Raw genomic sequence first — 54659 nt, forward strand, 5'->3', positions numbered from 1 at the left:
GGTCGGTCGCGGTGCGGTACGCCCTCGCCTCGCTGTCGGGCCGCGCCTACCGTTTCGCGGTCGGCGGCTATCCGGTGCTGTCCGGCGGACGCCCGCTGCCCGGTCTGGACACACGGACCTCTGCCGTGCGCACCGCCGTCGGCATCGCGGACGGCGGGCGGCGGGTGCTGCTGTTGGCGACCGACGGCGCGCCCCGGTACCGCACGGGCCTGACGATCGCGGAGGTCGCAGAGGAGCTGCGGAACCTCGGGGCGACGGGGGGCTTCAGCCTGGACGGCGGAGGCTCGACGACCCTGGTCGCCCGCGCGCCGGGCTCCGCCTGGGCAACGGTGCGCAACCACCCCTCGGGCGGGACGGAACGCCCGGTGCCGAACGGCATCGGGGTGTTCCTCCCCTAGCCTCCGCGTTTCGGTTGGGAGTGATCAGCCGAGCTGATCGCGGCGAACCGTGGTTGTTGGCCGCTTGCCGTCGGGCGGGCATGGCTGAGGCCCGACGCTCGGGTCGGGTGCTCCAGTTCCTCGGGTCGTGGGTGGGCGGGGGCGGCGTGCCGGTCAGGTCGCTGGCCGTGGCAGGGTGGCGAGGCGGGCGAACGCTCTGACGAGCTCGTCTCGCCAGGGACAGGTAGCGGAGATCCGCAGGTAAAGGCGGCGGCCGCCGCGGGTGATGCGGGCGGTTGCGTGCAGCAGCCGGTAGCGGAGCTTCTTCGGCTCGGCGGAGGCCAATTCGCCATCCAGTAGCAGAACTTGGGTCCAGGCGAGTAGGTCGACGGCGGTCAGAGCCAGCTCCAGCCAGGCAGCATTGATGGCGAAGTGGCGGAGGGGAAGCGGCCGAGACCGGTGTTCTTGCCGCAGCGGATGCGGTCCTCGACGCGGGCGTGCGCACGGTGGCGGACCTCCAGATGCTGCAGGGAGCCTTCGCCGTGGGGGGTGTCGGTGAGGAAGACCTGGTGGCGCATGCCCTCGTCGAGATCGAACAAGGACAACTGGGCGCCGGGATGTGGGCGCTCGCGCCGGACGATGATCCGGGTGCCGTCCGGGTGGTCGGCCAGGTCCACCGTTCCGGTCAGTTCTGCCACTTCGGCGCCGGTGCGCAGGGTGCCGTCCTGCTCCAGCGCGGGGTGCCACAGGTGGTCGGGCAGGGCACGGATTGTGCGGCGGCTTGGTTCGGTGACGGCGTATCCGACGGAGAAGAAGGTGTGGATTCCCCGCTCGCGCAGTGCTCGGACGTGGGTGAGGAAGACTTTCGCGCCTCCGGCGCTGTCGGCGCGGATGAGGATGTCGGTGCCGTGGCGGTGGGCCTCGGGGATCTGGGCCAAGGCAGCGTCCAGGACTGCGATGTGGTCGGCGGCCGTGTTGGCGCCGGCATTGCCCGGCCGCAGTAGCCGGCCAGGGCTTCGCCTGTGTTGTCCAGGAAGCACAGCAGCGGGTGGTAGCCGTAGCCGCGTTTGTAGGTCGGCGCTGCCTGTTCCTTCTCCGAGTGGCAGGTGACGAGGGTGGCGTCGAGGTCTAGGACCAGGCTCGGCAGGTCGCGGCCACCGGCGCGGGCTGAGGGTATGCCCCCGGTGGTCTCGGCGGCCTGGAGCCAGGCGATCTCCCGGGCGACGGCTCTCGCCGAGCGCAGGCGAGTGAGTGCGGCCGGACCGATGTCCGCGAGTAGGCGCCAGGCGGTCGCAGTGGAGGCGACCGGGCCGAAAACCTCTATCTGGTCCCGCAGCAGGGCCAGGTCCGCTATTGCTTCGCCACCGTCGGCGAGCATCACCGCCAGATCGACCGCGATCCGCCCGGGGTCGTGCCCGGTACCGCGCGGTCGCAGCCTGCGCAGCCCGTCCGTGAACACGCCGGTCAGGCCGATGCCATCGGCGAGATCGGCCAGCAGGCGGGATCCAACATGGCTGACCACCCCGCGGCCGTCGGCCGAGACGACAAGCTTGGGACGCGACCCGGTAGTTTGCACGCAGAAGTGCCTTCTCGCTGTGGTGACAGAAGCCCTGGACAAACCTCATCATCCCAGCTCAGGAGGCACTTTCGCGTTTCCGATCAAGATCCGGACGCCACCGCAAGTGAAACGCGGAGGCTCATGCCGAGGTACACGTGATGGTGCGCGCCCTCGCCGGGCTACGGCACCGAATCTGACGGCCCGCGGCACGTATCAGGTGGTCGAGACAATTGCTCGGGTGACGGCCGTGATCGCCGGGGTGGGGCGGCCGGGGAGCCGCGCCACGAGAACCCGGCGGATCTCGGGAGGTGCGCCTTCGACGTGCAGCAGGCTCACCCCGGGCGGCAGCACCGGCGAGAACCGCGAGGGCACCGTTGTCACCCCGAAGCCACCGGCGACCAGCTGAAGCTTCGTCAGCCAGTCGCGCGCGCAGTGGACGATGTCCGGCCGTCCGGGCAGGCCAGGCCAGACGCCGAGCAGTGGCTCGGCATTCGACACCGGGGCGGCAATCCACGGGACGTCGATCAATTCGTCGACGTGCACCGCGGTGCGGCCGGCGAACTCTCCGGTCGAAGGCACCGCCACGACAAGTTCGGTGTCCATAACGGTCTCGACGTGCAGGCGCGGCGACTCGCCGTCCAAAGGCCGGTGGGGCGGGCGGGACGTCAGCACGGCAAGGTCGATCGAGCCCGCGCGCAGTGCCCGGACCAGGGAGGGCGTGGTGCCCTCGGTAGTCGTGACCGTGATCTGCGGGTGGGTCGCCGCGAGGCGGGTGAGTGAGAGAGGCAGGATGGCCGCGCCCGCGCTCAGAAACAGTCCGAGCCGCACCAGTTCGGTACGCGAGACGGTGCCGGTGAGGTCGCGCTCGGCCGCCGACAGACAGTCCAGGATCGCGCGAGCGTGGCGCAACAGAGTCAGACCCGCGGGGGTGAGCCGCACTCCGTCAGGGCGGCGTTCGAACAGGGCGGTGCCCGCGCTTCGTTCGAGGGCGGCGGCCTGGCGTGAGACCGCCGACTGTGTGTAGCCGAGCCGGGTGGCTGCTGCGGTGAAGCTGCCGGACTCGGCGATCTGCCGCAGGACCCGTAGGCCTGTGCTGGAGATGTCCATGCGAGATACGCATACCACAGATGCCTGATCGTCGCTTCCCGCATGCCCGCCGAGTTCCTAGTGTCGATCCCGACGAACACGGAGGAACACGGAGGTCATCACGTGCGAGCAGCAGTTCTGACGCAGTTCGGTACCCCGCTCACGGTGCGGGAGGTCCCCGACCCCGAGGCCGGCGGCGGCGAGGTGGTGGTCGAGGTCCTCGCCGCCAGCGTGGCGCCCTACGCGGCTGAGGTCTTCGGCGGCGAGCGGAACTACCCCCTGGTCCCTCCCGTCGTGCCCGGTGTCGGCGGCGTGGGACGGGTCGTCCACGTGGGCCCCGACGCCACCCGGCTGCGCCCCGGCGACCTGGTGTGGTGCGACTCGACGGTGCGCTCGCGGGACGACGCCCTGACGCCCGACATCACGCTCCAGGGCTGGAGCTCGCGCGGCGAGGGCGGCGCGCGGCTCGCCCGGTACCTGCACGACGGTTCGTTCGCCGAGCTCATGCGAGTCCCGACGGAGAACGTCTTCCCGCTCCCCGCAGCGGCGGGGGACGACCCGGCCCGCTGGGCCGCGCTCGGCGTGCACGTCATCCCTTACGGCGGGCTGCTGGCCGGCGGGCTCGCAGCCGGTGAGACACTGCTCGTCAACGGGGCCACCGGCAACCTCGGCAGCAGTGCGGTTGCGGTGGCACTTGCCATGGGGGCGGGCCGCGTGGTCGCCCCAGGCCGCAACCAGGCCGCGCTCGACCTCCTCGCCGATCGGTTCGGTCCGCTCGTGCGCCCGGTTCCGCTCACCGGGGACGAGGCCGGCGACCGCGCGGCGATGTCCGCGGCGGCCGACGGCCCGATCGACATGGTGATCGACCTGCTACCGCCGAGCGCACCCAGCTCGGCAGCGCGCACGGCAGCCATGACCGTGCGCGAATACGGCCGCGTCGTCCTCATGGGCGGCGTCGGCATGCTCGGCGGCGACGACCTCGCCCTCCCGTACCCATGGATCATGCGCAACTCGATCACCGTGCGCGGCCAGTGGATGTACCCGCGTACAGCGAACGTCGGCATCATCCGGCTCCTCGCCTCGGGCACCCTGGACCTCGCCACCGAACGGGTCCGGTCGTTCGGCCTCAACGCCGTCAACGAGGCCGTCACGTACGCCGCCTCACATGGTGGCCCATTCGACCGCACCACCCTCACCCCACCGGCTCACTGACAAGACCGACTGATCCCCACATGTCGCCGCCACGTCCCCGCCCTCACGAGCGCAGGCCGCCATGCTGCTACTTCTCGCGAACAACCATGAGCCTCAAGATCACCAACTGCTGCCCGAACGGACGAAGATTCGCGCAAAGCATTCTTTCACTCCGGCCGCCGCTGGCGTATCACTTCACGGACACTTTCATCCTGAACAGTTTCTCCGCATTTCGGAACGCAATCTTTTCCTTGTCTTCGCGTGGCAAATCGACTCCGCGGAACCAGTCGGTCTGCTCCTTTATGTCCGCGAACGGGTAGTCGGTTGCGAACATCACTCGATCCACACTTATGTACTTCAGCAGGAGCTCGAGCAGTTCGGTCTGGGGGAATGCGCTGGTTGTGACCCAGAAGTTGTCCTGGAAGTATTGCGCGATGGGCTTCTCGAGCGATTCTTTGGTCGGCTCGCCCATGTCATTGACGATCCGCTCGTAGTAGAAGGGAAGACCTTCGCCCATGTGGCCGATGATGATTTTCAGTTTGGGGAACCTGTCGAAAACCCCGTACGTGATCATCCGAATGCATTGGGTCAGCACCTCCTGGTGCCAGCCATATCCAGACCCACTAAAAATGTAGTCTTGGAACTCTTCCGTGTATTTAGACCGTGTGGTGCTGTAGTAGATCTTGAAGACCTCGTCAGCTGGATAGCCGGGATGCAGGTAGATCGGCACATCGAGAGCAACGGCACGTGCCAGCACAGGCTCGAAATCGGGATGATCGAGATACTTCTTCGTGATGTGTCCGTTGGTCAGTGCGCCCAAGAAGCCATCTTCCCGAACCGAGCGTTCCAGTTCGTCCGCCGCCGCCTCCGGGCTCTGCAAGGGCAAGGTGGCGAAAGCCTTGAAGCGACCCGGATATTTGGCGATTGGCCCGTCTACAAGTTGCCGGTTAAGACGATAGGCAAGGTCGATGCCCCTCTGCCCAGGGACATTTTGTACGGAGGGTGTATGAGCAGAGAGGATTTGAACGTTGAGTTCCCCCTTATCCATATCGCCGATGCGGCGTTGGCCTAGATCCGAAAGACCAATTTCCTCAAGGAACGCTATGTGATCCTGATTGATGGAGTTCAGCTTCAATAACGTGGGAGTCGAAAAGGTCTCCTCCGTGCCGATGAAGGGCAGGTCCTGGTCCCGCCGTGAAATGTCCGAAGTCTTGTCCGAAGTCTCGTTCTCGCTCACTTCCGAGGCAATGGCGTGCGTGGACAAGCCGGCACCAACGCCAAGTGCCGTGCTGGCGGCGAGAAAGCTGCGGCGTCCCATGGGCTTCATGTCAGTCCCTCTCTTCAGGCGTTTGTGTGGTGAGGTATCCGTACGGCATCCGTCTGCGAGATGCTTCAGGGGGTCTTCGCGTCCTGCTCGCGCACCGCGGCAGCGCTCAGGTCGAGGAACCGCTCGCCGGTGCGCAGCGGCTGTGGTGGAGCTGACGACCGCCCGCGTGCGCGCTGTGCGGGCCGGCCGCGGCGGGCCCCGCACTGTTGTCGGCGTGTGACCCCGCATGCGGCGACAGGGAACGCCGTCGCCAGCGCCCTGGTGGCCACCCCGAACCTCCGCAGTGGACTATCAGGTTTCTGCATGGCCTCAACGCTAGGCCCGATTCCGTTCTGTTTCGTCATACTGCGGTCGTCATCCCTCGGGAGACAGGCGGTACGACGTTACTCCGACGGGAGTACTCTCCGGAGCGCCGGTCGAGGGCCTTCGGGGTCAGGGCCTGCTGGGCGACTGGCACATCCCGGCGAAGTCGTCACTGTTTCGGGCCCGGCAGCGGCTCGGCCCGGAGCCGCTGCGAGTGCTGTTCACCACGACCGCGAAACCGATGGGCACCGAGGCCACTCCGGGGGCGTTCTGGCGGGGGCTGCGGCTACTGGCGGTGGACGGGACCTGCTGGGATGTTGCCGACAGTCCCGCCAACGAGGCCGCCTTCGGCCGCCCCGACAACGCCCGCGGCCACGACAAGAGTTCCCTTCCCCAAGTGCGGATGGCCTGCCTGATCGAGGTGGGCACGCACCTCGTGCTGGACGCCGAGCTGGCCGGCTGCCGCACCGGGGAAGTCACCCTGGTGGGCCGCCTGCCACTCCTGCGACGCCGGTCAACTGGTCCTGGCCGACCGCGGGATGTGTGTCAGGTGCCAGGGCGAGCACGCCACGCTTCCTGGAGCGCCGGCTGCACGTCTTCCCCGAGAACGAGGTGTGTCGTCCTGCCCGGCAGGGTGGGCAGCTCAGCCCAATGAGTCACCGTGTCATCGTCGGCAAGACCGTAGGACAGACGGACATATCCGTCAGAGTCGACGAAGCAGTCCCTGTGTTCCGTTCCGTCCTCACTGAAGTGCCGAGTCGTGAAGTACATCGGCCTTACCAGCCAGAACGCCTCCTTCACCGGGTTCTCGGACTCGGCGCTGTCAGCTGGGTACCGGCCCGTGACCGCCGCTGCCACCGGTACACCGTCCTGCGGTAGCCTTTCACGTGCGTCGATCCAGGTCGTCTGGGTGTTCAGATTCGCCATCCCTCTCCTCAGTCAAGCGTTCGGATGCCTGTTTTTCGCCCATGCGCCCGCACATCGGCAAGACCGTTGTACCGATCTCGGCATCCGGTAGGACTGCCCGGCGCTTGCGCAGGTTGAGTGAGCCGGGACGAACGCGGACCGAACACTTCCGACTTTCTGCCCTCCCTCTCGGATCGCGGCAGATCACCAGCCGACACCGCGACCTCATTTGCAACGATCAGTAAGAACTCCGGCCAGGGCTTCGCCGGTGTTGTCCACGGAGCACAGCAGCGGGTGGTAGCCGAAGCCGCGCTTGTAGGTCGCCGCTGCCTGCTCCTTTTCGGGTGGGAGGTGACCAGGGTGCAATGCCCGTGCAACCACAGGGACTTGAGGGACCGTACAACCGACCCTCGGAACGCAACCTGAACCCGCCCCGAAGTCGGTCCGAACTCAGACAGTCCCAGGTATCACAAGCCCCGACTCGTACGCCACGATCACCAGTTGCACCCGGTCCCGCGCCCCCAACTTGCCCATGATCCGGCTGACATGGGTCTTCGCGGTCAGCGGGCTGAGTCCCAACGCGTCGGCGATCTCGGGGTTGTTGAGACCGCGTGCGACCAGCGCGAGCACCTGCCGTTCCCGGTCGGACAGCTCGCTCGGCCCGCCCACCGCGGATGGCGTCCCGGTGTTCGGCGCGCGCAGAAAGCGGGCGATCAGCCGCGAGGTGGGGCCGGGCGAGAGGAGGGATTCCCCCGCGGCCACCGTCCGGATGGCGTCGAGGAGTTCGGCCGGCCTGATGTCCTTCACGAGGAAGCCGGACGCCCCGGCCCGCAGTGCCTCGACGATGTTCTCGTCGGTCTCGTACGTCGTCAGGACGAGCACCTTCACCCCCGCGAGATCCTCGTCGGCGGCGATGAGCCGGGTCGCCTCGATCCCGTCGAGGTCGGGCATGCGGATGTCCATCACGATGAGATCGGCCCGCGCCGACCGGGCCAGCGCCACGGCCTCCCGGCCGGTGCCCGCCTCGCCGACGACCTCCATGTCGCCTGCCGACGAGACGAGCATCGCGAAGGAGGCCCGTACGAGGTTCTGGTCGTCGGCCAGCAGTACGCGGATGGTCATCGAACCTCGTCCTCCCGGGACAGCGGCAGTGTGGCGGTCACCTCGAAGCCCTCGGCGGGCCCCGGGCCGGCGTCCAGTGTGCCGCCCACGCTTCGGGCCCGCTCCCGCATTCCGATGAGCCCGAACCCCGGCGTGCCGTCGGACGGGCCCGCTCCGCCGCCCGGGCCGTCGTCCCCGCCCGTCCCGTCGTCCCTGACACTCACCCGCAGTGCGCCGTCCGCGGTCCACAGACCCACTCGCACGGTGAGGTCCTCGCGGCCGCCGTGACGTACGGCGTTGGTGAGCGCCTCCTGCACGATCCGGTACGCGGCGGCGCCCACGGAGGGCGGGATGTCGTCCGCGCGGACGGACAGTTCGACCTTGGCCCCGGCCACCCGGCCGCTCTCCGCGAGATCGGCCAGTCCGTCGATCCCGGGCAGCGGCCCCCGCATGTCCTCGGCCCCGGAAACAGAACCGGACACGGAACCGGGCCCCGGATCCGCGCCCACTCCCACGACCGTGTCCTGCGCCCGCAGCACCTCCAGCGTCGTACGCAGTTCCCCCCGGGCGGTCCGACAGGTCCCCGCGATGTCATCCAGTGCCTGGGCGACGGCCTTGCGGTCGAGGCGCTCGGGGTCGGCGGTGAGGACGTGGGCCGCCACGGACGTCTGCACGCCGATGAGCGTGATGCTGTGGGCGAGCAGGTCGTGCAGGTCACGGGCCATCCGCAGCCGTTCCTCGGCGACACGGCGCCTGGCCTCCTCCTCCCGGGTGCGCTCCGCCCGTTCGGCCCGCTCGACGATGGAGGCGACGTACAAGCGGTAGTAGCGGACGGCGATACCGATGAACAGGACCGCGATGATCCAGCCGGAGATCTCCAGGGCATCCAGCGCCCCGTCCGAGTTGGTGAGGCCGTTGCTGATCAGTGTCGGGACGAGGACGGCGACACCGGTGAGCAGCGTGCGGCGTACGGTGCCGGTCGCCGCCACGGTGTAGAGCGCCAGGACGATCGCGGGGGCGGGCAGGGCAGGGTTGTAGTCGAAGGCGTAGTACGGAGCCATGCAGGCCACCACCCCGAGCAGGGCCACCAACGGACTGCGCCGCCGCCATACGAGGGGCACGTGCCCGGCGAGCAGCAGCATCCAGCTGAGATGGTCGGGCCGGGTCCCTTCGCCGCCCGTCAGGGTGATGGCTAGGGCGAGCACGGCGACGCCCAGCGCGAGGACCGCGTCATTGCGGGTGCGGTGCGGTGCGGTCAGCGGTTCGCGGTTGATGGCGGACATGATGCGCTCGACGCGACGGGACCGTCCGCCGCCACCGGCCGCCGTCTCCGCCGCCGACCGGTCGCGTACCTCTGTGGTCGTTCCCCGTTCTTCCACGGCTCCATCTTCCGGTACTCGTGCGGGAACCTGGGCGCCCCTACGGAAGGAGAGGCACCCGGGCGGGCCCGCGGACCAGCGTGCTGGATCAGAGCGTTCGATCAGCGTGCTCAGGGTGCGCCGACGGTTTCCGCCTGCCGCGGCGGCTCGGTCGGTCCGGCCGGCCCGGTCCGTTCGGCCGGCCCGGTCTGCCGTGAGAGCACGCCCGGCCACCACACCTTCCGGCCCAGGGCGACGCTGGCACTGGTCACCAGATACGTCCGTACGAGGAAGGTGTCGAGCAGGACGCCGACGGCGATCACGAAGCCGAGCTGGACCAGCTGCACCAGGCCCATGTTCGTCAGCACGGCGAAGGTCGCGGCGAGGACGAGTCCGGCGGAGGCGATGACGCCGCCGGTGGTGCGCAGTGCGGTGAGTGCCGCCGTGGCCGGTTCCGCTCCCGCCAGGGACTCCTCCCTCATCCGGTGCATGAGGAAGATGCCGTAGTCGACGCCGAGGGCGACAAGGAACACGAAGGACAGCAGTCCGAGCCCCGGATCGGTGCCCCCCAGGCCGAGGAGCGGTTCGAAGACCAGTCCGCCGATCCCGAGGGAGGCGCCCCACACCGCGACGACCGCGACCACCAGGAGCAGCGGTGCGACCAGACTCCGCAGCAGCCCGATCAGGATGAGCATCACAAAGACGAGGACGAGCGGTACGACGATCTTCGTGTCCCGGGCGTTGGTGACCTCCAGGTCGATCTGCTGGGCGCTGTCCCCGCCGACGTAGGAGCCCTTCAGTTCGTTCCGCAGGGACTTGATGGTGGCGGTCTCCTCCGCCGACTGGGGTGCGCTCTTCGCGAAGACGGCGATCTCGGTCCAGCCGTCTCCCGTACGCCCCTTCTCCGCGCTGCCCACGCCTGGTGTGCCGCGGACGGTCGCGAGGGTCTCGTCGGCGCGCCCCTGCGGGGTGATCACGTCGATGGGCTGGCTGCCGCTGTCGGGAAAGGCCTTGGCGAGGGCCTCCATCGCGACGACGGACTCCGGCTTCTTGACGAAGGAGTCCTCCTGCTTGAGCGCTCCCGGCAGGTTGAACGAGCCGAGGGCGAGGGCGCCGAGCAGTACGGCACCGCTCGCGAGTACGGTCAGCGGCCTGCGTCCGGCAGAGCTGCCCATCGCCGAGAACAGACTGCGCCGCTGCCTGGGCGTGCTCCCGAAGGCGGGCACGAGCGGCCAGAACACCCGCCGTCCGGCCAGCACGAGGACGGCGGGGAGCAGGGTCATCATCGCGATCAGCGCGCACATCACACCGACGGCGCCGAGCGGGCCCATGCCCTTGCTGCTGTTGAGGTCGGCGGCGAGCAGGCACAGCAGTCCGGCGGCGACGGTGCCGGAGGAGGCGAGCACGGCGGGCCCGCAGCCGCGCAGGGCGGCGACCATGGCCTCGTACGGTCGCTCGATGCGCCGCAGCTCCTCCCGGTAGCGCGAGACGAGCAGCAGCGCGTAGTCCGTGCCCGCCCCGAACACGAGGATCGTCATCACGCCCGAACTCTGCCCCGAGACGGGGGTGCCGAACGCCTGATTGAGGCCGTAGGAGACACCCATCGACATGAAGTCGGCGATCCCGGCGACGACGAGGGGCACGAGCCACAGCACGGGGCTGCGGTAGATCAGGATCAGCAGTATGGCGACGACGGCGACGGTGGTGTAGAGCAGCGGTCCGCCGAGCGAGTCGTAGACCGCGCCGGAGTCGGTGGACAGCGCGCCAGTGCCGCCCACATCGACGCTCAGCCCGCCTTCGTCCTGGGCGACTTTGCGAACGTCGGTTACGAGCTTGTCCTGCTGCTCCTCGTCCGCCCCGGGCTCGTTGCTGGTGACCGGGTACATCAGGGTCGTGCCGTCCTTGGACGGAATCCCCTCGGGAGTACCGCCGATCAGCTTGTGCTGCCGGCTGATCTCCGCGACCTGCCCGGCCGCGGTCTCCCGGTCGGCGGCGCTGAGCCCGCCGTCCCGGTGGTAGACGAGCAACATCTCGGTGGCCTCGCCACCGGGCAACTTCTCCTCGATCTTCGCTACTTGCGTCGAGTCCGCACTCGCCGGCAGGTAGTCGGTGACCTTGTCGTGCTGCACGCTGCCGAGCTTCGCCGCGAACGGCCCAACGAGCGCGATCACGGCAATCCACAGCCCGAGCATTGCCCATGGAACGGCTCGCCCGCGCCCCGTCCTCGTCGTGGTTGTCTCTCCAGCCCTCATCGACCGATCTCCCTCCGGGTGACGTCTGCTTCGGTCCCCAGACTTCCGGTGAGAACCACGGCTTTCGTCGGGCGGGAGGGCGAGGTGACGCGTACTGCCGGGGGTGACGGCGGCTGCGGATTACTCCCTCGGGAGTAAGCGGCGGACGGCACGCCGCCCCGGAAGGGACGCGGGGAACCGCGCGACCAGCCCTCACCGACCCGCAGCAGAATCAGCCCCCCGCCGGGAGGGCGCGAGGGGCCCGGGCCCACCCGGGGCTCACGACGGCGTCCGCGCCGCCGTGAGCAATCGCGTCACATCATCCGCACAAATCGTCAGCGCAGCGCCCACTGCAGCGAGGGTCTCCCGTTCGGCAGGCGTGTACGGCCCGTCGGCGAGAGCGATACGAGCGCCCTGGAGAAGGATGGCCTCCCGGCCGGCGGGGGGCCAGATGGGGCGCCAGCGGCTCCAGGGCCTCGTGGAGCTCTATGGCCAGCCTGGGCCCGCAGGGTTCGCCTAAGATCCGGCGCCATGCGGTGAGGGTGGAGGCGACCGGACCGTATACCTCGCGCTGGTCGCGCAGGAGGGCCAGGTCGGCTATTGCCTCGCCGCCGTCGACGAGCAGGTGCCGCACGGCCGCAACCGGTGCAGCGCATTGGCGAAGGAGCCGGTCAGACCGGTGGCGTCGGCGAGATCGGCCAGCAGGCGTGATCCCGCGTGGCTGACCACTCCGTGACCGTCGGCCGAGACGACGAGCTTGGGACGCGGGTAGTGTGCACGCAGAAAGTGCCTTCCTGCTGTGGTGACAGAAGCCCCTAGGCAAGCCTCAACGTCCCAGCTCACAAGGCACTTTCGTGTTTCCGCTCAAGATCCGGACACGACAGCAAGTGAAACGCGCAGGCTAGGGCGTGTTTCGAAAGTCCCGCCTGCCCGGCGGCGTCTGGCACGCACGCTCGCCGCGTTGTCGGGATCACCCCGATACATCCAGTATCGGGGCGACCCTCCGCCTTGCGATCGAACGCACCAGACGCCGCCGTGCCCGCCCTTCGGGCGGACGACGCTACTTTCGAAACACGCCCTAGCCGGCGTCACCCTACGGCTGGATGCTGCCGACGATCTCCGCCGTGGCCGTGAGGCCGCTGTGGATGGTGGGGGCCATGTTGGTGCCGGCCAGGAAGAAGCCGAGCAGCAGACAGACCAGGGCGTGCGAGATCTTCAGTCCGCCGGTGCGCAGGAAGATCACCGCCAGGATCAGCAGCAACAGCACCACGGAAATGGAAACGGCCACGACAACCTCCTCCGCCACGCCCGTTCGGTGGCGTTCGGCCGCAAGTGTGGCGTAAGGGAGGTTTCGTCCGTGCGACTGACCTGTCCGCCGAACGAGCGAAAAAGCCCGCCCCCGGGTGGGGTCGGGCTTTTTCCGGGTTTCCCGCGTCGCCGGTCAAGGGGCGCGCAGGTCGACCAGTTCGGCGAGGGCCTCCCGGTGGGCGCCGGCCGTGCCGTAGGCGATCGAGTCGGCCTTGGCCCGCTTGAGGGCGAGGTGGATCGGGTGCTCCCACGTCATGCCGATCCCGCCGTGCAGTTGCAGCGCCTCCTCGGCGGCCCGTACGGCGACGGGCGCCGCGTAGGCCTGGGCGACGGCCACGGCCAGGGCCGTCTCCTCGGCGGGCTGACCGCCGCCGAGCGCGTCGGCCGCGTTGCGGGCTGCGGCGCGGAGGTTGACGACCTCCAGCCACAGCTGGGCCAGCCGGTGCTTGAGCGCCTGGAAGCCGCCGACGGGCCGGTTGAACTGCTTGCGGTCCTTGAGATAGCGGACCGTCTCGGTCAACGCCCAGTCCGCGAGGCCGAGTTGCTCGGAGGCGAGCAGTCCCGCGCCGGCGCGCAGGGCCCGTCGGACGGCCGGCGCGGCGTCGCCGAGGCGGCGGCCGGGAGCGCCGGTGAGGGTGACCGTGGCGAGCGGGCGGGTCAGGTCCAGGGAGACCTGCGGGGTGACGGTGACCGAGGAAGCCTGGACCGCGTACAGTCCGCCGTCCTCGGCGGGCACGAGCAGCACGTCGGCGACGGCGGCGTCCGCGATGCCGGTCAACTCCCCGTGCAGCAGCCCGTCTTCGATCCGTACGGCGGTGAAGCCGGCGCCGGGGGCGGTGTGCAGCCCGACCGCCAGGGCGCCGATCGTCCGCCCGGAGGCGAGCCGGCCGAGCAGCTCCTCGTCACCGCACTCCAGCAGCGCCTCGGTGGCCACCACGGCACTGGTCAGGTAGGGCACGGGCGCGACCGACCGACCCAACTCCTCCAGCACCACGGCGACTTCGCGGTGGGTGGCGCCCTGTCCGCCCTGCGCCTCGGGCACCAGCAGGCCCGCGAGGCCCATGCCGTCGGTGAGCGCCTTCCAGGCCGCCAGGTCGTGCGGGGCGTCGGACTCCGTGCGGGCGATCACGCCGGGCGCGTCGCAGTGGTCGGCGAGCAGGTCCCGTACCGCCGACCGCAGCGCCTCTTCCTCCTCGGAGTAGAGAAGATCCGTCATCGGGCGAGGTCCTTCCAGGCGACGTCCTTGTCGGTGCGCGGCTCGGCGGGCAGGCCCAGGACGCGCTCGGCGACGATGTTCAGCAGGACCTCGCTGGTCCCGCCCTCGATGCTGTTGCCCTTGGAGCGCAGGTAGCGGTAGCCCGCCTCGCGTCCGGTGAAGTCGACGAGCTCGGGCCGGCGCATGGTCCAGTCGTCGTACAACAGGCCTTCCTCACCGAGGAGTTCGACCTCCAGGCCGCTGATCTCCTGGTTCAGGCGGGCGAAGGCGAGCTTCATGCCGGCGCCTTCGGGGCCGGGCTGGCCCGAGGCGAGCTGCTGGCGCAGCCGTTCGCTGGTGAGGCGGGCCACCTCGGCGTCCACCCACAGTTTCAGCAGCCGCTGGTGCAGGTCGTGGGTGCGCAGCTCGGGCCGCTCACGCCAGGTTGTGGCGACCGGCCCGATCATGCCGCCCTCGCGGGGCAGGCGCATGCCGCCGATCGCGACGCGTTCGTTGTTCAGCGTGGTCTGCGCGACCCGCCAGCCGTCTCCGGTCTCGCCGAGGCGGCGGGAGTCGGGGATGCGGACGCCGGTGAGGAAGACCTCGTTGAACTCGGCCTCGCCGGTGATCTGGCGCAGCGGGCGCACCTCGACCCCGGGGTCGGTCATGTCGCAGACGAAGTAGGTGATGCCGGCGTGCTTGGGCACGGTGGGGTCGGTGCGGGCGATGAGGATGGCCCAGCGGGCGATGTGGGCGCTGGAGGTCCACACCTTCTGGCCGTCGACGACCCAGTCCTCGCCGTCGCGGACGGCGCGGGTGCCGAGGGCGGCCAGGTCGGAGCCGGCGCCGGGCTCGCTGAAGAGCTGGCACCAGACCTCCTCGCCCGTCCACAGGGGCCGCAGGAAGCGCCGCTTCTGCTCGTCGGTGCCGTAGCGCAGGATGGTCGGCGCGGCCATGCCGAGGCCGATGCCGATGCGCCGGGGGTCGTTGTCGGGGGCGTCGGCGGCCTCCAGCTCGGCGTCCACGACGGCCTGGAGGGAGCGGGGCACGCCGAGGCCGCCGAGGCCCTCGGGGTAGTGCACCCAGGCGAGTCCGGCGTCGAAGCGGGCCCGCAGGAAGTCCAGCCGGTCGGTGCCGGCCGGCGGGTGCGCTTCGAGCAACTCCCTGGTCCGGCGGCGGAGTTCTGCTGCGTCGGTCATGCGGAGGCTCCGTTCTGCGCGTGCTCCGGGCTCGTCAGTCCCGGTACGACGGCGACGCGGCCGGTGGTGTGGCCGTCGCCGACCCGCTGGACGGCGGCGGCGGCCTCGCTCAGCGGCACGCGCTCGCTCACCAGCGGCTTGATCGCGCCCCGGGCGGCCAGTTCGGTGAGCTGCTCGTGGCAGTGCTGGACGAGCGCGGGGTTCTTGGTGTTGTAGAGGCCCCAGTGCAGGCCGAGGATGGAGTAGTTCTTCACCAGGGCGTGGTTCAGCGCCGGGCTGGGGATGGCGCCGCTCGCGAAGCCGACGACCACGATCCGGCCCTCGAAGGCGACGGTCTTGGCCGACTGGGTGTAGGCGTCGCCGCCGACGGGGTCGTAGATCACGTCGGCGCCCCGGCCGCCGGTGGCCTCCTTCACGGCGGCGACGACGTCCTCGGCGCGCCGGTCGATGACCGTGTCGCAGCCCAGCTCGCGGGCGACGGCGGCCTTGTCGGCGCCGCCGACGACGCCGATCACCCTCGCGCCCGCGGCCTTGCCGAGCTGCACGGCCGCGCTGCCGACCCCTCCGGCGGCGGCGTGGACGAGCAGCGTCTCGCCGGCCTCCAGGCGGGCCCTGCGGTGCAGCCCGAACCAGCCCGTCTGGTAGCCGATGTGCAGGGCGGCGGCCTCGGCGTCGTCCAGCGCGTCGGGAGCGGGCAGCACGGCGGCGGCGTCCGCGAGGGCGTACTCGGCGAAACCGCCGTGGGGCAGCGCCGGATTGGCGATGACCCGCCGCCCGTCCTCGGTCTCGCCGCAGATCTCCACGCCCGGGGTGAACGGCAGCGGGGGCCGGACCTGGTAGTGGCCCCGCGCCATCAGCACGTCAGGGAAGTTGACGTTGGCGGCGCGCACCTTGAGCAGGACCTGGCCCTCGCCGGGGGTCGGCCGCGCCACCTCCTCCAGGCGCATCACCTTGCCCGGCTCGCCGTTCTCGTGCACTTGCCATGCCTGCATGCGGAGCCTCCACGGGACTGCGTCGTCCGACTCGGGTGACCGGCTGGTCGGCGACCGGCCTCGTTCGCATACTAAGCGGTCGCTTGCCGATCAGGGAACCGTCTTCCGCGTCACGCCCGCCGGGACCGCGCCCGTACGTGCATCCGCTCCCCCTGCGGCCCGAACAGGCTGAGGAACTCCGCGGGCCCCTCCCCCGCCGACCCGAACCAGTGCGGCACCCGGGTGTCGAACTCGACGGCCTCCCCGGACCCCAGCACGATGTCGTGGTCGCCGAGGACCAGCCTGAGCCGTCCGGCCAGCACGTACAACCACTCGTAGCCCTCATGGCTGCGCGGGTCCGGCTCGTCGCGCCCTTGCGGCACCAGCACCTTGTACGCCTGGAGGCCGCCGGGCTGACGGGTGAGCGGCCAGTACGTGCGCCCGTGCCGCCGGACAGGCTGCGACCGCACCCGCGGGTCGCGCACCGCCGGCGCGCCCACCAGTTCGTCGAGCGCCACCTCGTGGGCCCGCGCGATCGGCAGCAGCAGTTCCAGGCTGGGCCTGCGCAGGCCCGACTCCAGCCGGGAGAGCGTGCTGACCGAGATGCCGGTCGCCTCCGACAGCCCGGCCAGCGTCGCGCCCCGCGCCTTGCGGAGCCGCCGCAGCCGCGGACCGACCTCCGCGAGCACTTCCTCCATGGCGCCCGCCTCGCGCTCGCTCACCGGGCCGTCGCTCGCGGGTCCGTCGTTCACGGGTCCGTCGCTCGCGGGGGCATCGTTCGCGGGTCCGTCGTTCATCGGGTCCTCGTCCATGGAGTCATCGCAGCACACGTGCGATGCCCCGTGAGGCGTTGCACCATGGCTGCATGCTGCTGTCCCGGCTCGCCGACGTGTCACGGGAGGTCGCCGCGTCGTCGGCGCGCTCCCGCAAGATCGCCCTGCTCGCGGAGCTCTTCCGGGAGGCGGAGGCCGAGGACGCGCCGATCGTCATCCCCTACCTCGCCGGACGGCTCCCGCAGGGCCGCCTCGGCGTGGGCTGGAAGGTGCTGGGCCGCCCGGTCGCCCCGGCCGTCGACGCGACCCTGACCGTGCGCGAGGTGGACGCCCGGCTGACCGAGCTGGGCAAGGTGTCAGGTCCCGGCTCCCAGGCCGAACGGGCCAGGCTGGTCGAGGAGTTGATGGGCGCGGCCACCGGGGAGGAGCAGCGCTTCCTGCTCGGGCTGCTCACCGGCGAGGTCCGGCAGGGCGCGCTGGACGCGGTCGCGGTGGAAGGGCTGGCCGGGGCGACCGGCGCGGCGGCGGGGGACGTGCGGCGGGCGGTGATGCTCGCCGGGGCGCTCCAGCCGGTGGCCCAGGCGCTGCTGGCGGACGGCCCGGCGGCCCTGGAGCGCTTCCGGCTCACCGTGGGCCGCCCGGTCCAGCCGATGCTCGCGCACTCCGCGACCTCGGTGGCCGAGGCGGTCGGCAAACTGGGCGCGTGCGCGGTGGAGGAGAAGCTCGACGGCATCCGCGTCCAGGTCCACCGGGACGGCGACGCCGTGCGGATCCACACCCGCACCCTCGACGACATCACCGACCGGCTGCCGGAAGTGAGGGCGGCGGCGCTGGAGTTGCGCGGCACGCGGTTCATCCTGGACGGCGAGGTGATCGCCCTCGACGCGGCGGGGCGGCCCCGCTCCTTCCAGGAGACGGCCGGGCGGGTCGGCTCACGGGTGGACGTGGCGACGGCCGCGGCGGCCGTCCCGGTCTCCCCCGTCTTCTTCGACGCGCTCTCGGTGGACGGCCGGGACCTGCTCGACCTGCCGTTCGCCGAGCGGCACGCGGAGCTGGCCCGGCTGACGCCCGAGCCGATGCGGGTGCGCCGGACGCTGGTGTCGGGACCGCCGGACCTGCCGGCGGCCGAGGAGTTCCTGAAGGAGACGCTGCTGCGCGGCCACGAGGGCGTCGTCGCGAAGTCCCTGGACGCCCCCTACAGCGCGGGCCGGCGCGGCGCGTCCTGGCTGAAGGTCAAACCCGTGCACACCCTCGACCTGGTGGTGCTGGCCGCCGAGTGGGGACACGGCCGCCGCACCGGCAAGCTGTCCAACCTGCACCTGGGCGCCCGCACCGCCGACGGCGGCTTCGCCATGCTCGGCAAGACGTTCAAGGGCATGACCGACGCCCTGCTCACCTGGCAGACCGACCGGCTGCGGAGCCTCGCCGTGCGGGAGGAGCGCTGGGGGGTGACCGTACGCCCGGAACTCGTCGTCGAGATCGCCTACGACGGCCTCCAGCGCTCCACCCGCTACCCGGCCGGCGTCACCCTCCGCTTCGCCCGGGTGATCCGCTACCGCGAGGACAAGCGGCCGCAGGAGGCGGACACGGTGGAGACACTGCTCGCCGCGCACCCCGAGGTGCGGCCGTGACGGCGAGGCACAGCGCCGGCCTGCTGTTGTTCCGGCACACCGACGACGGCTTGGAGGTGTTGCTCGGGCATATGGGCGGCCCGTACTTCGCAAAGAAGGACGCCGGCGCGTGGACCGTCCCGAAGGGCGAGCACGACCCGGACGAGCCCGCGTGGGACGCCGCCCGGCGGGAGTTCAGGGAGGAGCTGGGGCTGCCCCCGCCGGACGGCGAGGCGGTGCCGCTGGGCCGGGTGCGGCAGACAGGCGGCAAGATCGTGACGGTGTGGGCCGTCGAGGCGGACCTCGACCCGGCGGCCGTCGTGCCTGGCACGTTCGTCATGCAGTGGCCGCCCCGGTCCGGCCGGACGGTGGAGTTCCCCGAGCTGGACCGGGTGGCCTGGCTCGGCCTGGCACGGGCGCGTGAGGTGATCGTCACGGCGCAGGCGGCGTTTCTGGACCGGCTGGCGGAGCACTCGGGCTGAGAAAGTCCTTGCCCTGTGCCCGTCCGGGTCGCGCGCAGACGCGTACGCGTTGCGGCCCTCGGCGCGGCGCGCGAAGGTCGAAGCACAGCCAGCTTTCCAGGAGGTCGGTCATGCCCATCGCGACGGTGAACCCGGCGAACGGCGAGACGCTCAAGACGTACGAGGCCATGGGCGAGGAGGAGCTCGAACGCCGGCTCCAGCTCGCCGAGGCCACGTTCCGCACGTACCGCACGACGGCGTTCGCGGAGCGGGCCCGGCTGCTGAACCGGGCCGCCGACCTCCTCGACGAGGACGCGCCGGAGATCGCCCGGGTGATGACCACCGAGATGGGCAAGCCGGTCAAGCAGGCCCGCGCGGAGGCCGCGAAGTGCGCCAAGGCGATGCGCTGGTACGCCGAGCGCGCCGAGGGCCTGCTCGCCGACGAGGAGCCGGCCGAGTCGGACGTGACGGACTCCGGCGGCTCCCGCGCCCTGGTGCGCTACCGGCCGCTCGGGCCCGTCCTCGCGGTGATGCCGTGGAACTTCCCGCTCTGGCAGGTGGTCCGCTTCGCCGCGCCCGCGCTGATGGCGGGCAACGTCGGCCTGCTCAAGCACGCCTCCAACGTCCCCCAGACCGCGCTGTACCTGGAGGACCTGTTCCACCGGGCCGGCTTCCCCGAGGGCTGTTTCCAGACCCTGCTGATCGGCTCGGGCGCGGTCGACGACATCCTGCGCGACGACCGCGTCAAGGCGGCCACCCTCACCGGCAGCGAGCCCGCCGGCCGAGCCGTCGCGGCCACCTCCGGGCAGATGATCAAGAAGACGGTGCTGGAGCTGGGCGGCAGCGACCCGTTCGTCGTCATGCCGTCCGCCGACGTGGACCGGGCCGCCGAGGTCGCGGTCACCGCGCGGGTGCAGAACAACGGGCAGTCGTGCATCGCCGCCAAGCGGTTCATCGTCCACACGGACGTGTACGAGCGGTTCGCCGAGCGCTTCACCGAGGGGATGAGGGCGCTGAAGATCGGCGATCCGCTGGAGGAGGACACCGAGATCGGTCCGCTGGCGAGCGAGAGCGGACGCGAGGACCTGGAGGAGCTGGTGGACGACGCGCGGCGCGGCGGCGCGACCGTGCTGTGCGGCGGCGAACGGCCGCAGGGGCCCGGCTGGTACTACCCGCCGACCGTCCTCGCCGGCGTCACCCGCGAGATGCGGATCCACCGCGAGGAGGCGTTCGGGCCGGTGGCCACGCTGTACCGGGCCGGCGACCTCGACGAGGCGGTGCTCCTCGCCAACGACTCGCCGTTCGGCCTGAGTTCCAACGTCTGGACCCGCGACGAGGCCGAGGTCGACCGGTTCGTCCGGGATCTGGAGGCGGGCGGGGTGTTCGTCAACGGCATGACCGCGTCCCACCCGGCGTTCCCGTTCGGCGGCGTGAAGCGGTCCGGATACGGCCGTGAGCTGTCCGGGCACGGAATCCGGGAGTTCTGCAACATCACCACGGTTTGGCACGGTGCGTGACGCTCGCGCGGCTACGATCCCGGGTGTGAACCGCGAAGTGACCCTGCCTCTGATCGTCGACGACCGCGGGACCTTGCAGGTGTCCGCGGCCGACGTGAGCAAGCTGCTCCGCACGTTGGGCGGGCGGTGGCTGCACCTCGTCGAGGCGGGCACGGAGGGGCTGGACGAGGACACGGTCGCCGCGCTGACCATCGAACTGGCCAAGCTCGCGGACCGTATCGACGTGGCGTGCATCGCCCACAGCAGCGGCAGCACTCCGTAGAGGGCGCGGATTCGTCGCCGGGTACCGGTCGGGTCGCGGCTTGTCGCGTAGTTCCCTGAGCCGCTTGAGCAGGTGCACCGGACGTACCTGAGGGGCGCGGGGAACTGCGCGATCGGCCACGGACGGCCCGCAGACCGAATCGCGCAGAAGCCCCCGCCGCCTTACCGGATCGGCACGCCGGACAGCGTCCGGGCGATGACGAGCCGCTGGATCTCGCTCGTGCCCTCGAAGATGGTGTAAATCGCTGCGTCCCGGTGCATCCGCTCCACCGGGTACTCCCGGGTGTAGCCGTTGCCGCCGAGGATCTGGACGGCCTGCGAGGTCACCTTCTTCGCCGTCTCGCTCGCGAACAGCTTGGACATCGAGCCCTCGGCCGCCCTGAACGGCTTGCCGTTGACCGCCATCCAGGACGCCCGCCACACCAGCAGCCGCGCCGCGTCGACGGAGGTCGCCATGTCGGCCAGCTGGAAGGCGACGCCCTGGTTGTCGATGATCGGGCGGCCGAACTGCTCGCGCGTCTTCGCGTAGTCGAGGGCGACCTCGTACGCGGCGCGGGCGGTGCCGACGGCCATCGCGCCGACCGCCGGACGCGAGGCCTCGAACGTGGCCATCGCCGCGTTCTTCACCCGCTCGCCGCCCGCCTTGGCCCGCTCCCGGGCCCGCGCCAGCCGCTCGTCCAGCTTCTCCTTGCCGCCGAGCAGGCAGGAGCCGGGGACGCGCACGTTCTCCAGGACGACCTCGGCGGTGTGCGAGGCGCGGATGCCGTGCTTCTTGAACTTCTGGCCCTGGGACAGTCCGGGCGTGCCCGGCGGGATGATGAAGGAGGCGTGCCCCTTGGAGCCCAGCTCGGCGTCGACGACGGCGACGACCACGTGGACGTTGGCGATGCCGCCGTTGGTCGCCCAGGTCTTGGTGCCGTTGATCACCCACTCGTCCTTGGCCTCGTCGTACACGGCACGCGTGCGCATGGAGGCCACGTCCGAGCCGGCGTCGGGCTCGGAGGAGCAGAAGGCGGCGACCTTCACGTCACTGGCGTCGCCGTACATCTGGGGGATCCAGGTGCCGATCTGCTCCTCGGTGCCGTTGGCGAGGACGCCCACGGCGGCGAGGCCGGTGCCGACGATGGACAGGGCGATGCCCGCGTCGCCCCAGAACAGCTCCTCCATGGCCATGGGTATGCCGAGGCCGGTGGGGTCGAAGTACTGCTGGGCGTAGAAGTCGAGGGAGTAGATGCCGACCTTGGCGGCTTCCTGGATGACCGGCCAGGGAGTCTCCTCACGCTCGTCCCATTCGGCGGCCGCGGGGCGGATGACGTCGGCGGCGAAACCGTGCAGCCAGTCGCGGACCTCCCTCTGTTCGTCGTTGAGCTCCATGGTGAACTCGGCCATGACCCCTCCAGCGGCGGCCGCACGCCTTGACGTGCGTGTTACTTGCGGTAACCCGAGTGTGTTACCGGTCGGTAGTGAAAGTCAACTCCCGACGGCCGCCCGTCAGCCCGTTCGATGTCAGGCTGCTGTCAGGTGTTAGTTTGCGCAGGCGCCATCGAAACAGCACGGGTGGGGAGAGATCATGGACACCACGCAGCGGACCGAGCAGCAGCGATCCGCCGACCGCCGGCGGCGGGAGCTGTTGGAGGCCGCGGACCGGGTGGTGCTGCGTGACGGCCCGCAGGCCTCGATGAACGCCATCGCCGCCGAGGCGGGCATCACCAAGCCGATCCTGTACCGCCACTTCGGCGACAAGGGCGGACTTTACGCGGCATTGGCCAAACGGCACACGGACGCACTGCTGGACTCGCTGCGGGCCGCGCTGGACGCGCCCGCCGACCGCCGGGACCGGGTCGAGGCCACCTTGGACACCTACCTCGCGGCGATCGAGGCCCGGCCCCAGGTCTACCGGTTCCTGATGCACCCCGCCGAGGCCGGCCAGGGCGGTGACCAGGGGTTCGACGTGGGCAAGCATTCCATTCCGCTGCTGCGGCGGATGGGTGAGGAGCTGGCCCAGGTCATCGAGGACCGGCTGGACCTCGGACCCGGGAGCCAGCAGCTCGCCCGCGTCTGGGGGCACGGGATCGTCGGGATGATGCACGCGGCGGGTGACTGGTGGCTCGGCGAGCGGCCGTGCGGCCGGGCCGAGCTGGTGCGCAGTCTCGCCGACCTGCTGTGGGGCCGGCTGGCCGCCGCGGGGGACAAGATCGGCGGCCCCGGCTTCTGACCGGCTCTCACCTCCGCCAGGAGGCCCGCGCCAGCTGACGCGTCAGCCTGCGCCCGCGCCAGCCCGTGACCCGGTCCGCGTACACCGTGCCGTCCAGGTGGTCGCACTCGTGTTGCAAGCATCTGGCAAAGAATCCCGTGCCGTGGACGCGCAGGCGCTCGCCCGTCACCGTGAAGCCCTCGACCACGGCGTGGTCGTGGCGCTCCGTGCCCGCCTCCAGGCCCGGCAGGGACAGACAGCCCTCCGGGCCCCGGAACACGAGCCCGTCCGCCTCCACCAGGCGCGGGTTGACGACATGGCCCAGATGGCGGACCTCGTCGTCGTCCGGGCAGTCGTAGACGAACACCCGCAGGGACTCCCCCACCTGGTTGGCCGCCAGGCCCACGCCCCGGGCCGCGTACATCGTGGCGAACATGTCCTCGACCAGACGGGCGAGTTCGGGGCCGAAGTCGGTGACCTCCCGGCAGGGTTCCCGCAGAACGGGATCACCGAGCAGGATGAGGGGCCGGACCCGCCCTCGGGCGCCCGGGATGGAGCCGTGTCGCATGGCGCAAGGGTACGGTCCTTTCTGACACGCGCATGCCGTGCGTGACGTCGAACGGTGCCGGGATTCGGGAGTGCGATTGGATCTCGATAGGCTGACCACCTACCAGGTGCCGACAGGCTTCAAGCGCGGCGCGTACGCAAGGAGGATCGAGAACTGATGGCAGGCAACTCGGACCCGCTCACGCCGCGGGCCAAGCTGGCGGTGACCGCAGGCAAGGCGGTCGCGGCGGCGTCCCGCGCCGCGGGGCGCGGCAGCGGTTCGGTGATCGGCGGCCGGGTGGCGCTGAAACTCGACCCCGACCTGCTCGCCCGGCTCGCCCAGAACCTGGACGTCGTCCTGGTGTCGGCGACCAACGGCAAGACGACCACGACCCGGCTGATCGCCGAGGCGCTGCGGGCCGCGGGGCCGGTCGTCTCCAACGCGCTGGGCGCCAACATGCCGGCCGGCATCACCTCCGCCCTCGCGGGCAGCTCGGAGGCCAGATACGGCGTCATCGAGGTCGACGAGAAGTACCTCGCGGGCGTGGCCCGCGACACCGCCCCCAAGTGCATCGCCCTGCTCAACCTCTCCCGCGACCAGCTCGACCGCGCCGCGGAGACCCGCATGCTCGCGGAGAACTGGCGTGAGGGGCTCGCCGGTTCCAAGTCGGTCGTCGTCGCCAACGCCGACGACCCGCTGGTGGTGTGGGCCGCCTCCTCCTCCCCCAACGTCGTCTGGGTCGCCGCCGGGCAGATGTGGAAGGACGACGCCTGGTCCTGCCCGTCCTGCGGCGGCGTGATGCAGCGTCCGGGCGACGACTGGTTCTGCGGCGAGTGCGGCTTCCGCCGCCCGACGCCCAGCTGGGTGCTCTCCGGCGACCACGTGCTCGACCCGCACGGCTCCGCCTGGCCGATCCACCTCCAGCTGCCGGGCCGCGCCAACAAGGCCAACGCCGCGTCCTCGGCCGCCGTGGCCGCCGTCTTCGGGGTGCCGCCGCAGGTGGCGCTGGAGCGGATGTACCAGGTGCAGGCCGTCGCCGGACGCTACGACGTCGTCCAGTTCATGCAGCGCGACCTGCGGCTGCTGCTGGCGAAGAACCCGGCCGGCTGGCTCGAGACGTTCAGCCTGATCGACCCGCCGCCCACCCCGGTCATCCTGTCGGTGAACGCGCGCGGCGCCGACGGCACCGACACCTCCTGGCTGTGGGACGTCGACTACACCCGGCTGACCGGCCACCCGATCTTCGTCATCGGCGACCGCAAGCTGGACCTCGCGGTGCGTCTGGAGGTCGCGAACCAGCACTTCCAGGTGTGCGAGGACGTCGACCAGGCCGTGCAGATGGCGCCGCCCGGCCGGATCGAGGTCATCGCCAACTACACCGCCTTCCAGGACCTGCGCCGCCGCGTCGGCAACTGAGCACGAGGGACGATCACTTGATGAGCGACAACCAGCTGCGGGTCGTCTGGATCTACCCGGACCTCCTCAGCACGTACGGCGACCAGGGCAACGTCCTGGTCGTGGAGCGCCGGGCGCGGCAGCGCGGCCTGGACGTGGCACGCCTGGACGTGCGCAGCGACCAGCCGATCCCCACCTCCGGCGACATCTACCTGATCGGCGGCGGCGAGGACCGTCCGCAGCGGCTCGCGGCCGAGCGGCTGCGCCGCGACGGGCACCTGTACCAGGCGGTGCAGAACGGCGCGATCGTGTTCGCGGTGTGCGCCGGCTACCAGATCCTCGGCCAGGAGTTCGTCAACGACCTCGGGCAGCGCGAGCCGGGCCTCGGTCTGCTCGACGTCACCACCACGCGCGGCGAGGGCGATCGGTGCGTCGGCGACGTGCTGGCCGACATCGACCCGCGCCTCGGGCTGCCGCCGCTGACCGGGTTCGAGAACCACCAGGGCATCACCCACCTCGGCCCCACGGCGCGCCCGCTCGCACGCGTGCAGCTCGGCCGGGGCAACGGCACGGGCGACGGCACCGAAGGCGCGTACAACGACACGGTGTTCGGCACGTACATGCACGGCCCGGTGCTGGCCCGCAACCCGCTCATCGCGGACCTGCTGCTGAAGCTGGCGCTCGACGTGAACGCGCTCCCGCCGATCGACGACCGCTGGTACGAGGCGCTCCGCAACGAGCGCATCGCCTCCGCGCAGCAGCCTGCCTGAGCACCGGCGCGCGCCCACCTGTCCGACGGTGTGTTCACCTGCTCTTCAGGGCAGCGTCAGCAGCCCGTCTGACGGTGCATCCGCACAGGTGAGCGGGCACGTCCAGCAGGCGGACGTGTGCTTCGGCCCCGCCCCCTCCTGCCGCTAGGGTGGCGGGGTTCGAGCCGGACAGCGTGGTCCGGACCCGGCCCCCATGGAGAAGGTTTATCGGGCTATGCGCATTGGTGTCCTCACGTCCGGCGGCGACTGCCCCGGCCTGAACGCCGTCATCCGGTCCGTCGTGCACCGTGCCGTCGCCGACCACGGCGACGAGGTCATCGGCTTCCGGGACGGCTGGAAAGGCCTCCTGGAATGCGACTACCTCAAGCTCGACCTCGACGCGGTGGGCGGCATCCTCGCCCGCGGCGGAACCATCCTCGGCTCCTCCCGTGTCCAGCCCTCCCATCTGCGGGACGGCGTGGAGCGGGCGAAGGGCCACGTCGAGGAGCTCGGCCTCGACGCCGTCATCCCCATCGGCGGTGAGGGCACGCTCAAGGCGGCCCGGCTGATGTCGGACGCCGGGCTGCCCGTCGTGGGCGTGCCCAAGACCATCGACAACGACATCGCCGTCACCGACGTCACCTTCGGCTTCGACACGGCCGTCGGGGTCGCCACGGAGGCCCTCGACCGGCTGAAGACCACCGCGGAGTCGCACCAGCGGGTGCTCGTCGTGGAGGTCATGGGGCGGCACACCGGCTGGATAGCGCTGCACTCCGGCATGGCGGCGGGCGCGCACGCCATCGTCGTGCCGGAGCGTCCGTTCGACGTCGAGGAGCTGGCCCGGCGGGTCGGGGAGCGCTTCGAGGCGGGCAAGCGGTTCGCGATCGTCGTGGCGGCGGAGGGCGCCAAGCCCAAGCCGGGCAGCATGGCCTTCGACGAGGGCGGCAAGGACATCTACGGCCACGAGCGGTTCGCGGGGATCGCCCGGCAGCTGTCGGTCGAGCTGGAGTCCCGGCTCGGCAAGGAGGCCCGGCCGGTGATCCTCGGGCATGTGCAGCGGGGCGGGACGCCGACGGCGTACGACCGGGTGCTCGCGACCCGCTTCGGGTGGCACGCCGTGGAGGCGGTGCACCGCGGCGAGTTCGGACAGATGACGGCTCTGCGGGGCACGGACATCGTGATGGTGCCGCTGGCGGAGGCCGTGGAGACGCTGAAGACCGTGCCGGTCGAGCGGTACGAGGAGGCCGAGACCGTGCTGTGACGGCAGCGCCTGCCAGAGCTGCCCCCGGTGACGGAGATCGCCGGGGGCAGCTCTAGTCTTGGGGGGCTGGAATCGTACGAACCCCCCACGAATCAGGAGCCGGCGCAATGGATCACAGCGGGCACGGCACGACCATGGATCTGCCGCCGTTCACGCTGGGGCGGGGTCTTCACTGGTCGGCGGACCCGTTCTTCCTCGTCGCCTGCCTGGTGGGGCTCGGCCTGTACGCGTGGGGCGTGCTGCGGCTGCGGCGGCGCGGGGACGCGTGGCCCGTCGGGCGGACCGTGTCCTACGTCGCCGGTGTGCTGACCATCGCGCTGATGATGTGCACCCGGCTGAACGACTACGGCATGGTCATGTTCAGCGTGCACATGGTGCAGCACATGGTGATCAGCATGCTGTCGCCGATCCTCCTCCTGCTCGGCGCTCCGATCACGCTGGCGCTGCGCGCGCTGCCGACGGCGGGCCGGGGCCGCAAGGGGCCGCGTGAGCTGCTGCTGATGCTGCTGCACAGCCGGTACATGCGGATCGTCACCCATCCCGCGTTCACGATCCCGCTGTTCATCGCGAGTCTCTACGCGCTGTACTTCACGCCCGTCTTCGACTTCCTGATGGGTTCCAAGGCGGGCCACGTCGGGATGATGGTGCACTTCCTCGCCGTGGGCGTGGTCTTCTTCTGGCCGATCATGGGCGTGGACCCGGGGCCCAACAGGCCCGGCTACCTGATGCGGATGCTGGAGCTGTTCGCCGGCATGCCGTTCCACGCGTTCTTCGGCATCGCGTTGATGATGGCGACCGCGCCGATGGTGAAGTCGTTCGAGAACCCGCCCGCCTCCCTCGGCATCGACCCGCTCTCCGACCAGAACGCGGCCGGCGGCATCGCCTGGGCGTTCAGCGAGATCCCCTCCGTGCTGGTGCTGATCGCGCTGCTGTTCCAGTGGTACCGCTCGGAGCAGCGCCAGGCCAAGCGCAAGGACCGGGCCGCCGACCGCGACGGCGACAAGGAGCTGGAGGCCTACAACGCTTATCTGGCCTCCTTGAACGCACGCCGGGGCTGACGGGGCCGAACCGAGGCACCATGGAGGGGGACACGCCCTGAGGAGGGTGTGCCGGAGGAGGGTGCCGCGATGCCCGGTTCGACGGACGGTTCGACCAAGACCATGGGGGTGCTCACCCTCGGCGGTCTCGTCGTGGTCACCGCCTACACGGTGGCGCTCGGCAGCAACGGCTGGCTGTGGTTCGGCTGGGTCGTGCTCGGACTGGTCACGCTCGCCCTGGTGGTGACACGCGCGAGCTGATCACTGCTCGGGGCGGGCGGCGGAGTGCACGCCGGGCTGGTACTTCGGCAGCCGTGCGGTGATCTTCATGCCCGCCCCGGGCGCCGTCTCCATGACCAGGCCGTGGTCGTCGCCGTACACCTGGCGGAGCCGGTCGTCGACGTTGGACAGCCCGATGCCGCCGGAGGGGCTGACCTCCCCCGCGAGGATGCGGCGCAGCAGGTCGGGGTCCATGCCGGCGCCGTCGTCCTCGATGACGACGAGGGCCTCGGCGCCGGTGTCCTGGGCGGTGATCCGGATGTGACAGGTGCCGGCCTTGCCCTCCAGGCCGTGCTTGACGGCGTTCTCCACCAGGGGCTGGAGGCAGAGGAAGGGCAGCGCGACCGGGAGCACCTCGGGGGCGATCTGCAGGGTGACGGCGAGGCGGTCGCCGAAGCGGGCCCGGACCAGCGCCAGGTAGTGGTCGATGGCGTGGAGTTCGTCGGCGAGGGTGGTGAAGTCGCCGTGCCGGCGGAACGAGTAGCGGGTGAAGTCGGCGAACTCCAGCAGCAGCTCGCGGGCGCGTTCGGGGTCGGTGCGCACGAACGAGGCGATCACCGCGAGCGAGTTGAAGATGAAGTGCGGGGAGATCTGGGCGCGCAGGGCCTTGATCTCGGCCTCGATGAGCCGGGTGCGGGACCGGTCGAGGTCGGCCAGTTCCAGCTGGACGCTGACCCAGCGGGCCACCTCGCCGGCGGCGCGGACGAGGACGGCGGACTCGCGGGGCGCGAAGGCGACGAGGGCTCCGTGGACCCGGTCGTCCACGGTGAGCGGGGCGACGACGGCCCAGCGGACGGGGCAGTCGGGGGTGCGGCAGGTCAGCGGGAAGGCCTCGCCGCGGCCGGTGTCCAGGGGGCCGGCCAGCCGGGCCATGATCTCCCGGCGGTGGTGCGCGCCGACGCCGTCCCAGACCAGGACCCGCCGGTGGTCGGTGAGGCACAGGGCGTCGGTGCCGAGGAGGGTGCGCAGCCGGCGGGCGGATCTGCGGGCGGTCTCCTCGGTGAGGCCGGCCCTGAGCGGGGGTGCGGCGAGGGAGGCGGTGTGCAGGGTCTCGAAGGTGGCGTGCTCGACGGGGGTGCCGAGGCCGCCGAGGCTCTCGGGGCGGGCGGTGCGCCGGCCGAGCCAGAAGCCGGCGGCGAGGAAGGGCAGGATCGCGATGCACAGGCCAGCGAGGAAGCCGCTCACGCTCTCACCTCCCGCAGTTCCTCGGCGCGCAGTTCCTCGGGCAGGTGGAAGCGGGCCAGGATCGCCGCCGTACCGGCCGGGACCCTGCCCGGGGTGGCCAGGGAGACGAGGATCATGGTGAGGAAGCCCAGGGGCACGGACCACAGGGCGGGCCAGGCCAGCAGGGCGTGCGGGGTGCCGGTCACGGGCAGGCCCGCCATGGTCGCGGCGACGGCGGCGAAGGCGGATCCGCCGCCGACGAGCATCCCGGCGGCGGCGCCGGGCGGGGTGAGCCGCCGCCACCAGATGCCGAGGACGAGCAGCGGGCAGAACGAGGACGCGGAGACGGCGAAGGCCAGCCCCACCGCGTCGGCCACCGGGAGTCCGCCGACCAGCAGGCTCGCCGCGAGCGGCACCGCCATGGCCAGTGTGGTGCCCAGCCGGAAGTGGCCGACGCCCCGGGCGGGCAGTACGTCCTGGGCGAGGACGCCGGCCACGGCCATGGTCAGGCCCGAGGCGGTCGACAGGAACGCGGCGAAGGCCCCGCCGGCGACCAGCGCGCCCAGCAGGTCCCCGCCGAGTCCGCCGATCACGCGGTCCGGCAGCAGGAGGACGGCGGCGTCGGCGTCGCCGGTGAGGGCGAGCTCCGGGGCGTAGAGCCGGCCCAGGGCGCCGTAGAGGGGCGGCAGCACGTAGAAGCCGCCGACGAGGGCGAGGACGGCGACGGTGGTGCGGCGGGCGGCGACGCCGTGCGGGCTGGTGTAGAAGCGGACGACGACGTGCGGCAGGCCCATGGTGCCGAGGAAGGTGGCGAGGATCAGCCCGTACGTGGCGTACAGGGGGCGTTCCTCGCGGCCGGCGGCGAGGGAGGTGGACATGCCGCCGCCGTCGCCCCGGCCGGCGGCGGGGACGGCGGAGCCCTCGGGGAAGGTGAGGCGTGTGCCGCCCTCGACGCGGTGGGCGCCGGTGGCGAGGCGGAGCTCGGCGGCCTCGTGGCGGCGGCCGTCGACGGTGCCGGTCACCGTCACGGTGAGGGGCGCCGCCAGCCGGAGGTCGAGGGTGTCGTCGACGCGGACGGTGCGCTGTTCGCGGAAGGCGGGCGGTTCGGCGAAGGCGTGCCGGGGGGCGCCGTCGCCCTGCCAGGCGAGGACCAGGAAGAGGGCCGGGACGAGCAGGGCGGTGAGCTTGAGCCAGTACTGGAAGGCCTGCACGAAGGTGATGCTGCGCATGCCGCCGGCGGCGACGGTCGCGGTGACGACGACGGCGACGATCAGTCCGCCGAGGGAGTCGGGAGCTCCGGTGAGGACCGTCAACGTCAGTCCGGCGCCCTGGAGTTGGGGAAGCAGGTAGAGCCAGCCGACGCCGACGACGAACGCGCCGGCGAGGCGTCTGACGGCCGGGGAGGCGAGGCGGGCCTCGGCGAAGTCGGGGAGGGTGTAGGCGCCGGAGCGGCGCAGCGGGGCGGCGACGAAGAGGAGCAGGACGAGGTAGCCGGCGGTGTAGCCGACCGGGTACCAGAGCATGTCGGGGCCCTGGACGAGGACCAGTCCGGCGATGCCGAGGAAGGAGGCGGCGGAGAGGTATTCGCCGCTGATGGCGGCGGCGTTGAGGCGGGGGCCGACGGTGCGGGAGGCGACGTAGAAGTCGGAGGTGGTGCGGGAGATGCGCAGGCCGAAGGCGCCGACGAGGACCGTCGCCACGACGACGAGGGCGACGGCGGGCACGGCGAACGTGGGGTTCATCGGGCGACGGCCCCCGAGTCGCCTGGTGCCGGGCCGTGTCGGCGGTTCATCGGTCCTCTACCAGGCGCACCAGGTCGCGTTCGTTGCGTTCGGCGCGGCGGACGTACCAGCGGGCGAGCAGGATCAGCGGGACCTGCAGCCCGAAGCCGAGGACCGCCCACTGGAGGCGGCGGGCGTCGGGCAGCGCCGCGAACAGCAGGGGCAGCGGGCCGACGAGGAGGGCGAGGACGGCGAACGCGGCGAGGGCGGCGCGCAGTTGGGTGCGCATGAGGGAGCGGACGTAGGTGTGGCCGAGGGTGGTCTGCTCGGCTATCTCGGTGCGCGGGCGGTGGTGGTCGAGAGCGCGCCGGCCGCGCCGGTTGCCGCCGCGGGGCGGGCCGGTCACGACGACGCGGCGCTCGGCGGGGTCCTGCGGCACGGCTACGGCCTCCTCATCAGCAGGTCCCGCAGCTCACGGGCGTGACGGCGGCTGACCTGGAGTTCCTCGCCGCCGGCGACGACGCTGACCGTGCCCGCGTCCAGGCGCAGCTCGCCTATGTGGCGCAGGGCGACGAGGTGGCGGCGGTGGATGCGGACGAAGCCGCGGGCGCGCCAGCGTTCCTCCAGGGTGGACAGCGGGATCCGCACGAGGTGGCTGCCGCGGTCGGTGTGCAGCCGGGCGTAGTCGCCGCGGGCCTCGACGTGGGTGATGTCGTCGACGGCGACGAACCGGGTCACGCCGCCGAGTTCGACGGGTATGTGGTCGGGATCGGGTTCGTGGACGGGTATGCGGGGGGCCGAGCCGCGCAGTTCGGCGGCGCGGCGCACCGCTTCGGCGAGGCGTTCCCTGCGGACGGGTTTGAGGACGTAGTCGACGGCCTTGAGGTCGAAGGCCTGGACGGCGAAGTCCTCGTGGGCGGTGACGAACACGACCAGCGGCGGGCGGGCGAACCCGGTGAGGAGCCGGGCCAGGTCGAGGCCGTCGAGGCCGGGCATCTGGATGTCGAGGAAGACGACGTCGACGGCTTCCGGGCCCCCGGGGCCGGACTCCAGCGCGCGGTTGATCCGGCGCAGCGCCTCGGTCGCGTCACCGGCGCCCTCCACGCTGCCGATCCGGGGGTCGGCGTCGAGGAGGTACAGCAGCTCCTCCAGCGAGGGACGTTCGTCGTCGACGGCGAGGACACGCAGCATGGACGTGGAGTCTAGGCGCGATCGCGGGGCCTGGACATGGACCGGACGTCGACGTGCCCACCGGATGCGGTGCCGGGCGGCGGCCGCGGCCGCTCCTGCCGGGGCACTGGGTACAGTCCCCGCATGAACAGCGGACCCGCCCTTTTCGACGAGCTCGACCGGAAGATCCTCACCGCGCTGATGGCGAACGCCCGGACGAGTTTCGCCGAGATCGGGACGGCGATCGGGCTGTCGGCGACGGCGGTCAAGCGGCGGGTGGACCGGCTGCGGGAGTCGGGGGTGATCACGGGGTTCACGGCCACGGTGAAGCCGTCGGCGCTGGGGTGGCGTACGGAGGCGTACGTGGAGGTGTACTGCGAGGGGGCCGCGCCGCCGCGGCGGCTGGCGGAGGTGGTGCGCAACCATCCGGAGATCACCGCGGCGATGACGGTGACGGGCGGCGCGGACGCGTTGCTGCACGTGCGGGCGCGGGACGTGCAGCACTTCGAGGAGGTGCTGGAGCGGATCCGCGTGGAGCCGTTCATCCGCAAGACGATCAGTGTGATGGTGCTGTCGCATCTGCTGCCGGAGAGCCCGGAGGCCGGCGCCACCCATGCCGCCCCGGACGACGCAGCAGAAGTGCGCTGAGCGGCGTCGACACGCAGTGATCGTGCGTTGACACGCAGCACTCGTCGCTTGTCGGGCGTCCCTCTCGGTTCCTACCGTGGTGTCAACCCCACGTCGACACCGGCGACGCCGGCGGCGCGCCGTGGGAGACAGCGAAGCGGAGGGACCCCTCTGTGACCGACACCGTGACCGGCACCCGTACGCCGCGCTCCAGGCGCTTCCTGGTCTGCGAACCCAGACACTTCGCCGTGCGGTACGCCATCAACCCGTGGATGCGTCCCGACACCCCCGTCGACGTCGACCTCGCGCGGGAGCAGTGGCAGTCGCTGATCCGCGCGTACCGCGCCCACGGCCACACCGTGGACTCCGTGGAGCCGGCCCCCGGCCTGCCCGACATGGTCTTCGCGGCGAACTCCGCGGTCGTCGTCGGCGGCCGGGTGTTCGGCTCGCTGTTCCACGCGCCGGAGCGGCGCGGCGAGTCCGCCCACTACGACACCTGGTTCCAGGCGGCGGGCTACGAGGTCCACCGGCCCCGGTCCGTGTGCGAGGGCGAGGGGGACCTGGTGTGGACGGGCCGGTACATGCTGGCCGGCACCGGGTTCCGCACGACCCGGGAGGCGCACCGGGAGGCGCAGGAGTTCTTCGGCCACCCGGTGATCAGCCTGACGCTGGTCGATCCGCACTTCTACCACCTGGACACGGCGTTGTTCGTCCTCGACGACGAGAACGTCTCCTACTATCCGGAAGCGTTCTCGCCGGGCAGCCGGGCGGTGCTGGCGCGGCTGTACCCGGACGCGGTGCTCGCCACCCGTGACGACGCGTTCGCGTTCGGCCTGAACTCCGTGTCCGACGGCCGTCATGTGTTCATCGCCCCACGGGCCGAGGCCCTCGCCGCGCGTCTGGAGGAGCGCGGTTACGTCCCCGTCCCCGTCGACCTGTCCGAGTTCCAGAAGGCCGGCGGTGGCATCAAGTGCTGCACTCAGGAGATCCGTTCATGACCGCTCCCGCCCGTGTGACCGCCCCCGCGCGCACCTCCGCCGAGCTGATCCGGGCCGAGGAGCCCGTCCTCGCGCACAACTACCACCCGCTGCCCGTGGTGGTGGCCCGCGCCGAGGGGGCGTGGGTGGAGGACGTGGAGGGCCGCCGGTATCTCGACATGCTGGCCGGCTACTCGGCGCTGAACTTCGGCCACCGGCACCCGGCGCTGGTGGAGGCGGCGCACCGCCAGCTGGACCGGCTGACGCTGACGTCGCGCGCGTTCCACAACGACCGGCTCGCCGAGTTCGCCGAGCGGCTGGCGGAGCTGACCGGGCTGGACATGGTGCTGCCCATGAACACCGGCGCGGAGGCCGTCGAGAGCGGCGTCAAGGTGGCCCGCAAGTGGGCGTACGACGTGAAGGGCGTGCCGGCCGACCGGGCGACGATCGTGGTCGCCGCGGACAACTTCCACGGCCGTACGACGACGATCGTGAGCTTCTCGACGGACGAGACGGCGCGGTCGGGGTTCGGTCCGTTCACGCCGGGTTTCCGGATCGTGCCGTACAACGACCTCGCGGCGCTGGAGGAGGCGGTCGACGAGACGACGGCGGCGGTGCTGATCGAGCCGATCCAGGGCGAGGCGGGGGTGGTGATCCCCGACGACGGCTATCTGACGGGGGTGCGGGAGCTGACCCGCCGGAAGGGCGCCCTGTTCATCGCGGACGAGATCCAGTCGGGTCTCGGCCGGACGGGGCGGACGCTGGCGGTGGAGCACGAGGGGGTCGTCCCCGACATGGTGCTGCTGGGCAAGGCGCTGGGCGGCGGGATCGTGCCGGTGTCGGCGGTGGTGGCGCGGCGGGACGTACTGGGCGTGCTGCGTCCGGGCGAGCACGGGTCGACGTTCGGCGGCAACCCGCTGGCGGCGGCCGTGGGCACGGCGGTGGTGGAGCTGCTGGAGACGGAGGTGTTCCAGCGACGGGCGGCGGAGCTGGGGACGGTCCTGCGGGAGGGCCTGGCCGCTCTGGTCGGCCGGGGCGTCGTCGGTTTCCGCGCGCGCGGGCTGTGGGCGGGGGTCGACGTGGACCCGGCGGTGGGGACGGGACGGGAGATCGGGGAGCGGCTGCTGCGGGAGGGCGTCCTGGTGAAGGACACCCACGGTTCCACGATCCGGCTGGCCCCGCCCCTGACGATCACCGAGGAGGAGCTGACGGCGGCGCTGGGGGCGCTGGCCAGGGTGCTCGCATAAGGGACCCCCTACCGGAAGGGGACCTTCCGCTTCTCTCACCCGGCGTGCGGCGCCGGTGAGGAGGGTGAAGACGGGGGCCGGAGATGGTAGACCACTCTCAGCGACAGAGAGGTCAGCCGTGGGCTCACACGACGAGGACGGCGTCGCCCGTCGGGGATTCGACGTGGCGGACGCCGCGCCGCTGCTGCTCGACGCGCGGGGCGTGGTGACCAGTTGGACCAGGGACGCCGAGCGCCTGCTGGGGTACGCGGGCGACGAGGCGGTGGGCAAGGACCTGGCCGGGCTGCTGACCGTCGGGGACGCCGGGCGGGTGCCGGAGGTCCTGGAGCGGTGCCGGCGGGACGGCGGGTGGGCGGGGCTGCTGTCCGCCCGCCGCAAGGACCAGGAGCCGCTGCCGGTGATGGCGCGGATCACCTCGGCCGACGAGCCCGGCGGCCCGGCCCGCTGGCTGGCGCTGCTCAACGAGATCGGGGGCGCGCCCGGCTGGAGCATGAGCCGCCCGGTGCTGGAGCAGATGGTGGACGGGGCTCCGGTGGGCATCGCGGTCGTCGACACCGATCTGCGGTTCGTGTGGTCGAACGCGGCGCTCAGCCGGTTCGGCGGCGGGCCGCCCGAGCGCCGGCTCGGGCTGCGGCTGGCCGACGTGCAGCCCGGCTTCGACGCCCGGGCGGTCGAGGCGCAGATGCGGCACGTCCTCGACACCGGTGAGCCGGTCCTCGGGTACGAGCACGTGGGACGGCTGTGCGCCGCCCCGCACCGGGAGACGGCGCACATGCTGTCGTTCACCCGGCTCGACGACGAGCACGGCCGTCCGATGGGCGTCTACTACACGGTCGTGGACATCACCGACCGCCATCGCGCCCGGCAGCGTCTGGCGCTGCTGGACCGGGCCGGCCGGCACATCGGCCGCGGTCTGGACATCGCACGGACGGCGCAGGAGCTGGCCGAGGTGGCGGTGCCGGGGTTCGCGGACGCCGTCGCCGTGGATCTCCTGGAGGCGGTGTTCCGGGGCGCGGAGCCGGGTGCGCGGCAGGTGGCGAGGCCCGGCGGGTCCGTGGCCCTGCGGCGGGCCGGACGGCGGCCGGGCGGCGCGCCCGGCGAGCGGGAGGGCGCGGAGGAGGCAGCCGGGGACGTGGTCGTCGTCTACCGCGGGGACTCGCCGCCCGTGCGCGCTCTGGCCTCGGGGCAGCCGTGGAGCGTCGGGCGGTTCACGGACGAGGACGACGCGTGGGGTCCGGCGCTCCCGAAGGTGGGCGGCGACGGGGGACCGCCCAGCGTGCTCGTCGTACCGGTGCGGGCGCGCGGCACCACGCTCGGCGTGACCACGTTCCTGCGCCGCGGCGCGCAGGAACCTTTCAGCAAGGACGACGTCGCGCTCGCGGAGGACCTGGTGTCACGGGCGGCGGTCTGCGTGGACAACGCCCGCCGCTACAGCCGTGAGCGGGACGCGGCGCTGGCGCTCCAGCGCAGTCTCCTCCCCCGCCGGCTGCCCGGGCAGGACGCGGTGGAGGCGGCCGCCTGCTACCGGCCGGCCGACGAGCTGACCGGCCTGGGCGGCGACTGGTACGACCTGATCCCGCTGTCGGGGGCGCGTGTGGCCCTCGTCGTGGGCGAGGCGCCGGGGCACGGCATCGACGCCGCCGCGGCGATGGGCCGGCTGCGCACCGCCGTGCGGACGCTGGCCGCCCTGGACCTGCCGCCCGAGGAGGTCCTGGCCCGGCTGGACGACCTGGTGGGCAGCCGGGCGCACGAGGACGACGGCGACGCGGACGCCGACGACGGGGGCGGCGGGCAGACGGTGGGAGCGGGGTGTCTCTTCGTCGTCTACGACCCCGTGGACGGGCGGTGCGCCATGGCCGCCGCCGGGCACCCCGCGCCGGCCCTGGTGGGGGCCGACGGGAGCGTCACCTTCGTCGACCTTCCGCAGGGGCCGCCGCTCGGCGTGGGCGGCCCGCCGTTCGAGGCGGCGGCGCTGGTGCTGCCGGAGGGCACCACGCTGGCGCTGCACACGGACGGACTGATGGCCCGGGGCGGCGAGCGGTGGGCGCTCGACACGGACCGGACCAGGCTGCGGCAGGCCTTGGGAGCGCGGACGGCGTCCCTCGACCTGAGCTGCCGGAGCGTGATCGACGCGCTCGTCCCGGCCCGCCCGCACGACGACGTGGCCCTGCTGATGGCCCGTACCCGGCGGTTGCCGGCCGACCGGGTCGCGGTCTGGGAGCTGCCCGCCGACCCGGCGGCCGTCGCCGACGCCCGCAAGGCGGCGACGCGCCGGCTGGCCGACTGGGAGCTGGAGGAGCTGTCGTTCACGACCGAACTGGTCGTCAGCGAGCTGGTCACCAACGCCATCCGGTACGCCGTCGGCCCGATCCGGCTGCGGCTGATCCGCGGGCGTGCGCTGGTGTGCGAGGTCCACGACGGCGGCGCCACCGCGCCCCGTCTGCGCCATCCGCGCACGACGGACGAGGGCGGCCGGGGGCTGCTGCTGGTCTCTCAGCTCACCCGGCGCTGGGGCACCCGCTTCACCCCCGAGGGGAAGATCATCTGGGCGGAGCAGTCCCTGACCTCGCCCGACGCGTGACCTGACGCCGTCCCGGTCCTTTTCCGCCTGCGAACCCGTGCCGCACCCCCATGAGAAAATGACGCAAAACCGGCAGATGGGGCACGGGTGATGAGTGACACGGAGATCGACTACGCGGCGGTGTTCCAGGCCCTGCCCGGGATGGTCGCCCTGCTGACCCCGCAACTGGTGTACGCCGACGCCAACGAGGAGTTCCTGCGGGTGGCGGGGCGCCGGCGCGAGCAGGTGATCGGCCGCCATGTCTTCGAGGTCTTCCCGGAGAACCCCAACGACCCCGCCGCGAGCGGCATGCGCAACCTGGAGGCCTCGCTGCACCGCGTGCTGGCCACCGGCGAACGCGACGCCATGGCCCTCCAGCGCTACGACGTCGAGTCCCACGAGCGGCCCGGGGAGTGGGAGGAGCGCTATTGGAGCCCCGTCAACGCGCCGGTGCTCGGGCCCGACGGGTCCGTGGCGCTGGTCGTGCACCGCGTGGAGGAGGTGACGGAGCTGATCCGCGCCCGCGGCGGCCGCGGGGCCGGGGGCGAGGCCCCGACCCGGTCCCGGGTGCTGGAGGCCGAGCTGTACACCAGGGCCCGCGAGCTCCAGGAGCTCAACGAGCGCCTGCGGCTGGCCCACGCCCGCGAGCGCGAGGTGGCCCTCGCCCTCCAGGAGGCGATGCTGCCCGCGCACACCCAGGTACGGCACATCGGAGCCGCCGTGCGCTACCGGCCCGCGGTCGGCGCGCTCAACGTCTGCGGGGACTGGTACGACCTGGTGGACCTGGTCGGCGGACGCCGCGTCGGCGTGTCCGTGGGGGACGTCGTGGGGCACGGCCTGGAGGCCGCCGGGGTGATGGGCCAACTGCGCAGCGCGCTGAGCGCCACCTCCCGGGTCGCCGTGGGACCCGCCCAGGCGCTGGACGTCCTCGGCCGGTACGCCCATGTCGTGGACGGCGCCGAGTCGGCCACCGCGGTCACCACGTTCATCGACTTCGACCACCACACCATCGCCTACAGCAGCGCCGGCCATCCCCCTCCGGTGCTCGTGCACGCCGACGGCCGGGTGGAGTTCCTCGACCGGGCCACCGACCCCCCGCTGGACGCCCGCCCCGACCCGGTCCCCCGCCCGCAGGCGACCACGTCCTTCGACCCGGGCGCGACCCTCGCGCTGTACACCGACGGCCTGGTGGAGCGCCGCCACGAGGATCTGGACACCGGCCTGACCCGCCTCGCCGACTCCCTCGCCCGCCACCGAGCCGACGACCCGGAGACCCTCGCCGACGCGGTACTCCTGGAACTCCTCCCCCACGGAGGCGCAACGGACGACACGGCGCTGGTGATCGTGCGGTTGTGAGTCCTAACCCCGGTTGACGCCGGGCAGCTCGACGCCGTAGAAGTCCAGCATCGTGAGCGTGCGCGCCCGCGTCCGCTCCTTCATGTACGGCCAGGCGGCCTCCACCAGGCCATCGGCGTTCAGGAGTTGTCCGAGCACCTCGAAGTACACCGCTCCTCGGACGTGTTCAGTGGAGTGGCCCATGGTCCGCTCCACGAATCCCCAGCAGCGCTCAAGCAGTTCCGTGTCCGGGTGGTCGCTCCCCAGCTGCGGCAACAGGATCGGCGCCGTGAGGCACTCGGCCAGCACCGAGTACAGATCCACGGCCGCCTGTTCGGTCGGAACGGCCGCTTCCGCGGGGATCTCGTACTTCTCCGCGATGAACTCCGCCGTTTCGGGCACGGTGCGCAGCAGGAGCGCCGGAATGTCGTCCACGGGGATCTCGCTCATGTCCTTTTCCATGTCGATGTCTCGTCGTCACCGCACACGCGTGCTCCCCGGCGGGGAGAAGCTTCGCGCGCGGCGGTCCGGTGGTCGCCGGGTTCCTCAAGCGGTCTCTCGTGGCGTCCCCGGGGTTGCTGGGGGGTGGGCGGGAGCAGGAACCTGGTCAGGTGGCCGTTCGTCGATCCGCCGGAGTGAGGAGCAACCTTGTTCTATTACGTGCTCAAGTACGTCCTGCTGGGGCCCCTGCTGAGACTGGTCTTCCGGCCGCGGATCGAAGGCCTCGAGCACGTGCCGGACTCCGGAGCGGCCATCGTCGCCGGCAATCACCTCTCGTTCTCCGACCACTTCCTCATGCCGGCGATCCTCAAGCGGCGCATCACGTTCCTCGCCAAGGCCGAGTACTTCACCGGCCCCGGGATCAAGGGGCGGCTCACCGCGGCCTTCTTCCGCAGCGCGGGGCAGATCCCCGTCGACCGCTCCGGCAAGGAGGCCGGGCAGGCGGCGATCCGTGAGGGGCTGGGGGTGCTGAGCAAGGGCGAGCTGCTGGGCATCTATCCCGAGGGCACCCGCTCCCACGACGGCCGCCTCTACAAGGGCAAGGTCGGCGTGGCGGTGATGGCCCTGAAGGCGGGGGTGCCGGTCGTGCCGTGCGCGATGATCGGCACCTTCGAGGCGCAGCCGCCCGGCAAGGTGATCCCCAACGTCCACCCGGTGGCCATCCGCTTCGGCGAGCCCCTCGACTTCTCCCGCTACGCCGGGATGGAGAACGAGAAGGCCGTCCTGCGCGCCATCACCGACGAGATCATGTACGCGATCCTGACGCTGTCCGGGCAGGAGTACGTCGACCAGTACGCCGCCGTGGTCAAGGCGGAGGAGGCCGCGGCCAAGGAGAAGGCGCGCAAGTTCCCGCGCCTGCCGCTCCGCTGACGCGTCGTGAGGGACGGAAGAGGGGCGGCCCGGATCACTCCGGGCCGCCCCTCTTCCGTGTCCGCAAGCGGCGCTTACGGCTTGGGCGTGGCGTGCGGGGCGCAGGTCACGTCCGCACCGTCCAGCTCGCCCGTGAGGAGGTAGGCGTCCACCCGGGTGTTGATGCACGAGTTGACCAGGCTGGTCACCCCGTGGGAGCCGGCGTTCTTCTCGGTGATCAGGCGCGAGCCCTCGAAGCGCTTGTGCAGTTCGACGGCGCCGCCGTAGGGAGTGGCCGCGTCCCGCTCCGACTGCACGATGAGCACCGGCGGCAGGTCCTTGTGGCTCTTGACGTTCACCGGGGTCTGCTGCTTCGCCGGCCAGAAGGCGCACGGCAGGTTCATCCAGGCGTTGGCCCACGTCATGAACGGGTGGTCCTTGTGCAGCCGGGTGTTGTCCCGGTTCCAGGTCCGCCAGTTCGTCGGCCACTTGGCGTCGGCGCACTCGACGGCCGTGTAGACGGCGTTGCCGTTCTCGGAGGTGATGTTGCCGGCGGTGTTCGTGAGGTCGGGGGCCGCCGCGTCGACGAGGGCCTTGGTGTCACCGGCGACGTACTTGCTGAAGACGGTGGCGACCGGGATCCACGAGGAGTCGTAGTACGGGGCGCTCTGGAAGTAGGAGATCAGCTCGGCCGGGCCGACGACCCCGCCGATGGGGCTCTTCTTGGCGGCGGCGCGCAGGGAGAGCCACTTGGCCTGGACGGCGTCACGGGTGGCGCCGAGGTGGAAGGTCGCGTCGTTGGCGGCGACCCAGTCCTGCCAGTCCTTCCAGCGGCCCTCGAAGGCGACGTCCTGGTCGAGGTTGGCCTGGTACCAGACCTTCTCCTTGGACGGGTCGACGACGCTGTCGACGATCATCCGGCGCACGTGGCCCGGGAACAGCGTGCCGTAGACGGCCCCGAGGTAGGTGCCGTAGGAGACGCCGAGGAAGTTGAGCTTCTTCTCACCGAGGGCGGCGCGGATGACGTCCATGTCGCGCACGGTGTTCGGCGTGGTCATGTGGGGCAGCATCTCGCCGCTGCGCTCGGCGCAGCCCTCGGCGTACTCGCGGGCGAGCTTGATGTGGGCGAGCTTGTCGGCCTCGCTGTCGGGGACCGGGTCGCCCTTGGGCGCCCTGACGAACTCCGTCGGGTCGGCGCACGAGATGGGCGCGGACTTGCCGACGCCGCGCGGGTCGAAGCCGACGAAGTCGTAGGCCTTGGCGACGTTGGCCCACACGGGCGCCTTGGTGGTGACCCGGCGCGGGAAGCGCAGGCCGGAACCGCCGGGGCCGCCCGGGTTGTAGACGAGGGCGCCCTGGCGCTCCTCCTTCGTCCCGGTGTTGCCGATGCGGTCGACGGCCAGCTTGATCTGCTTGCCGTCGGGCTTGGCGTAGTCGAGCGGGACGGTGACCCAGCCGCACTGGATCGGCTTCTCCAGGCCCCAGTCGGCGGGGCAGTCCCGCCAGTCGACGCCGGCCGCGGCGGCGCGCTCCGCGGCGATGGCGGCGCCGCGCATCTCCCGGTCCTGACCGGTCTGACCGGTCTGACCGGTCTGCGCGCTCTGCCCGCTCACCGCGCCGGCCGCGCTCGCGGTGGGCGCTGCGACCGCGCCGGCGATCAGCGTGGCGGCGACGAGCGCGCCGGCCGAACCGAGTGCCGCGGTCCGCCTGTTCGGTCGTATGTCCCTCAAGTGGGAATCTCCCGTGTCTGGTTGTGACAGTCACCGGGGATCCTCGCGGCTGTGAGGCCGCTGGGAACAGGTGTCGCCGACGTTCTTTGCCAATCCGATAACCGGAGAAACGCGCCCGCTGAACGGATGAACACCCGGATCAGACAGCCTGGTTGAGGGCTTCGTCCAGCAGCCGCCGCAGGCGCAGGCCGTCCGGGGCGACGGCGGTCACCAGCGCGGCCGGCCCGGCGAGCGGCATGAGCGCGGCGCCGTCCCCGAGGCTCCGCGCCTGCACCGGCCGATCCGCGAACTCCGGGCGCACCAGCACGATCTGCCCGACCGCGCGGTTGCCCCCGAGCACCGCGGGCCCGTCCCAGCCGCCGGGCGCCCCCGGCCCGCAGGCCAACTCCTGGTCGAGCACGGCCCGACCGCCGACCCGCAGGACGAGACGGCTGGTGAGCCGCCCCGGTTCCTCCCCCGCCCGCCCGAGCACCTGCTCCTCACGCAGCACCAGCCGCGCCCCGGGCGCGAGGTCGGCGCGGGTGACGACATGAAGGTCGCTGCCCCGCGCGGAGATCAACGGCTCTGGCAGCCAGTGCAGTTCGCCCCCGTCGGCGACGTCGAGCCGTACGTCGTAGCGGGCCTCGTCCTTGGCCTGGCCCGGCAGCGCGATCGTGGCGGCGGCGGAGCCGACGCGCAGCCGGGCGCCGCTGTCGACGACGGTCTCCACCGCGAAGCGGTCACCACCGAGGGGCCCGCTCATCGCCCCGACCAGCACGACACGGGCCTCACCGCCCGGGTCCGCGCGGGTGCGCCGCAACGCGAGCGGACCGTCGCTCTCCAGGACGGGCAGCGAAGTCCCCCCGCGCCCGTCCGCCACCGCCCGGATCCGCGCGGTGGCACGTACACCGCTCATGTCACGCCGTCCACACGGCGAGCCGCGCCCGCACCCACGCGGCCACGTCGGCCACCCCGGTCTCGCTCCGCAACGACTGGAAGACGACGGGCAGTTCGGCGCGCTGCGCCTTGGCGTCGGCGGCCATCCGGGCGAGGTCGGAGCCGACGTACGGCGCGAGGTCGGTCTTGTTGACGACGAGCAGGTCGGCGGTGGTCACGCCCGGGCCGCCCTTGCGGGGGATGTCGTCCCCGCCGGCGACGTCGATGACGAAGATCTGCGCGTCCACCAGCCCCTTGGAGAAGGTGGCGGTGAGATTGTCCCCGCCGGACTCCACGAGCACGAGGTCGAGCGGCCCGACCGCGTCCTCCAGGTCCTCCACCGCTTCGAGGTTGGCGGAGATGTCGTCCCGGATCGCGGTGTGCGGGCAGGCTCCCGTCTCGACGGCCGTGATCCGCTCGGGCGGCAGCACGGCCTCCCGCAGCAGGAACTCGGCGTCCTCACGGGTGTAGATGTCGTTGGTGACGACGGCGAGCGCCAACTCGTCCCGCAGCGCCCGGCAGAGCGCGGCGACGGTGGCGGTCTTCCCCGACCCGACGGGCCCCCCGAGCCCGATCCGCAGAGCCCTGCGCCCCCCGTCGGCCCGCCGGGCGTCGGCACTGACGGCGGCAGGACCGTGATGAGAATGATCAAGATGCATGTACGACTCCTCCAAGGCGAGTTTTTTAGCCGGTCCGGCGATTGAGGACGAGGCCCGTCCAGGGCCGAAGCGGGGGGTTTGGGGGGCGCCAGCCCCCCGAAGGACGGGACGGGTAGGGGCGGCGGGGGCGAACCCCCTCTACGAGGCGAACAACCGCACAGACCACTCCGCATGCACCTCCGCCCCGATCTCCGACAACGGCGCGGAAGCGGAAGGAAGCACCCCCACCCCCTCCCCCAGAACGGCCACCCCCGCGGACACGGCCAGATCCACCACCCGATCGAGCGACGGCGCCAGCCGCGCCAGCACCCCGGTCGCCTCGAACGGATCCAGGCTCAGCAGCCGCACCACAGCCGACGCCGGCCCGCTCACACTCTCGTACACCGCGCAGTACGCGGCGTCCTCGGGCCCCAGCCCCGCCGAGCGGGCCGCAAGCCCGAGCACCACCGCCTGGTGCGCTCCCTTGGGGAACTGACGCGCCACGGCGTCGAGTTCGGCGCCGGGCCAAGCCGCGCGAGCGGCCCGCATCAACTGGCGGCCCAGTTTCCGGGCGACCAGCCGCAGCGCCGGCGACGGCGTCCGCGCGTCCGCGGCGGCGTCCAGCTCCGCCGGGTCCGCCCCGGCCGCGGCCGCCGCGGCGAGCGCCGCCGACACCAGGCCCGCCGTGTGCAACCGCCCCCGGCAGAAGGCCTCCAGAGACGCCGCGTCGGTGATCCGCCCCGCCTTCACGGCCTCCTCCGCCCCGCCGGAGTGGGCGTGCCCGCCGGCGGGGAAGCGGCCGTCGGCGAGGACCAGAAGCGCTGCCCGTGTCATGTCGTCACACCGTCAGAAGAGGAAGTAGCGCTGGGCCATGGGCAGTTCGGCCGCCGGTGTCGCCTCGACCAGTTCGCCGTCGACGCGCACGGCGAAACTGTCGGGGTCCACCTCCACCCGCGGCCGGGCGTCGTTCTCCCGCATGTCCGCCTTGGTGACGCCGCGCGTCGAGTCGATGGCGACGAACCTCTTGCCGAGCTGGAGCCGCTCCGGCAGCCCGTCCTCGATCGCGAGCGGCGCCACGAAGTTGACCGAGTTGGCCGCCGGGGCCCGCCCCGTCGCCCCGTACATCGGCCGGGGCAGGATCGGCTGCGGGGTCGGAATGGAGGCGTTGGCGTCGCCCATCTGCGCGTACGCGATCTGCCCGCCCTTGATGACGAGGTGCGGCTTGACGCCGAAGAACGCGGGCTCCCACAGCACGAGGTCGGCGAGTTTGCCGGTCTCCACCGACCCGATCTCCCGAGCGAGCCCCTGGGCGAGCGCCGGGTTGATCGTGTACTTGGCGACATAGCGCCGTACCCGCCGGTTGTCGGCGCGCCCGTCGCCGGGCAGCGCGCCCCGCCGCCGCTTCATCACGTGCGCCGTCTGCCAGGTCCGCATGACGACCTCGCCGACCCGTCCCATGGCCTGGGAGTCGGAGGAGATGATCGAGATGGCGCCGAGGTCGTGCAGGACGTCCTCGGCCCCGATCGTCGAGGGGCGGATACGGGACTCGGCGAAGGCGAGGTCCTCGGGCACCGCCGGGTTGAGGTGGTGGCACACCATCAGCATGTCGAGGTGTTCCTCGGCGGTGTTCACCGTGAACGGCCGTGTCGGGTTGGTCGAACTGGGCAGCACGTGCGATTCGGAGACGACGGTCATGATGTCCGGCGCGTGCCCGCCGCCCGCGCCCTCGGTGTGGTAGGCGTGGATGCCGCGTCCGGCGATCGCGGCGAGCGTGTCGCCCACGAAACCGGCCTCGTTGAGGGTGTCCGTGTGGATGGCGACCTGGATGCCGGTCCGCTCGGCGACGGTCAGCGAGGCGTCGATGACGGCCGGCGTGGACCCCCAGTCCTCGTGCAGCTTCAGGCCCAGCGCCCCTCCCCGGATCTGGGACAGCATCGCCTCGTGCGAGACGGTGTTGCCCTTGCCGAGGAAGCCGATGTTCAGCGGGTACTGTTCCATCGCCTCCAGCATGCGGGCCAGATGCCAGGGGCCCGGCGTCACGGTCGTCGCCTTGGAGCCCTCCGCCGGTCCGGTGCCGCCGCCGACCAGCGTGGTGACGCCCGAGGCCAGGGCCTCGTCGGCGATCTGCGGGCAGATGAAGTGGACGTGCGCGTCGATCGCGCCGGCGGTGAGGATGCGGCCGTTGCCGGCGATGACCTCGGTCTCGGGGCCGATGACCAGGTCGGGGTGCACGCCGTCCATGGTGTCGGGGTTGCCGGCCTTGCCGATGCCGGTGATCCGCCCGTCGCGGATGCCGACGTCGGCCTTGACGATCCCCCAGTGGTCGATGACGACGGCGCCGGTGACGACGGTGTCGGGCGTGCCCTCCGCCCGGGTGGCCCGGGACTGGCCCATGGACTCGCGGATGACCTTGCCGCCGCCGAACACCGCCTCGTCGCCGGCGAGTCCGGGCCCGCCGCAGCGGTCCTCCTCGATCTCGACGAGCAGATCGGTGTCGGCGAGCCGGATGCGGTCCCCGGTGGTCGGGCCGAACAGGTCGGCGTAGGCGGGGCGTGAGATCTCAGGCATCGAGGGGGCCTCCGGTCTCACCGCGCAGACCGGGCACCACTCGGGCGCCGGTGAGCGGTACCAGGGTCACGTCGACGGGCAGGCCGGGCTCGAAGCGCACCGCGGTCCCGGCGGCGACGTTCAGCCGCTTGCCCCGGGCGGCGGTCCGGTCGAACTCCAGGCCGGGGTTGGCTTCGGCGAAGTGGTAGTGGGAGCCCACCTGCACAGGCCGGTCGGCGGTGTTGAGCACGGTGAGCCGGGTGACCTCGCGGCCCTCGTTGTACACGATCGGGTCCTCGTCGAAGAGGATCTCGCCGGGAATCATCGGGTCCCCCTCAGACGATCGGGTCGTGGACGGTGACGAGTTTGGTGCCGTCCGGGAAGGTCGCCTCCACCTGGACGTCGTGGATCATCTCGGGCACGCCGTCCATGACGTCGCCGCGGGTGAGGATCTTGCGGCCGGAGGCCATCAGCTCGGCGACCGTGCGGCCGTCCCGCGCGCCTTCGAGGATGTGGGAGGTGATGAGGGCCACCGCCTCGGGATGGTTGAGCCTGAGCCCGCGGGCCCGGCGCTTCTCGGCGACGTCGGCCGCCACGTGGATCAGCAGCCTCTCCTGCTCGTGCGGGGTCAGTCGCACCTTCCCACCTCACATCCTCGCTCCGGACCGTGCGGGGCCCGGCTGCCGCGGCCACGGGCGACGCGCCTGGTGGCGTGGAGGGGCAGGCTAGTTGGACCGCGTTTCGCGGACGTTAACCATGCTGTGATCATCCGGCGCACGGCCCCGGGTGCGGCGTCCGGCGCGCCCGCGGCGGGGTGCGGCGTCCGGCGGAACGCCCGTGCGACCTCCGGCCCGCGGCCGGGTGCGGCGTCCGGCGGAACGCCCGTGCGACCTCCGGCCCGCGGCCGGGTACGGCGTCCGGCGCAACGCTCCGCGCAGGGCCGGGCCATGGCTCAGGAAGCGCCCGGCCGCCGGTGTTCCGCGGCGATGCCGAACCGCCGCTGTTCGCCGGGAGCGGACGGCGCCGGGTCGCGGACGGTGGAGACCGAGCTGATCACCTGCTCCTCGGCCGGCGCGTCGAGCGCGTCCAGCCGCTCCAGATCGGCGGCGGAGACCAGGGCGACCAGCGGCTTCCCGTGCCGCGTCACGACGACACGCTCACCGCCGTACACCACCCGGTTGATCAGGTCGGCGAGTTCGGCCCGGGCTTGTGTCACCGGAATCTCGTAGGCCATGACCCCATTCTAACGTCACGTACATGCTGTACGTTCTGTACAGAACAGAAGGAGGGGCCCATGACCCGACCGCTCGCCCGCCATGTCCTGCCCGAGTTCACCGAACGCACCGGCACGGGGTTCAGGACCCTGGATCCGTACTCGAAGCTCCTGGAGGGGCGGATCGTCCTGCTGGGGACGCCGGTCGACGACACCGCGGCGAACGACGTGACGGCCCAGCTCATGTACCTGGAGCACCAGGACCCGGACCGTGACGTCTCGCTGTACCTCAACTCCACCGGCGGTTCGTTCAGCGCGATGACGGCCCTCTACGACACGCTCCGGTACGTCGGCTGCGACGTGGCGACCACCTGCCTCGGCCAGGTCGGCGCCCTCGCGGCCGTGCTCCTGGCGGCGGGCGCGCCCGGCAAGCGGTACCTGCTGCCGGGCGCCAGGGTCGTGCTCGGCCAGCCGGCGCTGCCGGAGCCGGTGCGGGGGCAGCCCAGCGACCTGGCGATCCAGGCCGAGGAGCTGGTCCGCACCCGCACCCTGATGGAGGAGCTGCTCGCACGGCACACCGGGCGCAGCCCCCGGCAGGTGGCCGCGGACCTCGAACGGGACCAGGTCCTGGACGCGCGGGAGGCCGTGGCGTACGGACTGGCGGACGGGATCGTGCCGGCCCGCCGGACCGGCCCGGACGCGAGGTGAGCCCGCCGATGCTGCCCGAGCTGCCGCCGCTGCCCGCGCTGACCCGCGCGGAGGCCGAGCTGATCGACGGTTACCTGGAGGCGGTCGACCTGCTCGGCCGCATCAACCCCGCCCGCCACGGGGACACCTACCGTGGGCTGCGCGCGGCCCAGGCGCTCGTGGGCCGGGCGGTGGCGCTGCGGGACGCCCTGACGCTGATGCACCAGCGGGGCGAGCACGAACTGCACGCGCCGACGCTCGCGCGGGCGCTGCGCGTGCTGGACGGGGAGCGCAGGGCGGCGCGCGTCGCGGTGCCGCCGCTCTCGGACGGCTGACGGGGCGCCGGTCGGACCCGGACGAGCGGCCCGGCGCGCCCCGTGTCCGACCGGAAGCCGAAACGGACCAAATGGCGTACGGCTGTTCGGAGGAGTTGTCGCTGCTCCTTATGGGCCCTTGCGGTTGCGCGCCGGGGCCGCCGAGCGGGAGACGCGAAGGGTTCCGGTGCTGGTCGGAGGCTTACGGCGGCCGGACATCTGATCGATCATCAGCTTGTTCACCCGAACAGGTGAGTGGTGAGTAACCCCACAAATACCCGGTTCCGTTGGGATTTTCGGACATCGATAGGCCAAGATCCCTGACTGACGACAAGACCCCGCCACAAGCGGCGGGGCGATCCGCGCGGACGCCGAGTCCTGCCGCCGCTCGGATGACAGGTCGACAGAAGTGCATCGGCAGGAGTGGAGGACCCAAGCACGACGGGTCGCCGGCACGGTCGTCTCCGCACTGGAGGCGCCGGGTCGAGCAGCCCTTGGGGTGAAGCCGCGCGAGCGGCCGGGCAACTTTGTCAGCCCGAATCCGACAGGTCATCCTTCACAGGCGGCTGACGAAGGGTTGCGCATGACTGCGCTCAATCGTGTCCCGTCGCTCATGGCCCGGGCCGGTACGGCCTCGGCGTTCGCCATCGCCGCCGTCGGCGGCTCGATCATGGTTCCGGGCGTCGCCGCCGACGCCGCGGCCGCCACCCCGGCGACGAAGGCACTCCAGGTCGCGGCCTCGAAGAAGGGATCACCGTACAAGTACGGCGCCACCGGCCCGAACAGGTTCGACTGCTCCGGGCTGACGATGTACTCGTACAAGAAGGCGGGCAAGACGCTGCCCCGTACGGCGGCCCAGCAGTACAACAAGACGCGCCACATCGGGGCGTCCGGCCGCAAGGCCGGAGACCTGGTGTTCTTCCACTCGGGGTCGAACGTCTACCACGTCGGGATCTACGCCGGTAACGGCAAGATCTGGCACTCGCCGAAGACGGGCGACGTGGTGCGGCTCCAGAAGATCTGGACCAAGAGCGTCTGGTACGGCCGGGTCAAGTAGTCCCGCTCCACGGCCTCCGCCGGCCGCCAGGGCCTGTCCGGCGCGTCATGCCGCGGGCGCGGGGCTCGGCGGGACCGGTTCCGCCGGGAGGGCCCACGGAAGCTCGATCGACACCGTCTTGCCGCCCTCCCGGGTGGGGCGGACGCGGAGTCTGCCGCCGTGCTCCGCGGTGAGACAGCGGATGATCACCATGCCCCGGCCGTTGTCCTGCTGGACAGCGGCCGGCAGGCGTCTGGGGAAGCGGGGGTGGCTGTCGGTGACGCCGATGCGCAGGCGCTCGTCCCGGTCGAGCACGAGGTCCACCGTGAACGTGGGCGACAGCCCGAAGGTGTGCTGAACGGCGTTGGTGGCCAGTTCGGAGACGACGATGCGGATGGTGTCGGACACGTCCGCGTCCGCCGGCAGTCCCCACTCCCGCAGGGTGTCGAGTGCGAAGGCGCGGGCCGTGGAAACCGAAGCGGGATCGCTCGGCAGAGTGAGGGAGGCTTCCAGATGGTCTGCCATGGCGACGTCGTCCCTTTCCCACGGGACCGGAGTCCGACACGGTGCGGATGGTTCGAGTACGGTCCCGGACTGGTGCTTGGCCGCCAGAGTGCCATCACCGCGTCGCGCCCGGGTGGCGATCCACCAAGAAGTGCATATATCTGTCGCCCGATGCGGTGAACTCTGCTACGGCAGAGCGTATTTGCACGGCCCCCCAGGAGTGAGGAGCGGTCCATGCAGCACGGTCCCGCGGTGCGCCGCCGGAAACTGGGCGCGGAACTGCGGGCGTTGCGCACCGGGGCCGGCCTCACGAGCGGCGAGGCCGCGCGGCTCGTGGGCTGGCACCAGTCGAAGGTGAGCCGGATCGAGACCGGCTCCAGCGGTGCGAAACCGGCCGATGTGCGCTCACTCCTCGACGCCTACGGCGTGGGCGACCCCCAACTGCGCGAGGTGATGCTCGCGTTGGCCGGCCTGGACGACGGCGCCGGAAGGGACCACTGGTGGCACGCCTACCGGGGTGTCCTGCCGCCCACCTACCGGGACTTCATCAGCCTTGAGTCCCAGGCCCGCGCGATGCGCACACTGGAGACGACCGTGGTCCCGGGCCTGCTCCAGACGGCGGAGTACGCCCGCGCGGTGACCCGGGCCGCCGTGGGCGGAGTCTCGGAGGAGCGGCTGGACACGCTGGTGGAGGTGCGGCTGACCCGGCAGGAGGTGCTGCGGGCCCGTCCGCCGCTGGAGCTGGACGCGGTGCTGGACGAGGCGGTGCTGCGCCGGGAGGTGGGCGGTCCGGAGGTCATGGCGCGGCAGCTGGAGCGCCTGATGGAGGCAGCGCGGCTTCCCCAAGTGAGGCTGCAGGTACTGCCGTTCACTGCCGGGGCGCATATCGGCGTCACCGGCCCTTTCGTCGTCTTCTCGTTTTCGAGCACTTCTGATCTTGACGTGGTTGTTCTCGACCACTTGACGAGTACTCTCTACCTCGAGCGGAAAGAAGACCTCCGGGTCTACACGGAGGCCTTCAACGCCCTTCAGGCGAACGCGCTTTCGCCCGACGACTCCCTGGAATACATCGCCGCGATAGGTGACGGCGTGTAAGGAGGCACCATGACCGCACTGCCTCGGCACGTAGCTTCCAGCACCGAACTCGCCGACCCCCGCTGCCCGGACGGTCTGCGCTGGCTGCGCAGCAGCCACAGCACGGGGGCCAACAACTGCGTGGAGACGGCCCGCCCCCGCTCGGGACCCTGGTCCGGCCTGCTCGCCGTACGCGACTCCAAGGACCCGGACGGTCCCGCCCTGCTGTTCTCCCCCGAGAGCTGGACGGGCTTCACCGCCGCGTTCCGCTGATTCCTTCCCCTTCTCCCCGGCGCACGGCCGTGTCGCACCCGCTCACGGCCGTGTCCCGTCGATCACCCGTACAGCGCGCTCGATCTGCCGCTCGGTGAGGTCCGCGCGGGCGGTCAGCCTCAGACGTGAGATGCCGTCGGGCACGGAGGGAGGACGGAAGCAGCCCACGGCCAGGCCGGCCGTCCGGCAGTCGGCCGCCCAGCGCAGAGCCAGCTCCGGGGACGGGGCCCGCACGGAGACGACCGCGGCGTCCGGACGCACCGCTTCCAGGCCCGCGGCCGTCAGCCGGGCGTGCAGCTCACCCGCGACCGCACGCGCGCGTGCGGCGCGTTCCGGCTCCCGGCGCAGCAGCCGCAGGGCCGCCAGGGCCGCTCCCGCCGCCGCCGGGGCCAGTCCCGTGTCGAAGATGAACGTCCGGGCCGCATTGACCAGGTGGTCGATCACGCGCGCGGGACCGAGCACCGCCCCGCCCTGACTGCCCAGCGACTTGGACAGCGTCACCGTGACGACCACGTCGTCCGCGCCCGCCAGTCCCGCCGCGTGCGGGGCGCCCCGGCCGCCGTCGCCGAGCACCCCGAGGCCGTGGGCGTCGTCCACGACCAGACCGGCGCCGTGCTCCCGGCACGCGCGCGCGAGGGCGGCCAGCGGGGCCGCGTCGCCGTCGACCGAGAAGACCGTGTCGGAGACGGCCACGGCCGGGCCGTCGTGGGTGCCGAGCGCCTTGCGCACGGCGTCCGGGTCGGCGTGCGCGACGACCTGGGTGACGCCGCGGGCCAGCCGGCAGCCGTCGATGAGCGAGGCGTGGTTGCCCGCGTCGGAGACGATCAGCGAGCCGTGCGGGGCCAGCGCGGTGACCGCGGCCAGGTTGGCGGCGTAGCCGGAGGAGAAGACGAGCGCCGCCTCGGTGCCGCAGAACGCGGCGAGTTCGCGCTCCAGTTCGGTGTGCAGCTCGGTGGTGCCGGTGACGAGCCGGGAGCCGGTGGAGCCGCCGCCCCAGGTCCGGGCGGCACGCGCCGCGCCCTCGGTGACCTCGGGATGGCGGGCCAGCCCCAGGTAGTCGTTGCTCGCGAGGTCGAGCAGCGGGGAGTCGGCCGGCCGGGGGCGCAGGGTGCGTACGAGTCCGGCGCGGCGGCGCGACTCCGACTGCTCGTCGATCCAGCCGAACGCCATGGGTCCTCCGGGTCTTTTGTAGGTAGCGGACAGACACTAGCGGCCCGGCCGGTCACCCATGGTGTGGCAATACCCACACGTCGAAGCGGGTGTGTTGTCCGGTCCCTACCTTGGCCCGGAGCGGGTCGGTAGGACAGGATCGGCTCTCATGGACCTGCTGAACACGCTGGTGGACAAGGGGCTTCGGCGCGAGCTGCCGACCCGCGAGGAAGCGCTGGCCGTGCTGGCCACCTCCGACGACGACCTGCTCGAAGTGGTGGCCGCGGCCGGCAAGGTGCGCCGGCACTGGTTCGGCCGACGGGTGAAGCTCAACTACCTCGTCAACCTGAAGTCGGGGCTGTGCCCCGAGGACTGCTCCTACTGCTCCCAGCGGCTGGGCTCCACGGCCGGGATCCTCAAGTACACCTGGCTCAAGCCGGACGAGGCTTCCGAGGCGGCCGCCGCGGGGCTGGCCGGCGGCGCCAAGCGGGTGTGCCTGGTGGCCTCCGGGCGCGGCCCGACCGACCGGGACGTGGACCGGGTCTCCAAGACGATCCAGGCGATCAAGGAGCAGAACGAGGACGTCGAGGTGTGCGCCTGTCTCGGGCTGCTCTCCGACGGCCAGGCCGAGCGGCTGCGCGAGGCGGGCGCCGACGCCTACAACCACAACCTCAACACCTCCGAGGCCACGTACGGCGAGATCACGAGCACGCACACCTACGCCGACCGCGTGGACACCGTCCGCAAGGCGCACGCGGCGGGCCTGTCGGCGTGCTCCGGTCTGATCGCCGGGATGGGCGAGAGCGACGAGGATCTCGTCGACGTGGTGTTCTCGCTGCGTGAGCTGGACGCGGACTCGGTGCCGGTCAACTTCCTCATCCCGTTCGAGGGCACCCCGCTGGCCAAGGAGTGGCACCTCACCCCGCAGCGCTGTCTGCGCATCCTGGCGATGGCGCGGTTCGTGTGCCCGGACGTCGAGGTGCGCATCGCGGGTGGCCGGGAGGTCCATCTGCGCACGATGCAGCCGCTCGCGCTGCACGTGGCCAACTCGATCTTCCTGGGCGACTACCTGACCAGCGAGGGCCAGGCGGGCAAGGCCGACCTGGAGATGATCGCGGACGCCGGGTTCGAGGTGGAGGGCGCGGGCGAGGTCACGCTGCCCGAGCACCGGGTGGCGGCCGGCGGGGGCGGCGGCTGCGGCTCGCACGCCGACGCCGGGGCCGGGTGCGGATCCGCGCAGGGCGCGGGCTGCGGTTCCCACACCGGCGGCGGCTGCGGCTCGCACGAGGGCGGCGGGGTGTGCGGCTCGCACACGGCCGCCGAGGAGGGCGCGGGCGTCGCGGGGTCCGCCGGCGCGCCGACGGCCGCCGAGCCCCGTACGGACCTGGTCGCCGTGCGCCGCCGGGGCACCGGGACGGACCTCGCGCCCAATGCCTGAGCTGGGCGTGCCGGAACTGCTGGACCTCGACCGGCGGCATGTGTGGCATCCCTACGGGCCGATGCCCGGCCGGTCCGAACCGCTCGTCGTGGAGTCGGCGAGCGGGGTCCGGCTGCGGCTCGCGGACGGCTCGGGCGAACTGGTCGACGGCATGTCGTCCTGGTGGTCGGCGATCCACGGCTACGGCCACCCGGTGCTCGACGCGGCCGCGCGGGAGCAGTTGGCCCGGATGAGCCACGTCATGTTCGGCGGGCTCACCCACGAGCCCGCCGTACGGCTGGCGAAGCTCCTCGTCGACCTGACGCCCGACGGTCTCGAGCACGTCTTCCTGGCCGACTCGGGATCGGTGTCGGTCGAGGTCGCGGCGAAGATGTGCCTGCAGTACTGGCGCTCGCTCGGCCGCCCCGGCAAGCAGCGGCTGCTGACCTGGCGCGGCGGCTACCACGGCGACACCTGGCAGCCGATGTCGGTGTGCGACCCCGACGGGGGGATGCACGAGCTGTGGACGGGGGTGCTGCCCCGTCAGGTGTTCGTGGACGCGCCGCCCGCGGAGTACGACGAGGCGTACGCGGAGCGGCTGCGCGCCGCGATCGAGCGGCACGCGGACGAGCTGGCCGCGGTGATCGTGGAGCCGGTGGTGCAGGGCGCGGGCGGGATGCGGTTCCACTCCCCCGCGTATCTGCGGGTGCTGCGCGAGGCGTGCGACGCGCACGACGTGCTGCTGGTGTTCGACGAGATCGCGACCGGGTTCGGGCGCACGGGCGCGCTGTTCGCGGCGGAGCACGCGGCGGTGAC

55 protein-coding genes, 2 pseudogenes and 1 riboswitch (2 of these 58 only partly in view) are annotated in these 54659 nt (G+C 71.9%); of the genes and pseudogenes, 26 read left to right on the forward strand and 31 right to left on the reverse strand.

Annotated features, from left to right (window positions below; all coding sequences use genetic code 11):
• On the forward strand, window positions 1–398 hold the final stretch of the coding sequence (locus ACFYXA_RS11730; RefSeq protein WP_389031164.1) for a phosphodiester glycosidase family protein. Its footprint begins 838 nt before the window's first position; 398 of the gene's 1236 nt are visible here — the last part of the coding sequence; the start codon falls outside the window, past its left edge; the stop codon is at window positions 396–398.
• A gap of 153 nt (window positions 399–551) precedes the next feature.
• Here the strand turns inward: ACFYXA_RS11730 and ACFYXA_RS11735 are convergent.
• Window positions 552–1995 (reverse strand): annotated as a pseudogene (locus ACFYXA_RS11735) (IS1380 family transposase).
• 153 nt (window positions 1996–2148) lie between these two features.
• The gene (locus ACFYXA_RS11740; protein WP_389031168.1) at window positions 2149–3042 is read right to left on the reverse strand and encodes a LysR family transcriptional regulator; all 894 of its coding nucleotides are present in this window, start codon (window positions 3040–3042) and stop codon (window positions 2149–2151) included.
• Between the two features lie 102 nt (window positions 3043–3144).
• Between ACFYXA_RS11740 and ACFYXA_RS11745 the strand changes: the two genes are divergently transcribed.
• Complete coding sequence (locus tag ACFYXA_RS11745) at window positions 3145–4233, forward strand: zinc-binding alcohol dehydrogenase family protein (RefSeq protein WP_352252689.1); 1089 nt, start codon at window positions 3145–3147, stop codon at window positions 4231–4233.
• A gap of 169 nt (window positions 4234–4402) precedes the next feature.
• Here the strand turns inward: ACFYXA_RS11745 and ACFYXA_RS11750 are convergent, their stop codons facing one another.
• Entirely contained in the window at window positions 4403–5530 is a 1128-nt protein-coding gene (locus ACFYXA_RS11750; RefSeq protein ID WP_389031172.1) for an amidohydrolase family protein, read from the reverse strand.
• A gap of 466 nt (window positions 5531–5996) precedes the next feature.
• On the opposite strand from ACFYXA_RS11750, the gene ACFYXA_RS11755 reads away from it, so the two are divergent.
• Window positions 5997–6497, forward strand: a complete 501-nt coding sequence (locus tag ACFYXA_RS11755; protein WP_389031702.1) for a hypothetical protein — start codon at window positions 5997–5999, stop codon at window positions 6495–6497.
• Here ACFYXA_RS11755 and ACFYXA_RS11760 read toward each other — a convergent pair.
• The 11 genes and pseudogenes from ACFYXA_RS11760 to ACFYXA_RS11810 form a co-directional block, all read right to left on the reverse strand.
• Window positions 6389–6769 carry an AQJ64_40280 family protein gene (locus tag ACFYXA_RS11760; RefSeq protein ID WP_351368705.1) on the reverse strand — a complete coding sequence of 127 codons (381 nt, stop codon included), beginning with the start codon at window positions 6767–6769 and terminating at the stop codon, window positions 6389–6391. The two genes, ACFYXA_RS11755 and ACFYXA_RS11760, sit on opposite strands and share 109 nt — an antisense overlap.
• Window positions 6770–7198: 429 nt before the next feature.
• Complete coding sequence (locus ACFYXA_RS11765; protein WP_352252679.1) at window positions 7199–7870, reverse strand: response regulator transcription factor; 672 nt, start codon at window positions 7868–7870, stop codon at window positions 7199–7201.
• Window positions 7867–9228 (reverse strand): sensor histidine kinase, encoded by a 1362-nt coding sequence (locus ACFYXA_RS11770; protein WP_389031176.1) that lies wholly within the window; start codon window positions 9226–9228, stop codon window positions 7867–7869. The genes ACFYXA_RS11765 and ACFYXA_RS11770 overlap by 4 nt, the downstream gene beginning before the upstream one ends.
• Window positions 9229–9338: 110 nt before the next feature.
• Window positions 9339–11459, reverse strand: a complete 2121-nt coding sequence (locus tag ACFYXA_RS11775) for an MMPL family transporter (protein ID WP_352252677.1) — start codon at window positions 11457–11459, stop codon at window positions 9339–9341.
• 258 nt (window positions 11460–11717) lie between these two features.
• Window positions 11718–11964 (reverse strand): annotated as a pseudogene (locus tag ACFYXA_RS11780) (TerB family tellurite resistance protein); the annotation flags it as partial.
• A 71-nt stretch (window positions 11965–12035) separates the two neighbouring features.
• Complete coding sequence (locus ACFYXA_RS11785) at window positions 12036–12167, reverse strand: hypothetical protein (protein ID WP_351368731.1); 132 nt, start codon at window positions 12165–12167, stop codon at window positions 12036–12038.
• A 364-nt stretch (window positions 12168–12531) separates the two neighbouring features.
• Window positions 12532–12726, reverse strand: coding sequence for a hypothetical protein (locus tag ACFYXA_RS11790; protein WP_130439968.1), 195 nt, complete (start codon window positions 12724–12726; stop codon window positions 12532–12534).
• 153 nt (window positions 12727–12879) lie between these two features.
• A complete protein-coding gene (locus tag ACFYXA_RS11795; RefSeq protein ID WP_389031181.1) occupies window positions 12880–13962 on the reverse strand; it encodes an acyl-CoA dehydrogenase family protein in 1083 nt (360 codons plus the stop codon).
• The gene (locus ACFYXA_RS11800; protein WP_389031184.1) at window positions 13959–15140 is read right to left on the reverse strand and encodes an acyl-CoA dehydrogenase family protein; all 1182 of its coding nucleotides are present in this window, start codon (window positions 15138–15140) and stop codon (window positions 13959–13961) included. The genes ACFYXA_RS11795 and ACFYXA_RS11800 overlap by 4 nt, the downstream gene beginning before the upstream one ends.
• A complete protein-coding gene (locus ACFYXA_RS11805) occupies window positions 15137–16132 on the reverse strand; it encodes an NADPH:quinone oxidoreductase family protein (RefSeq protein ID WP_389031187.1) in 996 nt (331 codons plus the stop codon). The genes ACFYXA_RS11800 and ACFYXA_RS11805 overlap by 4 nt, the downstream gene beginning before the upstream one ends.
• Window positions 16133–16242: 110 nt before the next feature.
• Window positions 16243–16809 (reverse strand): helix-turn-helix domain-containing protein, encoded by a 567-nt coding sequence (locus tag ACFYXA_RS11810; RefSeq protein ID WP_389031705.1) that lies wholly within the window; start codon window positions 16807–16809, stop codon window positions 16243–16245.
• A gap of 167 nt (window positions 16810–16976) precedes the next feature.
• Between ACFYXA_RS11810 and ACFYXA_RS11815 the strand changes: the two genes are divergently transcribed.
• The 4 genes from ACFYXA_RS11815 to ACFYXA_RS11830 all read left to right on the forward strand — a co-directional run bounded on the left by ACFYXA_RS11815 (window position 16977) and on the right by ACFYXA_RS11830 (window position 20734).
• Complete coding sequence (locus ACFYXA_RS11815; protein WP_352252271.1) at window positions 16977–18515, forward strand: ATP-dependent DNA ligase; 1539 nt, start codon at window positions 16977–16979, stop codon at window positions 18513–18515.
• Complete coding sequence (locus ACFYXA_RS11820) at window positions 18512–18976, forward strand: NUDIX domain-containing protein (RefSeq protein ID WP_352252269.1); 465 nt, start codon at window positions 18512–18514, stop codon at window positions 18974–18976. The genes ACFYXA_RS11815 and ACFYXA_RS11820 overlap by 4 nt, the downstream gene beginning before the upstream one ends.
• Before the next feature lie 110 nt (window positions 18977–19086).
• Window positions 19087–20472 carry an NADP-dependent succinic semialdehyde dehydrogenase gene (locus ACFYXA_RS11825; RefSeq protein ID WP_352252267.1) on the forward strand — a complete coding sequence of 462 codons (1386 nt, stop codon included), beginning with the start codon at window positions 19087–19089 and terminating at the stop codon, window positions 20470–20472.
• A gap of 25 nt (window positions 20473–20497) precedes the next feature.
• A complete protein-coding gene (locus ACFYXA_RS11830; protein WP_130439954.1) occupies window positions 20498–20734 on the forward strand; it encodes a DUF6213 family protein in 237 nt (78 codons plus the stop codon).
• A 161-nt stretch (window positions 20735–20895) separates the two neighbouring features.
• Here ACFYXA_RS11830 and ACFYXA_RS11835 read toward each other — a convergent pair whose 3' ends face one another.
• Complete coding sequence (locus tag ACFYXA_RS11835) at window positions 20896–22122, reverse strand: acyl-CoA dehydrogenase family protein (RefSeq protein ID WP_389031194.1); 1227 nt, start codon at window positions 22120–22122, stop codon at window positions 20896–20898.
• A gap of 181 nt (window positions 22123–22303) precedes the next feature.
• On the opposite strand from ACFYXA_RS11835, the gene ACFYXA_RS11840 reads away from it, so the two are divergent.
• Window positions 22304–22948: a TetR family transcriptional regulator gene (locus ACFYXA_RS11840; RefSeq protein ID WP_352252263.1), complete on the forward strand. Its 645-nt coding sequence runs from the start codon at window positions 22304–22306 to the stop codon at window positions 22946–22948.
• Window positions 22949–22955: 7 nt separating this feature from the next.
• Here ACFYXA_RS11840 and def read toward each other — a convergent pair whose 3' ends face one another.
• Entirely contained in the window at window positions 22956–23495 is a 540-nt protein-coding gene (gene def, locus ACFYXA_RS11845) for a peptide deformylase (protein WP_352252261.1), read from the reverse strand.
• A 156-nt stretch (window positions 23496–23651) separates the two neighbouring features.
• On the opposite strand from def, the gene ACFYXA_RS11850 reads away from it, so the two are divergent.
• The 5 genes from ACFYXA_RS11850 (at window position 23652) to ACFYXA_RS11870 (ending at window position 28177) form a co-directional block, all read left to right on the forward strand.
• On the forward strand, window positions 23652–24890 hold the full coding sequence (locus tag ACFYXA_RS11850; RefSeq protein WP_389031199.1) for a MurT ligase domain-containing protein: 1239 nt from the start codon (window positions 23652–23654) through the stop codon (window positions 24888–24890).
• 20 nt (window positions 24891–24910) lie between these two features.
• Entirely contained in the window at window positions 24911–25639 is a 729-nt protein-coding gene (locus ACFYXA_RS11855) for a type 1 glutamine amidotransferase (protein WP_130439944.1), read from the forward strand.
• Between the two features lie 214 nt (window positions 25640–25853).
• A complete protein-coding gene (locus ACFYXA_RS11860; protein WP_351093665.1) occupies window positions 25854–26879 on the forward strand; it encodes a 6-phosphofructokinase in 1026 nt (341 codons plus the stop codon).
• A gap of 107 nt (window positions 26880–26986) precedes the next feature.
• Window positions 26987–27937: a cytochrome c oxidase assembly protein gene (locus ACFYXA_RS11865; protein WP_352252258.1), complete on the forward strand. Its 951-nt coding sequence runs from the start codon at window positions 26987–26989 to the stop codon at window positions 27935–27937.
• Window positions 27938–28006: 69 nt separating this feature from the next.
• Window positions 28007–28177: a hypothetical protein gene (locus ACFYXA_RS11870; RefSeq protein ID WP_130439938.1), complete on the forward strand. Its 171-nt coding sequence runs from the start codon at window positions 28007–28009 to the stop codon at window positions 28175–28177.
• Here ACFYXA_RS11870 and ACFYXA_RS11875 read toward each other — a convergent pair whose 3' ends face one another.
• Genes ACFYXA_RS11875 through ACFYXA_RS11890 form a run of 4 tightly spaced genes read right to left on the reverse strand, consistent with a single transcriptional unit; the run spans window position 28178 to window position 32271 of the window.
• The gene (locus ACFYXA_RS11875; protein ID WP_352252256.1) at window positions 28178–29380 is read right to left on the reverse strand and encodes a histidine kinase; all 1203 of its coding nucleotides are present in this window, start codon (window positions 29378–29380) and stop codon (window positions 28178–28180) included.
• Window positions 29377–31101 (reverse strand): cation acetate symporter, encoded by a 1725-nt coding sequence (locus ACFYXA_RS11880; protein ID WP_389031206.1) that lies wholly within the window; start codon window positions 31099–31101, stop codon window positions 29377–29379. Before ACFYXA_RS11880 ends, ACFYXA_RS11875 begins: the two co-directional genes overlap by 4 nt.
• A 46-nt stretch (window positions 31102–31147) precedes the next feature.
• On the reverse strand, window positions 31148–31519 hold the full coding sequence (locus ACFYXA_RS11885) for a hypothetical protein (protein WP_352252252.1): 372 nt from the start codon (window positions 31517–31519) through the stop codon (window positions 31148–31150).
• 2 nt (window positions 31520–31521) lie between these two features.
• Window positions 31522–32271: a LytR/AlgR family response regulator transcription factor gene (locus ACFYXA_RS11890; protein ID WP_389031210.1), complete on the reverse strand. Its 750-nt coding sequence runs from the start codon at window positions 32269–32271 to the stop codon at window positions 31522–31524.
• Window positions 32272–32394: 123 nt separating this feature from the next.
• Between ACFYXA_RS11890 and ACFYXA_RS11895 the strand changes: the two genes are divergently transcribed.
• From ACFYXA_RS11895 to ACFYXA_RS11915, 5 genes are all read left to right on the forward strand, one after another.
• On the forward strand, window positions 32395–32898 hold the full coding sequence (locus ACFYXA_RS11895; protein ID WP_351093675.1) for an Lrp/AsnC family transcriptional regulator: 504 nt from the start codon (window positions 32395–32397) through the stop codon (window positions 32896–32898).
• 164 nt (window positions 32899–33062) lie between these two features.
• On the forward strand, window positions 33063–33875 hold the full coding sequence (gene ddaH, locus ACFYXA_RS11900) for a dimethylargininase (protein WP_352252306.1): 813 nt from the start codon (window positions 33063–33065) through the stop codon (window positions 33873–33875).
• Window positions 33872–35101, forward strand: coding sequence for an ornithine--oxo-acid transaminase (gene rocD / locus ACFYXA_RS11905; protein ID WP_389031214.1), 1230 nt, complete (start codon window positions 33872–33874; stop codon window positions 35099–35101). Before ddaH ends, rocD begins: the two co-directional genes overlap by 4 nt.
• Before the next feature lie 118 nt (window positions 35102–35219).
• On the forward strand, window positions 35220–37682 hold the full coding sequence (locus tag ACFYXA_RS11910) for a SpoIIE family protein phosphatase (RefSeq protein ID WP_389031217.1): 2463 nt from the start codon (window positions 35220–35222) through the stop codon (window positions 37680–37682).
• 90 nt (window positions 37683–37772) lie between these two features.
• Window positions 37773–39017 carry a PP2C family protein-serine/threonine phosphatase gene (locus ACFYXA_RS11915; RefSeq protein ID WP_389031220.1) on the forward strand — a complete coding sequence of 415 codons (1245 nt, stop codon included), beginning with the start codon at window positions 37773–37775 and terminating at the stop codon, window positions 39015–39017.
• A 3-nt stretch (window positions 39018–39020) separates the two neighbouring features.
• Here ACFYXA_RS11915 and ACFYXA_RS11920 read toward each other — a convergent pair whose 3' ends face one another.
• Window positions 39021–39446: a hypothetical protein gene (locus tag ACFYXA_RS11920; RefSeq protein WP_389031223.1), complete on the reverse strand. Its 426-nt coding sequence runs from the start codon at window positions 39444–39446 to the stop codon at window positions 39021–39023.
• Window positions 39447–39644: 198 nt separating this feature from the next.
• Here ACFYXA_RS11920 and ACFYXA_RS11925 point away from each other — a divergent pair, with 198 nt between their 5' ends.
• The gene (locus ACFYXA_RS11925; protein ID WP_351093682.1) at window positions 39645–40367 is read left to right on the forward strand and encodes a lysophospholipid acyltransferase family protein; all 723 of its coding nucleotides are present in this window, start codon (window positions 39645–39647) and stop codon (window positions 40365–40367) included.
• 74 nt (window positions 40368–40441) lie between these two features.
• Here ACFYXA_RS11925 and ACFYXA_RS11930 read toward each other — a convergent pair whose 3' ends face one another.
• The 8 genes from ACFYXA_RS11930 to ACFYXA_RS11965 form a co-directional block, all read right to left on the reverse strand.
• Window positions 40442–42076, reverse strand: a complete 1635-nt coding sequence (locus tag ACFYXA_RS11930; RefSeq protein WP_389031227.1) for an alpha/beta hydrolase — start codon at window positions 42074–42076, stop codon at window positions 40442–40444.
• A gap of 139 nt (window positions 42077–42215) precedes the next feature.
• Window positions 42216–42971 (reverse strand): urease accessory protein UreD, encoded by a 756-nt coding sequence (locus ACFYXA_RS11935; protein WP_389031230.1) that lies wholly within the window; start codon window positions 42969–42971, stop codon window positions 42216–42218.
• A gap of 1 nt (window position 42972) precedes the next feature.
• Entirely contained in the window at window positions 42973–43650 is a 678-nt protein-coding gene (gene ureG, locus ACFYXA_RS11940; protein WP_389031233.1) for an urease accessory protein UreG, read from the reverse strand.
• 138 nt (window positions 43651–43788) lie between these two features.
• The gene (locus ACFYXA_RS11945; protein WP_389031236.1) at window positions 43789–44463 is read right to left on the reverse strand and encodes an urease accessory protein UreF; all 675 of its coding nucleotides are present in this window, start codon (window positions 44461–44463) and stop codon (window positions 43789–43791) included.
• Window positions 44464–44475: 12 nt separating this feature from the next.
• Window positions 44476–46197: an urease subunit alpha gene (locus tag ACFYXA_RS11950; RefSeq protein WP_389031239.1), complete on the reverse strand. Its 1722-nt coding sequence runs from the start codon at window positions 46195–46197 to the stop codon at window positions 44476–44478.
• On the reverse strand, window positions 46190–46501 hold the full coding sequence (locus ACFYXA_RS11955) for an urease subunit beta (RefSeq protein WP_352253297.1): 312 nt from the start codon (window positions 46499–46501) through the stop codon (window positions 46190–46192). The genes ACFYXA_RS11950 and ACFYXA_RS11955 overlap by 8 nt, the downstream gene beginning before the upstream one ends.
• Before the next feature lie 10 nt (window positions 46502–46511).
• The gene (locus tag ACFYXA_RS11960; RefSeq protein ID WP_389031244.1) at window positions 46512–46814 is read right to left on the reverse strand and encodes an urease subunit gamma; all 303 of its coding nucleotides are present in this window, start codon (window positions 46812–46814) and stop codon (window positions 46512–46514) included.
• A 314-nt stretch (window positions 46815–47128) separates the two neighbouring features.
• Window positions 47129–47410 (reverse strand): type II toxin-antitoxin system Phd/YefM family antitoxin, encoded by a 282-nt coding sequence (locus tag ACFYXA_RS11965; protein ID WP_352253301.1) that lies wholly within the window; start codon window positions 47408–47410, stop codon window positions 47129–47131.
• 60 nt (window positions 47411–47470) lie between these two features.
• On the opposite strand from ACFYXA_RS11965, the gene ACFYXA_RS11970 reads away from it, so the two are divergent.
• The 3 genes from ACFYXA_RS11970 (at window position 47471) to ACFYXA_RS11980 (ending at window position 49447) form a co-directional block, all read left to right on the forward strand.
• Window positions 47471–48097, forward strand: a complete 627-nt coding sequence (locus tag ACFYXA_RS11970; RefSeq protein WP_389031248.1) for an ATP-dependent Clp protease proteolytic subunit — start codon at window positions 47471–47473, stop codon at window positions 48095–48097.
• 8 nt (window positions 48098–48105) lie between these two features.
• On the forward strand, window positions 48106–48411 hold the full coding sequence (locus tag ACFYXA_RS11975) for a hypothetical protein (RefSeq protein ID WP_352253305.1): 306 nt from the start codon (window positions 48106–48108) through the stop codon (window positions 48409–48411).
• A gap of 367 nt (window positions 48412–48778) precedes the next feature.
• A riboswitch (cyclic di-AMP (ydaO/yuaA leader) is annotated at window positions 48779–48970 on the forward strand.
• Between the two features lie 3 nt (window positions 48971–48973).
• On the forward strand, window positions 48974–49447 hold the full coding sequence (locus tag ACFYXA_RS11980; RefSeq protein WP_130439895.1) for a C40 family peptidase: 474 nt from the start codon (window positions 48974–48976) through the stop codon (window positions 49445–49447).
• A 45-nt stretch (window positions 49448–49492) separates the two neighbouring features.
• Here the strand turns inward: ACFYXA_RS11980 and ACFYXA_RS11985 are convergent, their stop codons facing one another.
• Entirely contained in the window at window positions 49493–49951 is a 459-nt protein-coding gene (locus tag ACFYXA_RS11985) for an ATP-binding protein (RefSeq protein WP_389031252.1), read from the reverse strand.
• Window positions 49952–50164: 213 nt separating this feature from the next.
• Here ACFYXA_RS11985 and ACFYXA_RS11990 point away from each other — a divergent pair, with 213 nt between their 5' ends.
• Window positions 50165–51025, forward strand: coding sequence for a helix-turn-helix domain-containing protein (locus ACFYXA_RS11990; protein ID WP_389031255.1), 861 nt, complete (start codon window positions 50165–50167; stop codon window positions 51023–51025).
• A 9-nt stretch (window positions 51026–51034) separates the two neighbouring features.
• On the forward strand, window positions 51035–51277 hold the full coding sequence (locus tag ACFYXA_RS11995; protein WP_352253311.1) for a DUF397 domain-containing protein: 243 nt from the start codon (window positions 51035–51037) through the stop codon (window positions 51275–51277).
• Window positions 51278–51319: 42 nt separating this feature from the next.
• On the opposite strand, the gene ACFYXA_RS12000 is transcribed toward ACFYXA_RS11995, so the two are convergent.
• Window positions 51320–52447 (reverse strand): 8-amino-7-oxononanoate synthase, encoded by a 1128-nt coding sequence (locus tag ACFYXA_RS12000; protein WP_389031258.1) that lies wholly within the window; start codon window positions 52445–52447, stop codon window positions 51320–51322.
• Window positions 52448–52595: 148 nt separating this feature from the next.
• Here ACFYXA_RS12000 and bioB point away from each other — a divergent pair, with 148 nt between their 5' ends.
• Both bioB and ACFYXA_RS12010 read left to right on the forward strand, forming a co-directional pair.
• The gene (gene bioB / locus ACFYXA_RS12005) at window positions 52596–53864 is read left to right on the forward strand and encodes a biotin synthase BioB (RefSeq protein ID WP_389031261.1); all 1269 of its coding nucleotides are present in this window, start codon (window positions 52596–52598) and stop codon (window positions 53862–53864) included.
• Window positions 53857–54659 carry the 5' portion of an adenosylmethionine--8-amino-7-oxononanoate transaminase gene (locus ACFYXA_RS12010; RefSeq protein WP_352253317.1) on the forward strand. It continues 478 nt past the right edge of the window, so only the first 803 of its 1281 coding nucleotides appear in the window; the start codon lies at window positions 53857–53859; its stop codon lies beyond the right edge, outside the window. Before bioB ends, ACFYXA_RS12010 begins: the two co-directional genes overlap by 8 nt.

The organism is Streptomyces sp. NPDC002566 (genome assembly GCF_042889585.1).
GTDB lineage: Bacteria > Actinomycetota > Actinomycetes > Streptomycetales > Streptomycetaceae > Streptomyces.

Excerpts from the sequence above, each read along its gene's own strand:
- ACFYXA_RS11865 (WP_352252258.1), top strand. The coding sequence starts at position 26,987 with ATGGATCACAGCGGGCACGGCACGACCATGGATCTGCCGCCGTTCACG.
- ACFYXA_RS11985 (WP_389031252.1), bottom strand. The coding sequence starts at position 49,951 with ATGGCAGACCATCTGGAAGCCTCCCTCACTCTGCCGAGCGATCCCGCT.
- ureG (WP_389031233.1), bottom strand. The coding sequence starts at position 43,650 with ATGCATCTTGATCATTCTCATCACGGTCCTGCCGCCGTCAGTGCCGAC.
- ACFYXA_RS11760 (WP_351368705.1), bottom strand. The coding sequence starts at position 6,769 with ATGGCGAATCTGAACACCCAGACGACCTGGATCGACGCACGTGAAAGG.
- ACFYXA_RS11980 (WP_130439895.1), top strand. The coding sequence starts at position 48,974 with ATGACTGCGCTCAATCGTGTCCCGTCGCTCATGGCCCGGGCCGGTACG.
- def (WP_352252261.1), bottom strand. The coding sequence starts at position 23,495 with ATGCGACACGGCTCCATCCCGGGCGCCCGAGGGCGGGTCCGGCCCCTC.
- ACFYXA_RS11870 (WP_130439938.1), top strand. The coding sequence starts at position 28,007 with ATGCCCGGTTCGACGGACGGTTCGACCAAGACCATGGGGGTGCTCACC.
- ACFYXA_RS11850 (WP_389031199.1), top strand. The coding sequence starts at position 23,652 with ATGGCAGGCAACTCGGACCCGCTCACGCCGCGGGCCAAGCTGGCGGTG.
- ACFYXA_RS11800 (WP_389031184.1), bottom strand. The coding sequence starts at position 15,140 with ATGACCGACGCAGCAGAACTCCGCCGCCGGACCAGGGAGTTGCTCGAA.
- ACFYXA_RS11990 (WP_389031255.1), top strand. The coding sequence starts at position 50,165 with ATGCAGCACGGTCCCGCGGTGCGCCGCCGGAAACTGGGCGCGGAACTG.
- ACFYXA_RS11840 (WP_352252263.1), top strand. The coding sequence starts at position 22,304 with ATGGACACCACGCAGCGGACCGAGCAGCAGCGATCCGCCGACCGCCGG.
- ACFYXA_RS11955 (WP_352253297.1), bottom strand. The coding sequence starts at position 46,501 with ATGATTCCCGGCGAGATCCTCTTCGACGAGGACCCGATCGTGTACAAC.
- ACFYXA_RS11935 (WP_389031230.1), bottom strand. The coding sequence starts at position 42,971 with ATGAGCGGTGTACGTGCCACCGCGCGGATCCGGGCGGTGGCGGACGGG.
- ACFYXA_RS11890 (WP_389031210.1), bottom strand. The coding sequence starts at position 32,271 with ATGCTGCGTGTCCTCGCCGTCGACGACGAACGTCCCTCGCTGGAGGAG.
- bioB (WP_389031261.1), top strand. The coding sequence starts at position 52,596 with ATGGACCTGCTGAACACGCTGGTGGACAAGGGGCTTCGGCGCGAGCTG.
- ACFYXA_RS11915 (WP_389031220.1), top strand. The coding sequence starts at position 37,773 with ATGAGTGACACGGAGATCGACTACGCGGCGGTGTTCCAGGCCCTGCCC.
- ACFYXA_RS11815 (WP_352252271.1), top strand. The coding sequence starts at position 16,977 with ATGCTGCTGTCCCGGCTCGCCGACGTGTCACGGGAGGTCGCCGCGTCG.
- ACFYXA_RS11895 (WP_351093675.1), top strand. The coding sequence starts at position 32,395 with ATGAACAGCGGACCCGCCCTTTTCGACGAGCTCGACCGGAAGATCCTC.
- ACFYXA_RS11855 (WP_130439944.1), top strand. The coding sequence starts at position 24,911 with ATGAGCGACAACCAGCTGCGGGTCGTCTGGATCTACCCGGACCTCCTC.
- ACFYXA_RS11995 (WP_352253311.1), top strand. The coding sequence starts at position 51,035 with ATGACCGCACTGCCTCGGCACGTAGCTTCCAGCACCGAACTCGCCGAC.
- ACFYXA_RS11835 (WP_389031194.1), bottom strand. The coding sequence starts at position 22,122 with ATGGCCGAGTTCACCATGGAGCTCAACGACGAACAGAGGGAGGTCCGC.
- ACFYXA_RS11965 (WP_352253301.1), bottom strand. The coding sequence starts at position 47,410 with ATGGCCTACGAGATTCCGGTGACACAAGCCCGGGCCGAACTCGCCGAC.
- ACFYXA_RS11740 (WP_389031168.1), bottom strand. The coding sequence starts at position 3,042 with ATGGACATCTCCAGCACAGGCCTACGGGTCCTGCGGCAGATCGCCGAG.
- ACFYXA_RS11880 (WP_389031206.1), bottom strand. The coding sequence starts at position 31,101 with ATGAACCCCACGTTCGCCGTGCCCGCCGTCGCCCTCGTCGTCGTGGCG.
- ACFYXA_RS11750 (WP_389031172.1), bottom strand. The coding sequence starts at position 5,530 with ATGGGACGCCGCAGCTTTCTCGCCGCCAGCACGGCACTTGGCGTTGGT.
- ACFYXA_RS11970 (WP_389031248.1), top strand. The coding sequence starts at position 47,471 with ATGACCCGACCGCTCGCCCGCCATGTCCTGCCCGAGTTCACCGAACGC.
- ACFYXA_RS11775 (WP_352252677.1), bottom strand. The coding sequence starts at position 11,459 with ATGAGGGCTGGAGAGACAACCACGACGAGGACGGGGCGCGGGCGAGCC.
- ACFYXA_RS11805 (WP_389031187.1), bottom strand. The coding sequence starts at position 16,132 with ATGCAGGCATGGCAAGTGCACGAGAACGGCGAGCCGGGCAAGGTGATG.
- ACFYXA_RS11825 (WP_352252267.1), top strand. The coding sequence starts at position 19,087 with ATGCCCATCGCGACGGTGAACCCGGCGAACGGCGAGACGCTCAAGACG.
- ACFYXA_RS11765 (WP_352252679.1), bottom strand. The coding sequence starts at position 7,870 with ATGACCATCCGCGTACTGCTGGCCGACGACCAGAACCTCGTACGGGCC.
- ACFYXA_RS11945 (WP_389031236.1), bottom strand. The coding sequence starts at position 44,463 with ATGACACGGGCAGCGCTTCTGGTCCTCGCCGACGGCCGCTTCCCCGCC.
- ACFYXA_RS11860 (WP_351093665.1), top strand. The coding sequence starts at position 25,854 with ATGCGCATTGGTGTCCTCACGTCCGGCGGCGACTGCCCCGGCCTGAAC.
- ACFYXA_RS11920 (WP_389031223.1), bottom strand. The coding sequence starts at position 39,446 with ATGAGCGAGATCCCCGTGGACGACATTCCGGCGCTCCTGCTGCGCACC.
- ACFYXA_RS12000 (WP_389031258.1), bottom strand. The coding sequence starts at position 52,447 with ATGGCGTTCGGCTGGATCGACGAGCAGTCGGAGTCGCGCCGCCGCGCC.
- rocD (WP_389031214.1), top strand. The coding sequence starts at position 33,872 with ATGACCGCTCCCGCCCGTGTGACCGCCCCCGCGCGCACCTCCGCCGAG.
- ACFYXA_RS11950 (WP_389031239.1), bottom strand. The coding sequence starts at position 46,197 with ATGCCTGAGATCTCACGCCCCGCCTACGCCGACCTGTTCGGCCCGACC.
- ACFYXA_RS11975 (WP_352253305.1), top strand. The coding sequence starts at position 48,106 with ATGCTGCCCGAGCTGCCGCCGCTGCCCGCGCTGACCCGCGCGGAGGCC.
- ACFYXA_RS11810 (WP_389031705.1), bottom strand. The coding sequence starts at position 16,809 with ATGGAGGAAGTGCTCGCGGAGGTCGGTCCGCGGCTGCGGCGGCTCCGC.
- ACFYXA_RS11795 (WP_389031181.1), bottom strand. The coding sequence starts at position 13,962 with ATGACGGATCTTCTCTACTCCGAGGAGGAAGAGGCGCTGCGGTCGGCG.